Origin of the sequence: Streptomyces sp. V3I8 (assembly GCF_030817535.1) — a bacterium.
Taxonomy (GTDB): Bacteria; Actinomycetota; Actinomycetes; order Streptomycetales; family Streptomycetaceae; genus Streptomyces.
This window is the reverse complement of the sequence record NZ_JAUSZL010000002.1, coordinates 7,933,900-7,990,821: the sequence shown is the minus strand read 5'-3', so window position 1 is coordinate 7,990,821 and position 56,922 is coordinate 7,933,900. Positions and strand designations below refer to the sequence as shown.

Sequence of the window (56,922 nt, the reverse complement as noted above, 5' to 3'; positions counted from 1 at the left end):
GTGATCCCGAAGTCCGTGGCGAGGCCCTCGAGTCCGCTGCCGTACCCCTGTCCGACGGCGCGGAACTTCCACGCGCCCTGTCTGCGGTAGAGCTCGCCGAGCACGAACGCCGTCTCGACACTCGCGCCCTCGCTGTCGAAGCGCGCGATCTCCGTGCCCTGCCGGTCGTCGAGGATCCGGATGTAGAGCCCGGGGACCTGCCCGAACGTGCCGCCGTCCGAGGAGGCGGCGAGCACCACCCTCTCAATCGCGGACTCCACGCGCGCGAGGTCGACGAACAGGGTGTCGTTCACCTGGCCGCCGGCGGTGCGCTTGCCCTCGTGGCGCACCGCGCCGGAGGAGTGCGACGGCTGGTTGTAGAACACGAAGTCCGCGTCCGAGCGGACCTTCCCGGACGCCAGCAGCAGCGCCGAGGCGTCCGCGTCGGGCACGCCGGGACCGGCCCGCCAGCCCAGTTCGACGCGCAGTCCGGTCGTCGGCACCGGAACGTTCGAACCTTTAGACATTGACATGTCCGCCCCCCTCGGGTGTCTCCGCGAAGACCGCGCCTCGTCACATTCGGTCGTTCCGCGCCAAACCTAATCCCCCGGGCGGCGAACGCCCATGACCACGCCGGTGGGATCACCGGCCGACCCGCGGGTAACCCGCCCGGAACTCGGCTTTTACACGATCCTTGCACCGCCCGCTGCCCTTTTTCGCCAAATTCGCTCGCATTGGGGGTTCCGCGTCACTGCCGGCACGGAAAACAACCCTCTTATCGGTCTCCCCAACCAGCACATCGTGGGCTTAACTTATGTGTCATGACCTCCCCCCGCTCCACCTATGGCGGCGGTTACTACTCCGCCTCCTTCCCGGACACCCCGATCTACGACTCCCTCGTGGCCGAGCGGGGCACCCCGCAGATCGCCCCGATCCGGGTCCCCGCGGCCTACGACACCGCGGGCAGCAACCTGCCGGCCCTGCCGTCGGCCCTGCCCGCGCTGGCCGCCGCCCCCTCTCCACAGGCCGCCCAGTACGGCTACCCCCAGGCCCAGCAGCCCGCTCCGCTGCAGCAGGCCGCCGCGCCGTACATCCCGCAGCAGGGCGGCGCGCCGCGCGGCTACCCGGGCCAGCAGGCTCCCCAGCCGCAGCGCCCGATGACCGGCGGCACGGGCTACGAGGCGATGCGCCCCGCGGCTCCGCGTCCCGCGCAGGCGGCTCCCCGTCCGGCCCAGGCGCCGTACCAGGACCCGTACAACAACCAGCAGTACCGGGGTTACTGAGGAATTCGGCGGGAGGACCTCCGCGGCGGACGCCCGGTCCGGCGACCGTCCGGCCGCCGTCGCGCGGTCCGTACTTCCCGACGCCCCGAACTCCTCGGACCCGAACAGGTCCGCCGCCCGGGAACACCGCCACCGGGTACGGCCGTTGAGCCTGTGCGAGAAGTTCATGGGAGACCGGCGGGAGAGGTGATTTCGCTCTCTCCCGGCCGGTGCCGCGCGTGAACGACTCCCGAGGGGGTTATCACGGACGCGGAAGGGGGTGCGCAGTGGTGCGGACCATCAGGGGGCTCCGGCGCTGGCGGCACAACCCGCTCCGGCGTACGACGGACCTGGTCGAGGCGTGGGTGGCGCTGGGGGCGCTCCTGCTGATCCTCGTCGCCGCGCCCCTGGTGGGTGTCCTGGCCGGCGGACTCGCCGGGGACGCCCTCCAGCGGTCCGTGCGGGAACAGCGCGTGAACCGCCACCCGGTGACCGCGACCGTCGTCCATACGGCGGACCCCACCCCGCTCGACCCCGACCCCGAGACGGCCACCGGGCGGGACTCCCACAGCCGGGTGCTCGCCCACTGGACGGGACCGGACGGCTCGACCCGTCGCGGCACGGTCGTCGCGGCCCTCGAATCCCCGCGCCCCGGCGACCGCTTCACGGTGTGGACGGACGGGCGCGGTCACGTGGTGGGCCGGCCGCTGGACACCGCGACCGCGGCGACGCACGCCGTCCTGGCCGGCTTCGGCACGGCCGTCGCCTGCGCGGGCGTCGTCGAGGGCTCCCGGCGCCTGCTGGTCCGGCACATGGTGCGGCGCAGGTACGACCGCTGGGACCGGGCCTGGTCACGGGTGGGGCCGGACTGGGGCAGGACGGGCACGGGCAGCTGACGGCCTTCCCCGCTCCGGTCAACCACGCGGGCCCGCGCACGCTACGGTGGACCGGCCGAGGTCTTCGGCACCGTCATGAGAGGCTGTTTCACGTTCCCCGCGAGCCGAGTTGACGGCCCCGTACCGGGAACACGGCTTCTCAGGACCCGCGTACGACGAGGTGGGGGCACAGCAGCGCCATGGCACAGGGCACGGTCCAGGTGACGCACACCGGCACGTCGCGGTGGCGGCGTCGCACAGGTGAGTACGTATCGCTCGCCGCCGCCCTGGAGGCCGCGGCCGACGGTGACGTGCTCACCATCGCTCCCGGCACCTACCGGGAGAACCTCGTGATCGAGCGTGCGGTGACGCTGCGCGGTCCCGAGGGTTCGGCCGGTTCCGTGCGCATCGCGCCCGTCGACGGGGTGCCGCTGACCGTGCGCGCCTCCGCGGTGGTCCAGGACCTGCTCGTGGAGGGCCAGGACTCGGCCGCCCCCGCGCTGCTCGTCGAGGAGGGCACGCCGGAGCTCATGGACATCCGGATCGTCACCCGGTCCGCGGCCGGCATAGAGGTGCGCGGCGGGGCCCGGCCGACGGTGCGGCGGTGCACGGTGGACAATCCGGCGGGCGTCGGCATCTCCGTGCTCGACGGCGGGGGCGGGGTCTTCGAGGAGTGCGAGGTCGTGGCCGCCGGACAGTCGGGCATCTCGGTGCGCGGCGGGGCCCATCCGCGCCTGGAGCGCTGCCGGGTGCACCACACGGCGGGCGCGGGCCTGTCGGTGACCGGCGAGCAGTCCGCCCTGGAAGCGGTGGGCTGCGAGGTGTACGAGGTCAGGGGCAGCGGCGTACAGGTCTCCGCGCGGGCCACGGCGCACCTCACCGACTGCGACGTGCACCGTACGACGTCGGACGGCGTCACGCTCGACACGGACGCGGTGCTGACGCTCGCCGACTGCCGCATCCACGACATCCCGGAGAACGCGGTCGACCTGCGGTCCCGCTCGATCCTCACCATGACCCGCTCCACCGTGCGGCAGTTCGGGCGCAACGGCCTGTCGGTGTGGGACCCCGGCACCCGGGTGGACGCCAACCAGTGCGAGATCCACGACAGCACGGGCGACTACCCCGCGGTGTGGGTCAGCGACGGCGCGACGGTCGTCCTGGAGTCCTGCCGGGTGCACGACGTGCCGGACGCCCTGTTCGTGCTCGACCGCGGCTCGCGCGCGGACGTCGTCGACAGCGACATCTCGCAGGTCCGCAACACGGCGGTGTCGGTGAGCGACGGCGCCACCGCGCAGCTGGACGACTGCCGGATCCGGGACGCCGCGACGGGTGCCTGGTTCCGCGACCACGGCAGCGGCGGGACGCTCTCGGGCTGCACGGTCGACGGCACGCAGACGGGTGTGATCGTCACCAAGGGCGCCGACCCCACCATCGAGCGGTGCACCGTCACCTCGCCCGCGGAGGCGGGTTTCTACGTGTCGGCGGGCGGCCGCGGCAGCTTCCACGGCTGCCGGGTGACGGGCAGCGGCGGTTACGGCTTCCATGTGATCGACGGCTGCCGGGCGACGCTGAAGAAGTGCCGTACGGAGCGGTGCGCGCGCGGGGGTTACGAGTTCGCCGACGCCGGTGGCGACCAGGCGTCCGGCACGGGTCCCCTCGTCGAGGACTGCACGAGCGACGAGAGCGCCCACGCGCGGACCCCGGCCCCGGAGCCCGCCGTACAGACCGCGGGCGGGTCCTCCGGTCTGCTCGGGACGATCCCGGGTCCGCGCGCCGGCGAGCCGGAGCCGCCGGCCGGCGTGTCCGTGCCGGAGCAGCCCACGCGCAGCTCGGAGGCGGTGCTCAGCGAACTGGACCTGCTGGTGGGCCTGGAGGGCGTCAAGCGCGAGGTGCGGGCGCTCACCGACATGATCGAGGTGGGCCGCCGCCGCCAGGAGGCGGGCCTGAAGGCGGCCTCCGCCCGGCGCCACCTCGTCTTCACTGGCTCCCCCGGCACCGGCAAGACGACGGTCGCCCGCCTGTACGGCGAGATCCTGGCCTCGCTCGGCGTCCTGGAGAAGGGGCACCTCGTCGAGGTGTCCCGCGTCGACCTGGTCGGCGAGCACATCGGTTCCACGGCGATCCGTACGCAGGAGGCGTTCGACAAGGCGCGCGGCGGCGTCCTGTTCATCGACGAGGCCTACGCGCTGTCGCCGGAGGACTCGGGGCGCGACTTCGGCCGTGAGGCGATCGACACGCTGGTGAAGCTCATGGAGGACCACCGGGAGGCGGTCGTCGTGATCGTCGCGGGCTACACGGCCGAGATGGAGCGCTTCCTGTCGGTCAACCCCGGGGTGGCGTCCCGTTTCTCACGGACCATCACCTTCCACGACTACGGCTCCGAGGAGCTGCTGCGGATCGTGGAGCAGCAGGCGGACGAGCACGAGTACCGGCTGGCGCCGGGCACGCCCGAGGCGCTGGTGAAGTACTTCACGGCCGTCCCGAAGGGGCCCGCGTTCGGCAACGGCCGTACCGCGCGGCAGACCTTCGAGGCGATGGTGGAGCGGCACGCGGGGCGGGTCGCCCAGCTCACCGAGCCGAGCACGGACGACCTCACCCTGCTGTACGCGGAGGACCTGCCGGAACTGCCCTAGGCAGCCTCTTCCCCCGCTGCCCGCCTCCCCGCGGGGAGGCGGAAGCGGCGGGACGACCGGACCGCGCTGAACGCGATCGTGACGGCGCCTTCGGGTCAGCCCGCTCAAGGCCGGCCGGGACGCGCTCGCCGGGATCGCCGGACTCGCGAACGAAGATCGGCTCACGGTGGCGGGCCCTGAGGGAGGTCGCCCGAAGGGGCGGCGTGGTCGCACCGCCGACTCCGACCGCAGGCCTGGACCGGAACCGTCCCGGGCGGGTGTCACTTGATGTGGCGGGTGATGCGGGTGGCGCTGTGCAGCAGGTACTCCAGCGGACCGCGGCGCAGGTACCGCGTCCAGAGGGTGGCCACCAGCATGGCGACCCCGCTGAACACGGCCAGCGCGATCAGGGCCGGGCCGGTCTCCTCCTCCATGCCGACCAGGTGGATGGCGAGGATGTGGGCGACGTAGGCGGACAGCGCGACCGTGCCGACGGCGGCGAGGGGCCGGGCCGATCGCGTGAGACGCGGCATCCGGGCGGCGGCGGTGACGCAGGCGGCCACCACGAGCAGTGCGACACCGGTACCGCCCAGGATGGAGAAGGTGGTCTGGCTGTGGGGTGCGCCGACCAGCAGCCAGGCGGCGGGGGTGTCGTCGTCGAGGTGGCCGACGGTGTCCGACCACCAGGCGCAGGCCGCGCCGTCGCCGTCGGTGGCGGCCGCGATGGTGGCGCGGGCGTCCGGGACGAAGTGCAGGGCCAGCCAGGAGCCTCCGTAGCCGAGCACGGTCAGGACGCCGCCGGTCCATGCCAGCCGGGTACGGACGCGGGCCCGGGCCGGATCGAGGCGGGCGAGCGCCATCCCGGCCAGCATGAACGGCATCCAGGTGAGCACCGGGTACTCGCCGGTGAACAACAGCTCCAGCAGGCCGTCGGTGCCGGTCAGGCGCGCGAGGGGATCCGCGGCGACGACCGCGTCGCCCCAGTCGCCGTCGTGGAGGGTCTGCCGGATCGCGTAGAGGATCACCGGCATGACCAGGGCGCCGGCGGCCGCCAGCAGGGCCAGGGTGCGGGCCCGCAACCGGCAGAGCGGCACGAGGAACAGGAAGAGCAGCCCGTAGAAGGAGAGGATGACGTCGACGTCGGTGTCCAGGGCGGTCAGCGCATAGCCGGCGGCGATCAGGATCAGCGCGCGGACGACGACGCGGCCCGCGGCCTGCCGCCCGGGCCGGCCGGTGTACGGCTGCGGGCGGCCGGTGATGAGGATGAGGGAGAACCCGGCGAGCAGCGCGAACAGTGCGGAGGACCGGCCGCGGGCCAGTTCGGCGAGGAAGCCCGGCGGTCCGCCGATCGCCGGTTCGGGGCCGACGTGGGCGGCGTACATACCGAGGACTGCCAGGCCCCGGGCGAGGTCGATGCCGACGAGGCGGCCGGCCGAGGGCGGACGGGTGGTGCCGGGCGGCCGGCCCGGCTGCGGGAGAGGCTGCGACACAGCGGGGTCGGGGACCGGGGGCGCGTGGTGTGTCATGGCTCCCAGACTGACGACGCACCGCGTCCGGGCCCATCCGGCACGTGGCCGCCGTCCTCCCGCCGACCGGCTGGAGGCTCCCCGTCACCCGGCGGGTGAAAGCGCCGCGGGAACTTCCGGACCCTCTCCCGCGTGGTACGAATCCTCAGGCGGTCCCACGTCGACAGCCGATAGAGGGGGACGCACGTGATTCGCGTACTGGTGGTCGACGACGAGGCGCTGGTCCGAACGGGCTTCGAACACATCCTGTCCGCGGCCGACGACATCGAGGTGGTGGCCGCGGTCGCCGGCGGCCGAGCGGTGAGGGCGGCCGAGGAGTTGCGCCCGGACGTGGTGCTGCTGGACATCCGGATGCCGGACGTGGACGGGCTGACGGTGCTGGCCCAGCTGCGGCAACTCGCCGGGAAACCGGTGGTGGCCATGCTCACCACGTTCGACATGGACGAATACGTGGCCGCCGCCCTGCGCTCGGGGGCGGCCGGTTTCCTGCTCAAGGACACGGATCCGCTGCAACTGCCCGTGCTGGTGCGCAACCTGGCCGAAGGCGGCGTCGTGCTGTCCTCCTCCGTCACCCGTACCGTCGTGCACGGCTACCTCGACAACGGCCCCCAGCACGCCGCCATGCACCGCATCCAGGTGCTGAGCGACCGGGAACGCGCCGTGCTGGTCCTGATCGCCGAAGGGCTGTCCAACACCGCCATCGCGGCACGGATGCACCTGAGCACCGGCACGGTCAAGGACCACGTGAGCGCCGTGCTGTCCAAACTGCGGGTGGTCAGCCGCGTCCAGGCCGCCCTGCTGGCCGAACGCGCCGGTCTGCTCAGGGCGCCGGACCGGCGGGAGGAGAGGTGAAGGACCGCCGGATACCCGCGCCCGTACTGGACGCCGTGGTCGTCGTCGTCTCCCTGCTGGACATCTGGGTGCACGAGGAATCCGATGAACCGCTGCGCAGAGCCGCCGCCCTGCTGGCCACCGCCGCCCTGGTCCTGCGCCGCCACACGCCGCTGCCGGCCTTCCTGCTCACGCTGCCCGCCGCCCTGGTCAGCGATGCGATCTTCGCGCCGCTGGCCGCGCTGTACTCCCTGGCCTCGCTCAACCGCCGCCGAGTACTGCTGGCGGTCGGCGCCCTGGCTCTGACCGCCTGCGACCTGACCTACTGGACCTGGCCCGGACCGGAGTTCGCCGACTTCTCCGACTCCTCCGACCTGGTCATCGTCACGTACAGCCTGGCCACCGCCACCGCGCCGGTCTTCCTCGGCCAGCTCGTCCAGGCCCGCCGTGAGCTGTCGCTGCGCCTCGCCGAGATCTCCCAGGCCCGCGAGCACGAGCGTGCACTGCTGGCCCAGAGCGTGCTGGCCAAGGAACGCGCCCAGCTCGCCCGGGAGATGCACGACGTGGTCTCCCACCAGGTCAGCCTGATCGCGGTACGCGCCGGAGCGCTGCAGGTCGCCACCCACGACGCCGCGGCGCGCGAGGCCGCCACCACCATCAGGCGGTTGAGCGTGCAGACCCTGGAGGAGCTGCGGCACATGGTCAGCGTCCTCAGGGCCGCCGGCAGCCGCCCCACCGAACTGACCCCGCAGCCCTCCCTGGCCGACCTGCAGCACCTCGTCGACACCAGCGGCATCGAGACGCAGTTGCACACCGACCTGCCCGCCGCCCTGCCTCCGCCCCACCAACGCGCCGTCTACCGCGCTGTGCAGGAAGCTCTCACCAACGTCCGCAAGCACGCCCCCGGCGCCACGGCCGTCATCCGCATCCGGCAGGAGGACGACACCGTGCACGCCGCCGTCACCAACAGCGCGCCCACCCGGCCCGCCCTGCTGCTGCCCGGCGCCCATCACGGCCTGGCCGGACTGCGCCAGCGGGCCGAACTCCTGGGCGGCACCGTCACCGCCGCCCCGACCGCGGACGGCGGCCACGAACTGCACCTGCGTCTGCCGCTGCGCCGGACACCGTGACCTCACGCTCTCGGCAGGGGACGGCCGTCGTCGGCGCCGTGCCGGTGGCCCGACCCCCGAAAGCCCGGCGGCCGGTTCCTGCGGACCCGGGGGCCACGGCAGGAATCGCGCGAAGGCCGGCCCGGTCGTCGTCACGATGGTGTGACCACCCCCTGCCGAGTTCCCCCGCTCCCGCTCCCGCCCCGGCATCGACGTACGACCGTCCCGTCCGTGGCCCGCCCGCGGAAACGTGTACGCGGATTCGCGGACACCGCCTAGGAGTCGCAGGCCCGGGGTGCCGGGACGTCCGTCCCGAGCCGGGAGAGGAGTATCTCCCGCTCCTCGGCGAACAGGGGGTCCGCCTGGTAGTCGGAGTGCCCGAGGATCGGCGCGGGCAGCGGGTGCCGCTCCGTCCTGCCGTACGCCAAGGGGTCCTCCAGTGCCTCACGGTCGACCTGGGGGCCGCAGTCGCCGGGCAGCCGCATCGGGCCGCCGATGGGGTCGGTGGCCCGGTACAGGTTGCGCCAGCAGTCGACGTCCCGGTGCAGGTCACTGAGCGCGGCGGGCCCGAAGTGGGCCGGGAACCAGCGCCCGTAGAGCCGTTCCAGCGGTGAGCCGTAGGTCAGCAGCGCCACCCGCCTGCGCACCGACGGCTCGAGCTGCCAGGCCGCGGCGGCGGCGAGGACGCTGCCCTGGGAGTGTCCGGACAGGACGAGGCGGCCGCCGGTGGCCCGGGTCCAGCCGGCGATGCGCCAGGTCAGGTCGGGTACGGCGCGCTCGGCGTAGCATGGGGGCGCGAAGGGGTGCGCCGCACGCGGCCAGAACGTACCGACGTCCCACAGGATGCCGATGGTCCGGCGGGCGGTCGGGTCCTTGTAGGCACGGCGGCCCCAGGTGACGAACAGTATGAAGCCGACGCCGATCAGCCAGGAGCCGAGCGCCTGCGCGGTCTCGGCCGCGCCCCGGACGACGGCGGGCGCGCCGTCGGCCGCCCCGGCCGGGGTCTCGCCGGTGGACAGGGCGCCCGCCAGCGCCAGGCCGCCCAGGACCAGTGTCACGACGGAGCTGACGCCGATGATCCGGGGTGCCCGGTCGGTGAGCGAGGCCATCGCGCGGATGCCCGCGATACGGCGGGTGGTTCCGGGGTCCTTGGCCTCGCCCGCGTAGGCGCGGTCCACCGCGACCGCCTCGGTGCGCCGCAGCTGCAGGGTGCGCCGGGCCAGCCAGCCGACGAGGACGAGCAGGACGAGCAGCAGGGGCGGGATGACGGACGCCTGCCAGGTCAGGAGCACGGGCGGTCCCTCGATGGTTCCGCCGGTGCCGTCCAGCCAGTCGGCGACGCGCTGGGAGACGCCGCCGGACATCACTCCGCCCAGCGCGCAGGCCAGCATCGCGACGGCGGGCCCGGCCAGGCCCCGCATCGCGGTACGGGGGTCCGGGTGGGCGCGGTACAGGAGGTGGGCCACCACGCCGAGGGCGAGCACGAGCAGGCCTTCGACGAGCGTGAGGGCGCCGAACGCGGTGTCGCCCGGCAGCCGGTGGTCCGACCGCCAGTCCGGGCGCGACCAGCCGGCGTAGACGAGGGTGAGGGCGAGCAGGACGACCGAGCCGAGGGGCAGCAGACGGACCAGGGCCGCGTCGAGGTGCCGGTCGGGCCGCAGCTCGCTGCGGCCGCGGCTGCAGACCACCCACAGCACAACGGCCGCTCCCGCCACCAGTGTTGCGGTCAGGAGCCACCCGAGCGCCTCCAGGACCGCCGGACCGCCGGACCGGCCGTCGTACCGGGCGGCGGCGGTGCCGACGGCCGCGGCGATCGTCAGGAGGCCCGCGGCGGTGTGGGCGACGCGCAGCCGGGCGACCAGCCGGCGGCCGTACCAGAAGCCGGGCCGGCCGAGGCCCGCCCGGTTCTCCTCCTCGTCGGGCTCGACCTCGCGCACCCTCGGCTGCTGTGACTCGTAGGCGCTCCAGGTGCGGTGCGACAGGTACCACAGGAGGCCGGTGAGGAGGGCGGGCACCAGTGCGGCGAGGGCGAGCCGACGGCCGGGCTGGCTCCACCAGCCGTCGCCCGACGGCGCCGGGGACAGGAAGCCGAGCCAGGAGTGTTCCCCGGCGCACGCGCGCGTGCCCGCGCACTGCCATGCGGTCAGGTCCAGGGCGACCTCGCAGGCCGCGGCCACCAGGAGCACGGTGAGGGCCAGACCGGCGAGGCGCACCAGCAGGCCGTACAGGCGCACGGCCGGTCTGCGGTTGTCGCTCACCGTGGGCCGCATCCAGTGGGCGAGGTTGACGACCATGAACGGCAGGAGCAGCAGCCACAGGGCCCTGGAGCCGTTGCCCGAGGTGAGGTTGCACCAGACGTACGCCTCGGGGACCGGTCGGCCGCGCTGCTCCTCGGGCCGCCGTGCCGCGTGGTGCTCCGCCTCGACGTCGTCGGCGCGGCGGAACACCGCGGCCGTGTCGTCGCCGGTGATCCGGACCGTGCGCGGATCGTTCAGCATCTCCTGGGGCGTCGTGCCGCCGACGCCGTGCACCAGGAGTTCCAGCGCGGTGTCGGCCGCCGGCCGCCGCCCGGAACCGTTCGGCCCCTCGGTCGGGGCGTGCCCCGTCTGACGCTCCATCGTGGTGATTCCCCCGTGCCGCCCGTACGACATGTGTCATGTCCAGGTACAAGGATCCTCCTCGCCGCCGCCGCGTGCACCACTCGTCACGGAATCTCCCCGATCCGTGTGACCGCGCCGGACGGCGGACGGCAGCGTGACGTGTGCGGGTCACCACAGGCAGTGGCGCGACCTGCGGCGACCCGTGCGAGGATGGGGCGTCCCGCGGTCCGCAGGTGAGGGGAACGCCCTCGTCGGCGGTCGACGCGGGGCCACACAGGGGTGTGCCGGACGGGGCGAGACGAAGGGAACCGGAGCGGACGTGAGCGAGAATCAGAACCTCCTCGCGGAGCAGCGACGCGCTCTGATCCTCGACGAGGTCCGTCGGCGCGGCGGTGTCCGCGTCAACGAACTCACCAGGAAGCTCGGCGTGTCCGACATGACGGTCCGTCGCGACCTGGACGCGCTCGCCCGGCAGGGCGTGGTGGAGAAGGTGCACGGCGGCGCCGTCCCGGTGGCCGAGGCGAGTACGCACGAGCCGGGTTTCGAGGCCAAGTCGGGGCTGGAGCTGACGGCCAAGGAGGACATCGCGCGGGCGGCCGCGGCGCTGGTGGCGCCGGGCACGGCGATCGCGCTGTCGGGCGGCACCACGACGTACGCGCTCGCCCAGCAGCTTCTCGACGTGGCGGACCTGACCGTGGTGACCAACTCCGTGCGGGTGGCCGATGTCTTCCACTCGGCGCAGCGCACGACGGGGCAGCGGCAGGGCGCGGCGACGGTCGTACTGACGGGCGGGGTGCGCACGCCGTCGGACTCCCTGGTGGGGCCGGTCGCGGACCAGGCCATCGAGGCGCTCCACTTCGACGTGCTCTTTCTCGGGGTGCACGGCATATCGGTGGAGGCGGGCCTGTCCACGCCGAATCTGGCGGAGGCCGAGACGAACCGGCGCCTCGTGCAGTCCGCGCGGCGTGTCGTCGTGGTCGCGGACCACACCAAGTGGGGCACGGTGGGCCTGAGTTCGTTCGCCGCGCTGGAACAGGTCGACACGCTGGTGACGGACGGCGGGCTGCCCGCCGAGGCGCGCGCGGAGGTCTCCGAGCACCTGCGGCGCCTGGTGGTCGCGGGCGAACCCGAGCCCTCCGAGCCGGAGGACGGGCTCGACGACTGAGGGGCCGCTCCCCCTGTCGTCGTCCGCACGCCGGGACGGGGCGCATGACCCGTCGACCGCGGCCGGTGGGACCGTACTTCGCCGGGACCGTTCCCGTACGCCCGGTGTGCGCGGGAGGGACGGCCTCGTCCCGCTCGGCGGTCCACCGCGCGCGGGCCGCTCAGGCCGGCCAGACCCCCGTGGCCAGCAGCGACTCGATCGTAGCCGCGTAGGGCGCGATGTCCAGTCCCTGGCCGGCCAGCCAGTCGTCCGAGTAGTACTTGTCGAGATAGCGGTCCCCGGGGTCGCACAACAGCGTCACCACGCTTCCGGTGCGCCCCGCCGCCGCCATCTCCGCCACGATCTTCAGCGCGCTCCACAGCCCCGTGCCGGTCGAACCGCCCGCCTTGCGGCCGATGGCCCGTTCCAGTGCCCGCACGGCCGCCACGCTCGCCGCGTCCGGCACCTTCATCATCCGGTCGACGGCCCCCGGCACGAAGCTCGGTTCCATGCGCGGCCGGCCGATGCCCTCGATACGGGAGCCGCAGTCGGTGGTGACCCCCGCGTCGCCCGTGGTCCAGCCCTCGAAGAAGCAGGAGTTCTCCGGATCGGCCACGCAGATACGGGTGTTGTACTGCATGTAGTGCACATAGCGGGCGATGGTCGCCGAGGTGCCGCCGGTCCCCGCGGTGGCCACGATCCAGGCGGGCTCGGGATAGCGCTCCAGCCGCAGCTGCCGGAAGACCGACTCGGCGATGTTGTTGTTGCCGCGCCAGTCCGTGGCCCGCTCGGCGTAGGTGAACTGGTCCATGTAGTGGCCGCCGGTCTCGGCCGCGAGGGCCGCCGACTCCTCGTACATCGTCCGCGGGTCGTCGACGAAGTGGCACCGGCCGCCGTGGAACTCGATCAGCCGGCACTTCTCGGCGCTCGTGGTGCGCGGCATCACGGCGATGAACGGCACACCGATCAGGCCGGCGAAGTACGCCTCGGAGACGGCCGTGGAGCCGCTGGACGCCTCGATGACGGGGCGGCCGCGGCGGATCCAGCCGTTGCACAGGCCGTAGAGGAAGAGCGAACGGGCGAGGCGGTGCTTGAGGCTGCCGGTGATGTGGGTGGACTCGTCCTTGAGGTACAGGTCGATGCCCCAGCGCTCGGGCAGCGGGAAGCGCAGCAGGTGGGTGTCGGCCGACCTGTTCGCGTCGGCCTGCACCTTCCGTACGGCCTCCTTGAGCCAGTGCCGGTACTCCGCGTCGCTGTGGTCGACGTCGAGCGTGGCTGTCGGTTCGTGCGGGCGGGCCTGCTGCGGGGTGCTCACGGCGGGGCTCCTTCGGATGGTGCCGGCCTTGGGCCGCGCGGTCGGACGCCTCGATCATAGGCACCTTCCACACGCTTCTCACCTGCATAAACACTCCTTTGGGAACCTCAAAGGAACCACTGGTGCCGCCGGTCGCCCAGAGGCCGGGGGGCGCATTCGCGCGAGTGCGCCCGAGGGCATGTGCCACGCCACGATGCGCACTGGTGCGCGCCGCCCCGCGCGGGCAGACTGCACGCACGGAGCATGTACGCACAGGACGCCGGTCCCGGCGGGACGGACAGGTGAACGGGGCCGGCGGGTTCTCACGACGGAGTACGACCCGAGCGCACGAGGGGGTGGGGCACATGGCGGAGCCGGAGTTCACAGCCAGAGGCGTGCGGATCGGGAAGAGGCTGCGTTCGCTCACCCGGGCCGGGCAGGTCCGGATCAGCGACGGCCGGCTGGAGCTGCTCACCAGTTACGGCAGTGAGATCGACAGCGCGCCGGTGCAGGCGGTCCGGGCGTCGAAGCCCTGGTTCGCCAACGGGGACCGGGCCCTGGCGGACGTCAACGGCACCCGCTACCTGCTCACCCTGGGCGACCAGGACCCGGCTCCGGGGGAACCCGGTCCGCCGGCCGCCCGCCGGTTCATCGAGGCCGTGCGCAACGCGGCGGGGCGCGGGCGCTGAGGCCCCCGTCGGCCGCCGCACGCCAGGGCGCCCGGACCACGGCGAGTTGCGGTCCCTCACCTCCTGGGTCACTCTGTTGTCACGTCACTCTGGGTTTACCGGCGATAACGCTGCGAACCAGCCCGCCGGCCAACGACAGCAGGGCGGCCGGCGCGCGCAGGCAGCCCGCTGGATCCGTACTCGTCTTCTTCCGGACCTCAATTCGGGGAGTCGCAGCGTGATCAGCCAGCCAAGGCATTGCACCGTGGAGCTCCAGGCTCTGCCCTCAAGGATCGGCCAGGTCCGCAGAATCGTATCTGCGCAATTGCGCTACTGGCGTCTGGACCCGTTGATAGACCGGGCCGCGCTGGGTGTGACCGAGTTGTTGACCAACGTCCACCTGCACGCGCGGCCCGACAAGCTGTGCACGGTCGAGATCGAGCTGCGGCTCGACCGGCTCACGGTCTCCGTGCACGACCTCGATCCGCGCCTCCCCGAGGTGCAGGACGCCACTTCCTCCGCGACCTGCGGGCGTGGTCTGTCGATGGTCGCCGCGGTGAGCGAGAGCTGGGGTGCGCGGCCGAACGGCGAGTCGGGCAAGGTCGTGTGGTTCACCCTCGCGGCCCCCTCCCCCGTGGCGGCACCGCCCGTGCGTCCGCCGTTCGCCACGGTCGTCGAGTCGCCCGTCCGCGGGTTCGTGGAGGTGGAGCGCGTCGCCGAGGCGCATGCGCTCCAGGGACACGCTCCCGCCCGGTCGGCCGTTGCCGGCTGACCGGGCGGTGACAGCCCGCTTCGCGGCGGGGACCGCCGGGGGGTGGCCGGGGGCGTATACGGGTGGGTACGCCTCGTTGTTCTCGCCCCCGCCGCCCCTGCCCGTTCCCGACCTCGGGGGCTCCGCCCCGAACCCCCGGTCCTCGGACGCCGGACGGCTGAGAAGATGCGCGGCCGGTGGACCCGTTCAGACGGGTGCCAGCGCCCCGATCGGGTCGTCCAGGACCGGCTGCCATGCCAACTCGGCCGCCCCCACCAGGCTGTTGTGGTCCAGCGTGCAGGCCAGGATCGGGACACTCCCGCTCCGGCCCCAGAGACTGCGGTCGGCCACGACGGCCCGCAGCCGGTCCGGGTCGGCGTCCAGCAGGGTGCGGTGCAGACCGCCGAGGATGATGCGGTCCGGGTTGAGGATGTTGACCAGGCCCGCAAGACCCAGGCCCAGCCGGTCGATCAGCGCCTCGGTGGCGGTGCGTACGGTCGGGTCGGCGTAGTGGCGGCGGATCAGCTCGTTCGCCTGCTGGAGCAGTGACACCTCGGGCCCGGGGTCGCGGCCGGCCGCCGTCAGGAACGCGAGGGGGTCGGCCTCCACGTCCAGGCAGCCCCGGCTGCCGCAGTGGCAGGGGCGGCCCTCCGGGCTGACCGTGAGATGGCCGACCTCCAGGGCGAGGCCCGAACTGCCCGTGTGCAGGCGCCCGTCGAGCACCAGCGCACCGCCGACACCCCGGTGCCCGGTCGCCACGCACAGCAGGTCGCGGGCGCCGCGGCCCGCGCCGTGCCGGTGCTCGGCGAGCGCGGCGAGGTTCACGTCGTTGGCGGCGAACGCCGGACCGGTGATGCCCGCCGCCCGCACGCACTCGGCGAAGATCTCCCGCACGGGCGCCCCGGCCGGCCAGGCCAGGTGGAGCGGGTTGAGCGCGGTGCCCTCGGGTTCGGCGACGGCCGACGGGACGGCGAGTCCGGCGCCCACGCAGCGGCGTCCGGTCCGCCGGAGCAGTTCGGCGCCGGCCTCGACGACCGAGCCGAGCACCTTCGCGGGGTCGGCGTCCACGGTCTCGCAGCCGGGGGCGGTCGCCACGAGCCGGCCGCCGAGGCCCACCAGGGCGGCCCGGAAGCCGTCGGAGTGCACCTGGGCGGCGAGGGCGACGGGTCCGTCCTCGGCGACCTCGAGACGGTGCGAGGGACGGCCCTGCGAGCCGGCGGCCGCGCCGGGGCGGGCGTCGACGCGGATCAGGCCGAGCGCCTCCAGCTCCGCGGCGACCGCGCCGGCCGTGGCGCGCGTGACGCCCAGTTCGGCGGTGAGCACGGCACGGGTCGGTGCCCGTCCGGTGTGCACGAGTTCCAGCGCGGGCCCGAGCGCACCCCGTCCCCGGTCCAGCCGTGTCCTGGTGCTTCCTTCTCCCACCGCGCCGGGGGCCGCATCGCCGCTCATGAGGGCGAGTCTCCCATGATCCGGTCGCCCGGTGGCCGGGCGGCGGCCGGGCGGACGGCCGGGAGACCGCTCACCCGCAGGGTGATGTTCAGACGGCCGGTCAGTCCCAACTCGGGCGGGGCCGTGCCCGGGTGGACGCGCGGCACGCCGTGATGGGCGGACCTGGACGCGCCGCCGAACACGAACAGGTCGCCGCTGCGCAGTTCCACGTCCGTGTAGGGGCGGCTCCTCGACACGGTGTTGCCGAACCGGAAGACGCAGGTGTCACCGAGGCTCAGCGACACCACGGGGGCGCCGGACTTCTCGTCGCTGTCGCGGTGCATCCCCATGCGGGCGTCGGCGTCGTAGAAATTGATCAGCGCGATGTCGTAGCCGTACCCGCCCCCGCCCCCGGCCCCGTCCCCGCCCCCGTTCGCACCTTCCCCCTCCCCCTCCCCCTCACCTGCGCCGAAGGCGTCCCGTACCGCCCGGCGGCCCAGTTCTCCCAGCCAGGCGGGGAATTCCTTCACCGGTGCCCCGTCCCCGTCGACGACCGTGGACGCGTAACCGTACGGATACCAGTGCCAACCGAGGCAGACCTGCCGGGAGGTCATCGTGCCGCCGCCGGGTGTACGCACCGTCCGCAGTCCGGCGGGCGGACGGGCCCAGTCGCGGCAGGCCTCCAGAAGCTCCCTCTGGCGCCCGGCCGTCAGCCAGTCCGGCACGTGCACGGCGCCCGGCGCGATCTGCGTCCGGTTCCTCGGAAACAGTTCGGCGTCCATGGTCCCCATCCTCGCGCACGCGCCGGCGCACCCCCGAGGGGAGTGCGGCGGGCTGCCGATCCGCGCTGAGCTGCGCCTCAGTTAGCCTGGACCCGATGACCGACCGTATGACGACCCCCTCGGCCGAGCTTGTGCTGGCGCGCTTCCCCGAGGATTCCCGTGACCAGCTCCGTGCGTGGGACGCCTCCGACGAGTATCTGCTGCGGCATGTCGCGGAGAGCGACCGGGCGCTCGACGGCACGGTCGTCGTGGTCGGCGACCGGTGGGGCGCCCTCACCACGGCGCTCGCGGCACACCACCCCGTGCAGGTCACGGACTCGTTCCTCACCCGGGAGGCGACCCGCGCCAACCTGGCGCGCAACGGCGTCGACCAGGACTCCGTACGCCTCCTCACCACCCAGGACGCGGTACCGGGGCGCGTGGACGTGCTGCTGGTGCGCGTGCCGAAGAGCCTCGCGCTGCTGGAGGACCAGCTGCTGCGCCTGGCGCCCGCCGTGCACGAGGGGACGGTCGTCGTCGGCACCGGCATGGTGAAGGAGATCCACACCTCGACGCTCAAACTGTTCGAACGCATCCTGGGTCCGACCCGGACGTCGCTGGCCGAGAAGAAGGCGCGGCTGATCTTCTGCACGCCGAACCCCGGGCTGGTGCCGCCGGCGAACCCCTGGCCGCTGCGCTACACGCTGCCCGACGGCATCGGCCCGGTCTCCGGACGCACCGTCGTCAACGAGGCGGGCGTCTTCTGCGCCGAGCGCCTGGACATCGGCACCAGGTTCTTCCTGCAGCACCTGCCGTACGACGGTGGTGCCGGGCGGATCGTGGACCTGGGCTGCGGGAACGGCGTGGTCGGTACCGCGCTGGCGCTGGCGCGGCCGGCGGGCGAGGTGCTGTTCGTGGACGAGTCGTACCAGGCGGTGGCCTCGGCGGAGGCGACGTACCGGGCGAACACCGACGGCACCGCGGAGTACGGCAAGGCGGAGTTCAGCGTCGACGACGGCCTGAACGGCGTCCCGGAAGGGAGCGTCGACCTGGTCCTGAACAACCCGCCCTTCCACTCCCACCAGGCGACGACCGACGCCACCGCGTGGCGGATGTTCAGCGGGGCACGCCGTGCGCTGCGTCCGGGGGGCGAACTGTGGGTGGTCGGCAACCGTCATCTCGGCTACCACGTGAAGCTGCGGCGCCTCTTCGGCAACAGCGAACTGGTCGCGAGCGACGCGAAGTTCGTGGTCCTGAAGGCCGTCAGGTCGTAACGGCGGACTCCGGACCGGGCCCCGGACCGGGCCCCGGACCGGGCTCGCCGCGCAGGGCTCGTGGCGATCCGCCCAGTTCGCGCCGGCAGGCCTTGTTGAAGGCCTGCAGGTCCGCGATGCCGACCGACGCGGCGACCGCCGGGATGGACAGCGTCGAGGCCCGCAGCAGGTGCCGGGCGCGGTCGAGCCTGCGGCGGCGGATGTACGCGACGACCGTGGCGCCCGTGGCGGCGCGGAAGAGCCGGGTCAGGTGGTTGTGCGAGACGCCCGCGGCACGGGCCACGGCGGGCACGGTGAGCGGGGCGGCGAGGTGCGCCTCGATGTACGCGATCGCGGCGGTGACGGCCGGGTGCGGTCCGGGACGTTCGGCGGCCGGGGCGAGGTGGGCGATACGCCACAGCACGGTCCAGATCTCGGCCCGGGCGCGGTCCGGCTCGCCCCGCGCGGAGGCGACCGCCTGTAGCAACAAGGCGGTCAGCAGCGGCAGTTCGGCTCCCGTGTCCTGCAGTACGGGCACGGTGAGCGGCGTTCCGGCGGAGGCGGTGCGCAGATGTGCGTACAGGTGCTCCGAGCGGCCCCGGTAGCGGAAGCGGACCGTCGCGCCCGGCGGTACGAGGCTGACCCGGCCGGGGCGGACGAGGTGCGGCGTGCCGTCGACGGTCAGCTCGGCCTCGTACTGGTACAGGTGCAGCTGCCACAGACCGGGCAGCCGGAAGACGTCCGTGCGGCTCGCGACCCCGTGCACGCCGACGCCCGCGTCGACGACGACGGGCGGCTCGCCCAGGTGGATACGGGTCTCCCGCATGGTGAAAAAATACCAGCGGCGGCACCCGGCACGGATGAGCGCCGACACGCGCCTCCGGGGGCGCGTGTCGGCGTCCAGGACGCCGATGGTCCGCCGCCCGCAGTTCGGTGTCCGGTACACCGGACGAACCGTGCGGTACGAGCGGCACGAGCGACACGTCGAGGCGGGCGACACGTCGAGGCGGGCGGCGAGACGGCCGGCGCGTCCACGCCCGCGTCGGCAACGACGGCACGGGCCTCGGCCGGGTCGGTGCGCGCTCCCGCCGCGCCTCGGAGAAGCGGCGCATCGCGAAACGAACGCGCTCGACATCGCCGACGAGCCGGCCGTGAGCCCCCGGTTCAAGATCGCGCCGAACGTGTGGTCGTCGCCGCCGACTCCAGCAGACTGGGTCACCGGGCCTTCGCCCGCATCTGCCCGGCGGGCGCGGTGGCGGCCGGGAGACGGTGGAGCGGGTTGTGATCGTATGACCGCACCAGCGGAGCGGAACAGGCAGTCGGTACAGAGGAGAGCAGGTCAGCGTATGGGCAGCATCGTCGAGTTGACGTACTACCCCGTCAAGGGGTGCGCCGGGGTCCCGGTGGGCGAGACCCTGGTGACGCCCGCCGGGCTGGCGCACGACCGGAGCTTCATGGTCGTCAGCGAGGAGGGCGTCCACCGCACGCAGCGGCGCGATCCCCGGCTGGCCGTGATCCGGCCCGGCATCGGCGCCGACGGCGGCCGCCTCACGCTCCGCGCGCCCGGACACGGGAGCGTGGACGTGGAGGTCGACACCGTCGGCGCCCGACGGCCGGTCGACCTCTTCGGGGTCGCGTACCAGGGGATCGACCAGGGCCCGGCGGCGGCCGACTGGCTCTCCGGCGTGCTCGGCGCGCCCAGCCGGCTCGTACGCGTGCCGCCGGAGCACGAGAGGGTGACCGACGGCAGGACCCCAGGTACCTGCGGCTACGCGGACAGCGGCGCCCTGCACGTCGTGTCGCGCTCCACGCTGGACCTGCTGCACCGGAAGCTGGCCGAACGCGGCGCGCGCCCGCTGCCCATGGACCGCTTCCGCCCCAACATCGTGGTCGACGGCTGGGACGAACCGCACACCGAGGACCGCGCCCACCGCATGACCGTCGGCGGTACGGAACTGGCGTACGCGAAGCTCGCCCTGCGCTGTGCCGTGACCATGGTCGACCAGGAAGTGGGCGCGGGAGCGGGCCCGGAACCGCTGCGCACCCTCGCCGGGTACCGCCGGGCGGCCGGGGGCGGGATCGCGTTCGGTACGAAGTTCTCCATCCTGCGGACCGGCAGGGTGTCGGTCGGCGACACCGTGGACGTCAGCCTGTGGGGCGAGTCCGAGCTCTGACCCGTACGGCGGGCACGCCCTAGGCGCGGGCCTCGTCGCCCGGCCGCCGCTGCGGCGCCGCGCGGCCGCGGAAGCGGTAGCGGCGCTCGGGCCGCCCCGCCGCCCCGTAGCGCAGGGTCACGTCGGCGCTGCCTACGTCGTGGAAGTGCTCCAGGTAACGGCGGGCACTGACGCGGGAGACGCCGGCCAGGGTCGCGCACTCGGCGGCCGACAGGGTGCCCTGCGCGGTCCGCAGCGTGCGTTCGATCAGCGCGGCCGTCTCCACGCTCATGCCCTTGGGGAGGGTGCCGGCGGCCGAGGCCGAGGCCGTCGCTCCCGCCAGCACCCGGTCGACGTCGGCCTGGCCGTGCACGACGGTGGCGAGCAGGCGCCCGCGCCGGCCGGCGTAACGATCGAGCCGGACCCGCAGGTCCTCGGACTCGAACGGTTTGAGGAGGTAGTCGACGACGCCGTGCCGGACCGCGCCACGGACCGTGTCGGCCTCCCGTGCGGCGCTGATGACCATGACGTCGCAGTCGTGGCCGGCCGTGCGCAGCCGGGGGATGACGTCCAGGCCGAAGAGGTCCGGCAGGTACAGGTCGAGGAGGACGAGGTCCGGGTGCAGCTCGCCGACGAGGCGAACGGCCTGTTCGCCGGTGCTGGCGACCCCCACGACGCGGAAGGGCTCGACACGCTCGACGAAGGCACGGTGGACCCGGGCCACCATGAAGTCGTCGTCGACCACGAGCACGTCGATCGTGTCGGCGCCGGCCGTTCCCCGGGCCCCATCGGCCGCATCGGCTCTGCCTGCTCTGCCCGCTCTGTCGGTTCCGTCGGTTCCGTCGGTTCCGTCGGTTCCGTCGGTTCCGTCGGTTCGGACGGTCTCGTCGGACCTGCCGGTCGCCCCGTTCATGGTGTCGCTCCTTCCGCCACCGCGTCGGTGAGGTGGCTGACGGTCATGCGTGCGGTGAACACGGCCCCGTCACGGGTGTTGGTCACCGAGATCTCACCCCCGTGACGCTCGCAGACCAGACGCGTGAGCGCCAGGCCGATCCCCCGCTCTCCTTCCTGCGCGGCCTTGGTGGTGAAGCCGTGCGAGAAGACCTCCCGGGCGAGTTCGGGTGCGACACCGGGGCCCGAGTCGCGGACCACGATCTCCACACCGGAGGCGTCCTGCCGCAGTTCGACCTCCACCCAGGCCTCGTGGCCGTCGGGTCCGTGGCCGTCGAGTCCGTGACCGGTGTGTTCGTGACCGGTGTGTTCGTGATCCGCGTGCCCCGGGCCGTCGGACGTGCGGCCGCCGGCCGCGACGGACGCGGCGTCCACGGCGTTGTCGACGAGGTTGCCGACCACCGTCGCCACGTCCGCGGCGTCCTCCGGGGTGAGCCGGTCCAGGGCGGTCCCGTCCGAGATGCGCAGGCTGACCTTGCGTTCGGCCGCCAGGGAGACCTTCGCCATGAGCAGGGCGGCGACGGCGGTGTCCCGGACCCGTCGGCCGAGCGTGACGTCCAGCGACTGACGGCGCCGGCTCAGGGCACGGATGTAGCGCACGACCTCGTCCTGTTCACCGATCTGGATGAGTCCCGAGATGGTGTGCAGTTGGTTGGCGAATTCGTGCGCCTGCGCGCGCAGCAGTTCGGAGGAGCTGCGGAAGGACCCGATCTCCCGTTCCAGACGGGCCAGTTCGGTGCGGTCCCGCAGCGTGGTCACCGAGCCCAGCGGGCGGCCGTCCTTGACGACGGTCATCCGGTTCATCACCAGCACCCGGCCGTCGCGGACGACGACCTCGTCGCGCTCACCGTCCTCGCCGTCCCCCGCCAGGACGTCCCGCAGCCGTCCCTCGACACCGAGTTCGGCGAGACTGCGGCCCACGCAGTCCGCGGGGAGGCCGAGGAGGCGCCGGCCCATGTCGTTGGCCAGGGTGAGCCTGAGGTGCGGGTCCAGGGCGATCACGCCCTCGGCGATCCCGTACAGCATCGCCTCGCGGTGCTCGGCGAGACCGGCGATCTCGCGGGGCTCCAGGCCGAGGGTCTGCCGTTTGACGCGCCGGGCCAGCAGCCAGGAGCCGGCCAGGCCGAGCACGCTGGCGATGCCCAGGTAGGCGGCGAGGTACGAGGACGCGCCGCTGAGCCGCTGCCACACCGTCGGGTCCGCCTCGCCGATCATCACCGTGCCCAGCGGCTCGCCGAGGTTCTCCTGGGTCTCACCGAGCACGGGCACCTGGGCCACGAGTTCGCGTCCGCCGTCGAGGGTCACCGAGCCGGACCAGCCCCGGCCCCGGGCGACGCCTTTGCCGAGGGGCAGCGCGGCACCGACCGCCGTGGGGTCCGTGGAGCTGACGATCCGGCCGTCCGCGTCGGCCACCGTCACCGAGGTGACCCCGGACTGGGTCTGCGTGGAGTTCACCAGGGGGGCGAGGGCCCGCTGCGGCGCGGGCAGCACGAGCTGGCTGCGCGTGAGGGGGTTGGCCGCCAACTGCTCGGCGAGCGCGGTGACCCGGCGGCCCTCGACGCGGTCGAACGTCGCCTGCGACTGCGCGAGCGAGACCGCGGCGACGGCCATCAGCACGACCACCATGATGACGAGCTGCAGCACCAGCATCTCGCCCGCGAGGGTCTGGCGACGGGGGGCGGCGACCACGACGGACTCGATCTCTCCTGCCGGCACGGCGGTGAACGGCTCGGTCACCGGATCGCACCATCATGGCCCCCGTCGGGGGCCGGTGACGAGAGTCCGGTGCCGGGTGACACAAAGACCACAACCTCCGTTGGTTCCGGAAGCGAGACAGAGCGCGGGCGGGCGGGCAGCATGTGGCACACGTCACCTCCCCCAGGGCGTCCCCGTGCTTCCCCCCCATGTGTGCGGGGACGCCCCTCCCCCCTCTCCCGACGTACCGACATCAGGTGGTGAACCGTGCGCCAGCGCACCCCCCTGGCCCTGTTCGGGGCGGCAGTGCTCGTGCTCGTGGGGCCTCCGCTGCTCACGACGGGCAGCGGCGCCGCGACCGGCACACAGATCCCCGGCCTGCGCTTCATGGTGCCCAACACGCCCGGTGGCGGGTACGACATCACGGCCCGTACGGCGGCGAAGAACGCCGAGGACGCCGGGCTCACGCACAACGTCGAGGTGTTCAACCTCCCGGGCGCCGGCGGCACCGTCGGGCTGAGCCGGCTGGTGAGCGAGCACGGCAACGGCAAGCTCGCCATGTCGATGGGCCTGGGCGTGGTCGGCGCGGTGCACTCCAACGACGCGCCCAAGACGCTCGCCGACACCACCCCGATCGCCCGGCTCACCGAGGAGCAGGACGTCGTCGTGGTCGGCAAGGACTCCCCGTACACGTCGGTCGACCAGCTCGTGGAGGCCTGGAAGGCCGACCCGGGCAAGCTGCCGGTGGGCGGCGGTTCCTCGCCGGGCGGGCCCGACCACCTGGCGCCCATGCTGATGGCGAAAGCCGCGGGCATCGCCCCCAAGGACGTCAACTACATCCCGTTCGACGGCGGCGGCGAGCTGCTGGCCTCGATCCTCGGCGACAAGGTCGCCTTCGGGGTGTCCGGTGTCGGCGAGTACCTCGACCAGATCAAGGCGGGCGAGCTGCGGGTGCTGGCGGTCACCGGCCCCGAGCGGGTCGGCGAACTGGACGCGCCCACCCTCAAGGAGTCCGGCTACGACGTGGACTTCACCAACTGGCGGGGCATCGTGGCCCCGCCCGGCCTGTCCGACGCCGAACGCGGCAAGCTCGTACGCCTCGTCGAGGAGCTGCACGACTCCCCCGAGTGGCAGAAGTCCCTGGAGACCAACGGCTGGGACGACGCCTTCCTGACCGGCGAGGAGTTCGGCGACTTCCTGGACGCCCAGGACAGGCGCGTGATCTCGGTGCTGAAGGAGCTGGGACTGTGACGACGACGCCGGCCACCGACGTCCCCGGGACGCCTCCGACACCGCCGACGCCCCCGACACCCGCAGGCACGCGCCGTTCGTGGCTGCGGGAGCACTCCGAACTGGGCGTGTGCGTCCTGCTGCTGGCGCTCGGCGTGCTGGTCCTGACCGACGCGCTCACCATGGACGTCGACCTCACGCAGCGCGGGCCCGTCGGCCCGAGGACCGTGCCTGTCGTGGTGGGCACCGGGCTCCTGGTGATCGCGGCGCTGCTCGCCGTCGACGTCCTGCGCGGCGGTCGCGGCGAGGCGGAGGGCGGCGAGGACGTCGACCTGTCCGAACCGGCCGACTGGCGTACGGTGCTGCTGCTCTCCGGGGTGTTCCTCGGCTCGGCCGTCCTCATCGAACCGCTCGGCTTCCCCGTCGCGGGCGCGCTCCTCTTCTGGGGCGCCGCGTTCGCGCTGGGCAGCCGCCGGGCCGACCGGGACCCGCTCATCGCGGCCGTCCTCTCCCTCGTCACGTACGCGGTCTTCGACAACCTGCTCGGCGTGCCGCTGCCGGGCGGCCCGCTGATGGGAGTGCTGTGACATGGATTCCCTCAACTCCCTGATGGACGGCTTCGGTACGGCCCTCACCCCGGTCAACATCCTGTGGGCGGCCCTCGGCGTGCTGCTCGGCACCGCGATCGGCGTCCTGCCCGGCATCGGTCCCGCGATGGCGGTGGCGCTGCTGCTGCCGGTGACGTACGGACTCGAGCCGATCGGCGCGTTCATCATGTTCGCGGGGATCTACTACGGGGCGATGTTCGGCGGTTCGACCACCTCGATCCTGCTGAACACGCCCGGCGAGAGCGCCGCCGTGGTCGCGGCCATGGAGGGCAACCCGATGGCCAAGTCGGGGCGGGGCGCGCAGGCGCTCGCGGCCGCCGCCATCGGCCACTTCGCGGGCGGCCTGATCGGTACGGTCCTGCTGGTCGCGCTCGCCCCGACGGTCGCGGCCCTGGCGGTGGACATCGGCGCGCCGGACTACTTCGCCATCATGGTGCTGGCGTTCATCGCCGTGACGTCGGTCCTGGGCTCGTCCCGGATCAGGGGGCTGGCGTCGCTGCTCATCGGCCTGACCCTCGGCCTCGTCGGCCTGGACCAGATGACCGGCCAGCAGCGGCTGACCTTCGGCTCGCTGCAACTCGCCGACGGCATCGACGTGGTGATCGTGGCGGTCGGCCTGTTCGCGATCGGCGAGGCCCTGTGGGTGGCGGCGCACCTGCGGAGCAGGCCGGCCGAACCGATCCCGGTGGGCCGGCCCTGGCTGGACCGTGACGATGTGCGGCGGACCTGGAAGCCGTGGCTGCGCGGGCCGCTCATCGGCTTCCCGTTCGGCGCCATCCCGGCGGGCGGCGCCGAGATCCCCACGTTCCTGTCGTACGCCGCCGAGAAGCGCCTGTCGAAGCACAAGGACGACTGGGGCAAGGGCGCCATCGAGGGCGTGGCGGGACCGGAGTCGGCGGCCTCCGCCTCCGCGGCGGGCACGCTGGTGTCCATGCTGACCCTGGGCCTGCCGACGACGGCGGTCGCGGCCGTCATGCTCGCCGCCTTCCAGCAGTACGGCATCCAGCCGGGCCCGCTCCTCTTCGAGCGCGAACCGGACCTGGTGTGGGGCCTGATCGCGTCCCTCTTCGTGGGGATGGTCCTGCTGCTCGCCCTCAACCTCCCGCTGGCCCCGGTGTGGGCGAAGCTGCTGCGCATCCCCCGCCCCTACCTGTACGCGGGCATCCTGTTCTTCGCGGCGGTCGGCGCGTACGCGGTCGGCGGCGAGACCGTCGACCTGGTGATCCTGCTGATCATCGGCCTGATCGGCTTCGGCATGCGGCGGTACGGCCTGCCGGTGCTCCCCGCCGTCATCGGCGTCATCCTCGGCCCGAACGCCGAACAACAGCTCCGCCGGGCCCTGCAGATCAGCGACGGCAGCGTCTCGGGCCTGGTGAACACCCCGTTCGCGGTGACGGTGTACGCGGTGACGGCGCTGCTGCTCCTCTGGCCCCTGCTGACGAGGCTCGTGCGCCGGGGCGGGACGAAACCCGGGCGGGCGGAGCCCGAACACACGAAGGCCTGATCACGTGAGGGCGGGGGAGACGGCCGTGGTCGTCTCCCCCGCCCTCACGGTTCAGCCGATCCGGTGCACCCGCTGCGTGGTCAGCTCGTAGCGGGCGCCCACGATGGCCAGCGCGCCCGAGTCCACCTTCGCGGCGAGGTCCGGCTCCGCCGCGAGCTGGGCGCGGATCAGCCTGATGTTGGCGTCGACCGTGGCGTCGACGCGCGCGTCGCCCTCCTCGGTGCGGTCGATGGCCGGGCTGATCCGGTCCGCCAGGTACTGGATGTGGTTCGGCAGCCGTGCGCCCGACTCGTCCGCCTCGACCGTGGCCCTCACCGCTCCGCACGACTGGTGGCCGAGCACCATGAGCAGGGGGATGCCGAGTTCGAGCACGCCGTACGCGAGGCTGCCGAGCACCGCCTCGTCGAGGACCTGGCCGGCGCTGCGTATCGTCATCAGGTCACCGAGGCCCTGGTCGAAGACCAGCTCCGGCGGTACCCGGGAGTCGATGCAGCCGAGCACGAGCGCGAACGGGTGCTGACCGGTCGTCAATTCCCGCCGCACGGCGGGTGATTCGTCCGGGTGCCGCTCGTGGAAGGTGCGCCAGCGGCGGTTGCCCGCCGCCAGTTCCCGCAGCGCCTCCTCGGCGGTGGCGGGCCGCCTGCGCGCGGGCGCCACGGCGGGCGCCGCCGTCGCGGGGCCGGCGCCGACGGCCAGGCCCGCACCGAGGACCGCGGCGCCCGTGAGCGCGGAGCGCAGAAGGGAACGCCGGGCGGGAGGAGTCTCGCCAAAGGCCTCGGCGGCCGATGCCGTCCGCTCCGCGCGGGCGGCCATGGGGGATGTCGGGTCAGAGATCACGGAGGGGAACGTATGTCCAACTGGTCATTCCTCGCTTGTGGTTGCTCAATCATGGGCGCACGTTGGTAAACCATGAGCGGGAGTTGAACTTTTCTTGGCAACACCGCCGGCACGACCTAGCCTCATTTTGTGCCGCCGATAAACAAAGCCCGCAAGCACAACGCCGTGCCGGGCCACGACAGCAGTGACCTCGCCAGGCTCCGTACCGCCCTCACCGTCTTCTTCGCCCTCGACGGCTTCGTCTTCGCGGGCTGGGTCGTCCGCATCCCCGCCATCAAGGAGCAGACCGGCGCCTCCGTCGGCGCGCTGGGTCTCGCGCTGCTCGGCGTGTCCGCCGGAGCCGTGATCACGATGATGCTCACCGGGCACCTGTGCCGCCGCTACGGCAGCCACCCCGTGACCGTCGTCTGCGGCGTCCTGCTCTCGCTCGGCATCGCGCTGCCCCCGCTCACCCACTCCGCCTCCGCCCTCGGTGCCGTGCTGCTGGTCTTCGGCGCGGCCTACGGCGGGATCAACGTCGCCTTCAACAGTGCCGCCGTCGACCTGGTGGCCGTGCTGCGGCGTCCGATCATGCCGAGTTTCCACGCCGCCTTCAGCCTGGGCGGCATGGTCGGCGCGGGGCTCGGCGGACTGGTCGCGGGGTCCCTGTCCCCCACGCGGCACCTGCTGGGCCTGACGGTGATCGGGCTGCTGGTGACCGCCGGCGCGGGACGCGTCCTGCTGCGCTGCGCGCCCCCGGTACCGCCCGACGCCGGGAGGCCCGGGACGCGCATGCCGGCCGGGGAGCGTGCGCCGGTCGGCGAGCGTGCGCCGGCCGGGGAGCGGCCTCCTCGCCGACCGGACGCACGGACCCGCCGGCTGGTCGTCGTCTTCGGCCTGATCGCCCTCTGCACGGCGTACGGCGAAGGCGCCCTGGCCGACTGGGGCGCGCTGCACCTGGAACAGGACCTGGGCGCCCACCCGGGCGTCGCCGCGGCGGGCTACACCTCTTTCGCGCTCGCCATGACGGTCGGCCGGCTCACCGGGACCGGGCTCCTGGAGCGGCTCGGGCCGAGCCGGACCGTCGTCGCCGGCGGCGCCATGGCCTCGGCCGGGATGCTGCTCGGCGCGCTCTCCCCCTCCGTGTGGGCCGCCCTGCTCGGTTTCGCCGTCGCCGGGCTCGGACTCGCGAACCTGTTCCCCGTGGCCATCGAACGCGCCGGCGCGCTGGCGGGCCCCGGCGGCGTCGCCACCGCCTCCACCCTCGGGTACGGCGGCATGCTCCTCGGGCCGCCCGCCATCGGGTTCATGGCGGACCGGTTCTCGCTGCCCGCCGCCCTGACCAGCATGGCCGCGCTCGCGGCGGTGGCGGCGGTCATCGGGTACGGGACGCGAGGGGTGACCCGGGCCGACGGCTGACGGCTGACACCGGCCGACGACGGCCGCCCGGCGGGCCGGCGGGCCGGGTGGGCGAGCGCGACACCCGGGACCGCGCCTGCCCCCCGTGCCGCCGTCACGCCGCCGCGCACGGCACAGTGGTGTCCACCGCGCAGTGGAATCCACCGCACCGAACGGATCAGGAAGTTGATGTCATGACCGACAAGCTCACTGTCAGTGTCCTGGGCACCGGGATCATGGGCGCCGCGATGGCCCGTAACCTCGCCGCCGCCGGGCACACCGTCCGGGCCTGGAACCGCAGCCGCGACAAGGCCGAACCGCTCGCCGCCGACGGCGTGCACGTCGCCGGTACGCCCGCCGAGGCCGTCGAGGGCGCCGATGCCGTCCTGACCATGCTGTACGACGGCCCGGCCGTGCTGGACGTGATGCGGCAGGCCGCGCCCGCCCTGCGCGCCGGCACCCCGTGGGCGCAGTCGACGACCGCGGGCATCGAGTCCGTCGGCGAGCTGGCCGCCTTCGCCCGCGAGAAGGGCCTGGTCTTCTACGACGCGCCCGTGCTCGGCACCCGGCAGCCGGCCGAGGCGGGGCAGTTGACCGTCCTGGCCGCCGGTCCGAGCGAGGGCCGCGACGCCGTGACGCCGGTCTTCGACGCGGTCGGCGCCCGCACGGTGTGGACCGGCGAGGACGGAGCGGCGGCGAGCGCCACCCGCCTCAAGCTCGTGGCCAACAGCTGGGTCGTCGCGGCCACCAACGCGACCGGTGAGACCCTCGCCCTGGCCAAGGCGCTGGGGGTGGATCCGCAGAGCTTCTTCGACACCATCGCCGGCGGGCCGCTCGACATGGGCTACCTGCACGCCAAGGGCGCCCTCATCCTGGAGGGGCGGCTGTCGCCGGCGTCCTTCGCCGTGACGACCGCCGCCAAGGACGCCCGGCTGATCGTCGAGGCCGGCGAGCGGCACGGGGTCCGCCTCGACGTCGCGGCCGCGAGCGCCGAACGCTTCGCCCGCGCCGCCGCCCAGGGCCACGGCGACGAGGACATGGCCGCCGCGTACTTCGCGAGCTTCGACGAGACCACGGACGAGAGCACGGACAAGAACACGGACGACAACGCCGGGGGCTGAGCCGCCGGCCGGGCGCGGCCTGCGGACCGGCGGCCGGGGTACGGCCCCGGAGGGCCCGCGGGACCCCTCAGTCCTGCGGGCCCGCAGGCGTCCCCCGGTCCCGCGGACCGTCCGCCGGCATCCGCTCCAGCACCGCCCGCCGGAGCGGCAGCACCCGGCCGTGCAGGTCGCGCCCCTTCGCCGTGAGCGACACGCGTACGCCCCGCCGGTCCTCGGGGCACGGACAGCGCTCCACGAGGCCGTCCCCGGCGAGGCGGGCGATCAGCCGGGACAGCGCGCTCCGGCTCAGACGCACCCGCTCGGCGATCTCCTGCACGCGGTACGCCGGCCCGCCGTCCACGGACACGCCCGCGCCCGCGGCCAGCACGTCGAGGACCTCGAAGTCGCTCGCGCACAGGCCGTGCCGGTGCAGGGCGCGGTCCGGTTCGCACAGGGTCCGCGCGTGCACCGCGAGGATCTCGCGCCACTGTTCCACGAGCCCCCGTTCGGCCCTCTCCGCCGCCGTCATGGCCGCACTTCAGCAGGGCACCGGCGATTATTGCAGCGGAATTAAATGCGCTTGCAATTAATGCATGCGCATGTACTGTGTGCCGCATGACCTCTCCGCTCACCGCCCCCGCGCCCCAGGGACGCTGGACGCCCCGCCTGTGGGGCACCCTCCTGGTGCTGTGCGCCGCGATGTTCCTGGACGCGCTGGACGTGTCGATGGTCGGCGTCGCCCTGCCGTCCATCGGCTCCGAACTCGACCTCTCCACCTCGACCCTGCAGTGGATCGTCAGCGGCTACATACTCGGCTACGGCGGCCTGTTGCTCCTCGGCGGCCGCACCGCCGACCTGCTGGGCCGCCGTCAGGTCTTCCTGGTGGCGCTCGGCGTGTTCGCCCTCGCCTCGCTGCTCGGCGGACTCGTCGACTCCGGACCGCTGCTGATCGCGAGCCGGTTCATCAAGGGGCTGAGCGCCGCGTTCACCGCCCCCGCCGGCCTGTCGATCATCACCACGACGTTCCCCCAGGGCCCGCTGCGCAACCGCGCCCTCTCGATCTACACCACCTGCGCCGCCACCGGCTTCTCGATGGGTCTCGTCCTGTCGGGGCTGCTCACGGAGGCCAGTTGGCGGCTGACCATGCTGCTGCCCGCGCCCATCGCGGTCGTCGCCCTGGTCCTCGGCCTGAAGCTCATCCCGCGCAGCGAGCGCGACCGGACCCACCGCGGCTACGACATCCCGGGCGCCGTCATCGGTACCGGCTCCATGCTGCTGCTCGTCTTCACCGTCGTCCAGGCGTCCGAGGCGGGCTGGACCTCGGCCCGTACGCTGCTGTCGTTCCTCGCGGTCGCGGTCCTGCTCACCGTCTTCGTCCGCGTCGAGCGGCGCAGCGCGAGCCCGCTGATCCGGCTCGGCGTGCTGCGCTCCGGCAACCAGGTCCGGGCCCAGCTCGGCGCCATGATGTTCTTCGGCTCGTACGTCGGCTTCCAGTTCCTCGTCACGCTGTACATGCAGTCGCTGCTGGGCTGGTCGGCCCTGCACACCGCCCTCGCCTTCCTGCCCGCGGGCGCGCTCGTGGCGCTCTCGGCGACGAAGATGGGCGCGATCGTCGACCGGTTCGGGACACCGCGCCTCATCGTGCTGGGCTTCGCCCTGATGGTGGTGGGCTACGCGCTGTTCCTGCGCGTCGACCTCGAACCGGTGTACGCGGCGGTGATCCTGCCGTCGATGCTGCTCATCGGCGCGGCCTGCGCGCTGGTCTTCCCCTCGCTCAACATCCAGGCCACCGACGGCGTCGACGACCACGAGCAGGGCATGGTCTCGGGTCTGCTCAACACCTCGGTGCAGGTGGGCGGGGCGATCTTCCTGGCGGTCGTGACGGCCGTCGTGACGGCGGGCTCCGCCGACGACTCCTCGCCGCAGGCCGTCCTCGACAGCTACCGGCCCGGTCTGCTCGTGGTGACCGCGGTCGCTCTGGCGGGCCTGCTGATCACCGCCACCGGACTGCGCCGGCGGCGTACGCCGCAGCAGACGACGGTCCTGGTCGCCAAGTCCGACCCCGTCCCGGCGCCGGAGCGACCGCGGGAGACCGACGGACAGGCGGTGACAGCCGACGGACACATCACGGCGACGGCGACGGTGACGGCGGCCGACGGACACGTGACGGTACGCGACTGATCCCGGCTCCGGCGAATCCTGCGCCCGGCGGGCTGCCTTGCCCCGCCGGGCGCACAGCTGTGACACTCCGCGTATGGAACGCACCCAGGGGCGCCGGACGCAGTCCCAACGGGACGCGTTCACCGTGGAGATCGGGTACGCGGTGGCCAGCGCCGTGTTCGCCGCGGCCGTGGTGTTCGGGGTCCTCGCCGGTCCCGCGCTGCTCTTCGACCTGCCGCGGGCCCTGGAGAAGATCCTGCCCGCCGCCGGGACCGCGCTTGCCGCCGTCCTCTTCTTCGTACGGGTGATCTCGGTGCTGCTTCGCTTCCGGCAAGGGGATCAGCCCAGCCAGCCCGGTCGCACCAGCCCCGACTCGTAGGCCAGCACCACCAGTTGGGCCCGGTCCCGGGCACCGAGTTTCACCATCGTGCGGCTGACGTGGGTCTTGGCCGTGAGGGGGCTGACCACCAGCCGCCGCGCGATCTCGTCGTTCGACAGTCCGATGCCGACCAGCGCCATCACCTCCCGCTCCCGCTCGGTGAGCCCGGCCGGCGCGCCGGCCGCCGTCGGCTCCTTCGAGCGGGCCGCGAACTCGGCGATGAGGCGACGCGTCACCCCCGGCGAGAGCAGCGCGTCACCCTCGACGACCGCCCTGACGGCGCGCAGGAGTTCGTCCGGTTCGGTGTCCTTGACGAGGAAGCCGGACGCGCCGGCGCGGATCGCCTCGAAGACGTACTCGTCGAGTTCGAAGGTGGTGAGCATGACGACCTTCACCTCCCGCAGGTCCGCGTCCTCGGTGATACGGCGGGTGGCCGCGAGGCCGTCCAGTACCGGCATGCGGATGTCCATCAGGACGACGTCGGGGCGCAGTTCGCGTACCCCTCGCAGGGCTTGCGCCCCGTCCGCGGCCTCACCGGCGACCTCGATGTCCGGCTGGGCGTCGAGGAGCGCCTTGAAGCCGGCGCGGACCAGTGACTGGTCGTCGGCGAGCAGTACGCGGATCACCGGTCCTCCTTCTCGGGCTTCGAGCGGTTCTCGGGCTTCGCGAGGGCGGAGGGCTTCCGCGCCCCCGGTGCGGTCCGCAGCGGCAGTACGGCCAGGACCCGGAAGCCTCCGTCGTCGCGCGGTCCGGCCTCGATCGTGCCACCCAGGGCCGCGGCCCGCTCCCGCATCCCGGCCAGCCCGTTGCCGCTGCCGCCCGCTTCCGCACCGGTCGCGGGGCCGTCGTCGTCGACACGGAGCCGCAGCGCGGCGCGCGTGCGGTCCACCCGCACGCGCGCGTGCCGCGAACCGGAATGCCGTACGACGTTGGTCAGCGCCTCCTGGACGATGCGGAACGCGGCGAGGTCGGTCCCCGGCGACAGGTCCCCGCCACCGCCCCGGCGCTCGACGGCGACGCTCAGGCCGGCACCCGCGGCCTGTTCGACGAGTTCGGGGAGGCGGTCGAGGCCGGGTGCCGGCGCGCGCGGCGCGTCACCGGGCGTGCGGAGCGTGTCGAGCACCTGGCGCACCTCCCCCAGCGCCTCCTTGCTCGCGGCCTTGATGGTGCTGAGCGCGCTGCGCGCCTGCTCCGGGTCGGAGTCGAGCAGCGCGAGACCGACGCCCGCCTGGACGTTGATGACCGAGATGCTGTGCGCCAGGACGTCGTGCAGTTCGCGGGCGATGCGCAGTCGTTCCTCGTCGGCGCGCCGCCCGGCCGCCCTCCGGCGTTCCGCCCGGTCGCGGTCCCCCTGCTCGCGGCGGACGCGGGCGAGTTCGGAGACCGCGAGGACCGCCACCACCCAGGCGGCCGTCGCGACCTCCTCGCCCCACGCGGCGGCCGGGTCACCCGCGGGCGGCAGCCACGGGTGGAGCCAGTGCCCGGCCAGGAGGTGGACCGCCCACAGGGCGCCGAGCACGGTCCAGGCCGTGCGGCGGTACCCGGCGACGACCGCGCCGAAGCAGGCGAGGGCGACCGTGAGGAAGATCGGTCCGTACGGGTATCCGGCGCCGAAGTAGACGAGTGCCGAGGCCGCGGTGGCGCAGAGCACGGGCCGCGGCCACCGGCGCCGCCACAGCAGCAGGAGCGCGCCCCCGGCGAGCAGGGCGTACGCGAGGGCGTCGAGCCGCTCCCGCTCGGGCTGTCCCCGGGCGGCGAAGCCGCTGCCGAGGAGCACGAAGGCGGTGAGCATCAGCGTCGAACGCCAGGGCGGGCGCGGGTGCCCGGCGCCCTCTTCCTCCTCGGCACGGTGATTCCACCACGGGGGTCCGTCCCACCGGTGTGGGCGCCGCTCTTCCATGCCCGCCACGCTAGACGCCGGGGCCGGTCGGGAGCGTCGGCCGGGCGAAGTGATCACGCGTACTCCCGGCGGAGTACGCGCGCGGACCGGGGCCACCGTCAGGAGCGACGCCTGCCTCCGGCGGCAGGTCCGCCGGAGGCAGGTCCGCCGACGCCGGGTCGTCGGCCGCCCGCCCGACCGCCTGACCGCCTGACCGCCTGACCGCCTGACCGCCTGGAGTTTCCCAGGTCCGCCGGTACCGGTCCCGGGCCGCCTCTCGCCCGCCCAGGGCCGGGCCCACCACCCACGTTCAGCCGTCGACCGCCGGCCGCCGGAGGCCGTCCGTCAGCGGTCGAGCCTCGTCAGCGCGCGCTCCGCCATCGGGTGCGACCGCACCATCTCGCCCAGCGAGGTGGACCCGCGGGTGATGCCCGCGAACGCCTTCCACGCCGGCCGGAAGCCGGTGAGCGCCGCATGGAACACCCCGGGCCGGCGCTCGAAGATCGCGAGCATCCGCTTGCCGATGCTCATCTCCACGCCCAGCCCGGCCTTGATCGCGAAGGCGTAGTTCAGCGCCTGCCGCCGGGTGTCCACCGCGTCGTGGGCCTCCGCTATCCGCACCGCCCACTCCCCCGCGAGCCGCCCCGAGCGCAACGCGAAGGAGATGCCCTCGCGGGTCCACGGTTCCAGGAGTCCCGCCGCGTCCCCGCACACCAGCACCCGCCCCCGCGACAGCGGCGAGTCGTCGGCGCGGCAGCGCGTGAGGTGCCCGGACGAGACGCTGGGCTCGAAGCCGGCGAGGCCGAGCCGGGCGATGAAGTCCTCCAGGTACCGCTTGGTGGCGGCGCCTTCGCCCCGGGCCGAGATCACCCCCACGGTGAGGATGTCGCCCTTGGGGAACACCCAGCCGTAACTGCCCGGAAGAGGACCCCAGTCGATGAGGACCCGGCCCTTCCAGTCCTCCGCGACGGTCTCCGGCACCGGGATCTCCGCTTCCAGGCCGAGGTCGACCTGGTCGAGCTTCACCCCGACATGTGCCCCTATCCGGCTGGCGCTGCCGTCCGCGCCGACCACCGTCCGCGCCAGCAGCGTCTCGCCGTCCTGGAGGACGACGGCGACCGAGCGCCGGTCGGGGACCGCCGAGCCGTGCTGCTCGACCCGCGAGACCGTGGCCCCCGTACGCAGCTCGGCGCCCGCCTTCTGCGCGTGCTCGACGAGCTGCTGGTCGAACTCGGACCGGTTGATGAGCCCGAAGAGCATCTGCTTGGAGCGCCGGGTCCGCGCGAACTTCCCCTCCAGCGAGAACGTGACCGCGTGGATCCGGTCCCGGAAGGGCAGTTCGAATCCGGGCGGCAGTGCGTCACGGGTCGGTCCGATGATGCCGCCGCCGCACGTTTTGTAGCGGGGCAGTTCCGCTTTCTCCAGCAACAGGACGCGCCGTCCCGCGACCGCTGCCGCATAGGCCGCCGAGGCGCCCGCCGGCCCCGCCCCGACCACGACGACGTCCCACACCCGCTGCCCGTCGTCCTGTCCGTCGTCCGAAGAGTTCTCGCTGCTCACGATGGTCTGCTGCTCCGATCCAGCCGCCTGCCGCACCTGCTCCACGCATCCTACGGCGGCGTCCGGCGAAGACCGCTGTGGGAGGATCGGCAGCGTATGCGGCGCACATCCGTACGCGCGCATCCGCACCCACCCGTACGCACAACGTCGCACCCACGAGGAGCGTGCCCATGCCGTCGAATCCGGTCGCCGAGACCGTCGCCTCCCTCATGCCCAGGGCGAAGGCGGAGCTCACCGAGCTGGTGGCCTTCAAGTCGGTGGCGGACTTCGAGCAGTTCCCGCGCAGCGAGAGCGAGGGCGCCGCGAACTGGGTCGCCGATGCGCTGCGCGCCGAGGGTTTCGAAGACGTCGCCCTGCTCGACACCCCGGACGGGACGCAGTCGGTGTACGGCCACCTGCCCGGCCCCGAGGGCTCGAAGACCGTCCTGCTGTACGCGCACTACGACGTGCAGCCGCCCCTCGACGAGGCCGGCTGGCGGACGCCGCCGTTCGAACTGACCGAGCGGGACGGCCGTTGGTACGGGCGCGGGGCAGCCGACTGCAAGGGCGGCCTGGTCATGCATCTGCTGGCGCTGCGCGCCCTGAAGGCGAACGGCGGCGTGCCGGTCGGCGTCAAGGTGATCGCCGAGGGGTCGGAGGAGCAGGGCACGGGCGGCCTCGAGCGGTACGCCGAGGAGCACCCGGAGCTGCTCGACGCCGACACGATCGTCATCGGGGACGCCGGCAACTTCCGGGTCGGTGTGCCGACGGTCACCACCGCGCTGCGCGGCATGACGCTGCTCCGTGTCCAGGTCGACACCCTCGAAGGCAACCTGCACTCCGGGCAGTTCGGCGGCGCGGCGCCCGACGCGCTGGGCGCGCTGATCCGCGTACTGGACTCCCTGCGCGCCGAGGACGGGTCGACGACGGTCGACGGGCTGACGGGCACGTCGCGGTGGGAGGGCCTGCAGTACGACGAGGCGCAGTTCCGCAAGGACGCCAAGGTGCTCGACGGGGTCGGGCTGATCGGTTCCGGGACGGTCGCCGACCGCATCTGGGCGCGGCCCGCCGTGACCGTGCTCGGCATCGACTGCCCGCCGGTCGTCGGCGCCACCCCGTCCGTGCAGGCGGGCGCCCGCGCGCTGGTCAGCCTGCGGGTGCCGCCGGGCGTGGACGCCGTCGAGGCCACCAAGCTGCTGGAGGCCCACCTGGAGGCCCACACCCCGTGGGGGGCGCGGGTGAGCATCGAGCAGACGGGGCAGGGCCAGGCGTTCCGTGCCGACACCACGAGTCCCGCGTACGCGGCGATGGCGGAGGCGATGAGTGCCGCGTACGACGGGGCGGAGATGCAGTACGCGGGGCAGGGCGGGTCCATTCCGCTGTGCAACACCCTTGCGTCGCTGTACCCGCAGGCGGAGATCCTGCTGATAGGGCTCAGTGAGCCGGAGGCGCAGATCCATGCCGTGAACGAGAGCGTGTCGCCCGAGGAGCTGGAGCGGCTGGCTGTCGCCGAGGCGCTCTTCCTCACGAAGTACGCCGCCGGCTGAGCCCGGTCGTCGGGCCCGCCCTTCGTCCGGGCGTGCCCGACGTCTTCCGGCATGCGGCGTGCCGCCGTCCGGAAGACGAGCCGGAAGACGAGCCGAGAGGCCGGCCGGCGGTACGGCTAGCCTCTCGGCACCCCCGCCTCCAGGTACAGCGCCGCCCCCCGTTCCCGCGCGCGCAGCGCCCAGCGCAGGCGTTCGTAGCGGACGGGCGGCAGGAGCGTGGCGGCCTCCTCCTCCGTGACGAAGCGCCAGCCGCGCAGTTCGGGGCCCGGCAGCAGCATGCCGCGGGCGGAGCCGCCGTCGAGCCGGCCGCCGTCGTAGAGGAGGCGCAGACCGCCGTAGCCGGGGGGCACCGGCGGTTCCCAGTCGACGACCAGCAGGTGGGGGTCGTCGGTGAGGTGGATGCCGGTCTCCTCGGCCACCTCGCGGATACCCGCGCGCGCGGGTGCCTCGCCGGACTCGACGACGCCGCCGGGGAACTCCCAGCCGGCCTTGTACGTCGGGTCGACGAGCAGGACCCTGTCCTGCTCGTCGAAGAGGAGCACCCCCGCCGCCACGGTCTCCGCGGTGGGTTCGGGGGTCTGCACGATGTCGCAGACCGGCACGGATCCGCCGTTCACGGCCTCGGCGACGCGTACGGCGGTCTCGTACGGGGTCAGCGTGCCGTTGTCGACGGTGTGGGTGTCCGTGGCGAGCCAGCCGGCAAGGGCGGCGTGGTAGGGCTCGATCTGGTCGTACGCCCACTGGCGCACCCGTATCTCGCCGTCGGGGAGGTCCGGCGGGACCTCCCGGGCGGCTATTCGCTCGCGCAGGATCGTTTCCGCCGGGGCGAGGAGCACATGGCGTACCGCGATCCTGCGGGACGCGAGGCCGCCGAAGATCTCGTCGCGGTAGTCCTGCCGGAGCAGCGTCATGGGAACCACGAGCACGCCGCCGAGCTCGGAGAGCATCGCGGCCGCGGTGTCCACCACGAGTCGCCGCCAGATCGGCAGGTCCTGGAAGTCGTTGACCTCGGCGAGACGTTTGGCGGGCAGCAGGCGCGCCAGCCCGGCACCGATGAGTTCCGGGTCGAAGAGTGTGCTGTTCGGGATCAGGTCGATCAGTTCCCGTGCGGTGGTGGTCTTCCCCGCACCGAACGCCCCGTTGATCCAGACGACAATCACTAGCACTCCAGGGTGGGAAGGCCGCTGAACAGCGGCGGAGCGGGTTTCGCCGGTTCGTCTGGGAGAGGCAGGGGAAATGCGGGTGTCCACAGCCCGGCTCCCACCACCTCCTTCTCCCAGACTCCCTGGAGATACCCCATGGAGATATCCAACGATTCGCTCTTCCATCGCGATCGTCACCCCGCTGTACGTACCCTCCACACCGGGCAGCTCATGCCGACCGGTGACCGCACAGACGGTGGCGACGGTGACCTTGCCGGTCTCGCGGTCGGTGCGGTGGCGCTTGATCCGGACCGCCTGGCAGGCGCCGGGGAAGAGCAAGCCACTGACCGGTGGCGACCTCGATCCGGCGGATCTCGCAGTGGCCGTGGCCGCTGCCCCACGTGTCATCACGTCTGTGTTCTACCACTGCGACCGGCTCTGCCCCCGTATCGAGAGCTGATCACGGCCCGCCCCGGCGCCTGCCGGCCGGACAGACCGTGGAACCCTTGAGTCCCCGCTGTTTTCCCGGCTGTTGGAGAGGCATGCGGGTGCGGTACGTCTCTGCAGGGCCGATCCTCATCCTCGCGACCGCGGATGCCGCCGCCGGACTCCCGCTCACGGAACGGCTGCGGACATGGGCCCGGATCGGCCAGGCCGACCCGCACCTGCACGCTCGTCTGCTCGCCGCGCACCTGGCCGATCGCCCGAGCGCGGAGGGCGCCCCGCTGGTCGTCCTGGTGCTCAAGGACTGCCCGCCCGAGCGCGCCGCGGACCTTCGGTGCCCGATGCTGTCGGGGATCTCGGATACGACCAGGGCTCCAGGTACCACCTGCCCCGTTGCCGCCCATCGGGAACAAGATCCCCGACAGCATCAGGCACTTACGCAGGATCCGGCTCCGACCCCACCTGGTCGACGGCTGCCTCACCGCCACCGGTTCGACCCTCGCACCACCGGCCCCACCCCGAAAACCTCAGTAGGAGCCGTCCTTCACGGCGAGGATGTCGGTCAGACGGATATCGGGGGCGTCGGCGAGCAGGGAGTCGCCGATCTCGCCGAGGGCAGCGGGGATCTTCCCGTTCAGGTGTTCCTGTCGGCCGGCCTCATCCTCGAAGGTGTCGAAGATCCCGAAGGTGCTGTCGTCGACCTGGAATGCGTACCAGGTGCGGGTAGCGGGTTCGTCGGCCACGATCTTGCCCCCGCTCTCCAGGAATGCCGCGAGCTCGTTCTCACTGCCCGGCTTGGCCTTCAGCAGTGCCAGCACACCCAGCTTGAGCGTCATGTCGTCGTCCTTCGTTCTGCCCGGACATCTCGTCCGGAGGGCTTGGTTCATGGTGGACGGTGCAGGGATAAGTGATCGTTCCGCACCGCTTACCGATGAAGGTACGGGGACCGTGATCCGCCCTGAAGTGGCGGAAGCGACTCCTTCAGTACTGTTTCCGTCATGCGAATTGCTGTTGCTGTTGTGGACGGAATTTTCGACTCCGGACTCTGCGCAGTCCTTGATGTGCTCAGAGCGGCCAACATGCTGGTGAGGGAACAGGGGTCGGCCTCCGTCCCGTTCGCCGTGACCACGGTGAGTGTCGGTTCTCAGGTCCGCACGGGCAACGGACTGCTCCTGACAACCCGGCCCGTTGCCCAACTGGCCGACAGCCCAGACCTGTTGCTGCTGCCTGCGGTCGGGCTCGAAAGCGTCGACCGGATCATCGCGAGTGTGCGGTCGGACGCCAACGCGTGGGTTCCGGCGCTCGCACGCGAGGCACACGCGACCGGGGCCGAACTCGCAGCCGCGTGTACCGGCAGCTTCTTCTTGGCGGAGTCCGGAGTTCTTGACGGGAGACGCGCCACCACCAGTTGGTGGGCGGGGCCGGCCTTCCGCGCCCGCTACCCGAAGGTGCACCTGGACGACTCGCGAACCCTGGTCCACGACGGCCCCGTCACCACAGCTGGCGCGGCCTTTGCGCACATCGACCTTGCGTTGTCCGTAGTGCACCGCCACAGCCCAACCCTGGCCGATACGGTTGCCCGATATCTCCTGATCGGGGACCGTCCCTCGCAAGCCGCCTTCGCCGCTCCGACCCTGCTGGCCCAAGCCGATCCTGTGGTAGCCGCGTTCGAGCGCTGGGCACGCAATCACATGTCCGACTCACCTTCACTCAGGACAGCTGCCCAGGCTCTGGGCATAAGTGAACGGACACTGCAGCGCACCACCCAGTCGGTGATCGGCATGTCACCTCTGGACTTCGTCCAGGAAATCCGCCTCGACGAGGCGACATTCCTGCTGCGCACCACATCCCTGAGCCCTGACGCCATCGCTGACCGTGTCGGCTACCGCAACACCAGCACTTTGCGGAAACTGGTCCGCCACCGCCGGGGCACAACCCTGCGGGCTCTACGCCAAGGAGGCACGGACCAGGGCTGACAGCAGTCAAGGCGAGCATGTTCACGCAGACCACGATGCGGCAGCTGCGGTCGTCCATACCGGACAAGGCGGCCACCGGTCCCAGCTGCTCGTCGCTACGTCGCCGGGCACCGTCTACGGCCTGGGCGCCGAAGACATCGTCCGGGTCGAGCTACGGACGCCGCGGCCTCGGCCATCCGGGAAGCGGAGCTGCGCGAAGCCGCCCAGATCGCCGCCCGGGCCAATGAGCTCCAGGGCCAATGAGTTCTAGAGCCAATGAGCTCTAGAGCCAATGCCGTTGCTTTTGTCGTGGTCGTAGGCTGGTTGGGAGCTGGTGCCGGGGGTGGTACGGATGATGCGAGTGCGTCTGACTTATCGGGTCTGGGCCTGTTGACCTGGGTGTATCCGCCAGGATTGGTGGACCGGGTGGTGGCCGCGTACGGACGTGCGGAGCAACGTGGGCGTCTGCTTCCCGCGCGGTTGGTGGTGTACTTCGTGTTGGGGTCGGCACTGTTCTCGCCCGCTCCGTGTCTGGAGGTCATGCGGCACCTGGTGGCGGGTCTGCGAGGGCTGGGACCGCTGGGTGAGTGGCACGTTCCGGCGAAGTCCTAGCTGTCCAGAACCCGCCAGAGGCTGCGGTCCGAGCTGCTGCACGTGCTGTTCGCGGCGACTGCGAAACCCGTGGCGACCGAGGCGACACCGGGTGCGTTGTGGCGGGGTCTGCGGGTGCTGGCCGTCGACGCGGCCTGCTGGAACGTCGCCGATACCGAAGCCGACCAGGTGGCTTTCGGCCGTCCCGGCAACGGTCATGGAACGGTTCGCAGTGCCTTCGTCCAGGTGCGGATGGCAGTCCTGATGTCAGTCCTGGTGGAAGTGAGTACTCACGCGGTGCTGGATGCGGAACTCGCGCGGGCTGCCGCATCGGTGAGGTGACTCTCGTGGGCCGCCCGCCCCGCTCCTGCAGTGCAGGCCAGCTGGTTACGGCCGACCGCGAGTTCCTGGGCGTCCCGCTGTGGCGGGCCTTTCCCGCCACCGGCGCCGACCTGCTGTGGCGAGTGCCGGCCAACCGCGTCCTGCCCGTGCACACACTCCTGCACGACGGATCCTGCCGGGCAGCTGGCCGCTCTCCACTGTGAGCGCTGGGAGATCGAAGCCGTCTTCGCCGAGCTCAAGACCTGCCAGTGCGGCGCGAAGGTCGCCCTCAGCAGCAAGACCCCCGACGGCGTCCTCCAGCAGGTCTGAGCTCACCTCCTGGTCCACCACGCACTGCGCGAACTCATGGTGAGAACCTGAATCTCTGCCACCCGTGAACTCGACCCCGACCGCATCTCGTTCACCGAAACTCTGCGCTCCGCCCGGCGCAGCGTGACCCCCGCTCCGGGCGGTTTTCCCCTTGAGCTTCCGGTGAGAGCACTGCAGATCCTCCAAGAGAACCTACTGGCAAGGCTCCTGCCCGCCAGACGGCTCCGCAGCCAGCCCCGCGTCGTGAAGCACAAGATGTCCAACTACCGGCTCGAACGGGCCGAGCACCACGCATGGCCCCAGCCCACCCGCACCGCGCGCGGCCCATGATCTCTTCGAGAAGTCGGGCACCGTCCCCGGCGATCCGGCCTTCACCTGGAGCCTCTTGTAGGGCTGTCAGGTCCGACAGCAGTGAGACGGTGTGTACGTGACCGGTCAGCTGCAGCAGCGCGGTCAACAAGCCCTTGAGCGTGACGTCAGGTTCGCGCGTTGGCTCAGGTCACTGTTCGTGCGCACAGTCAGAGTCTGGGTTCCGCGCGACACCGATGACGTCGTCGAGCCGGTTGCGCACGGTCAGCAGGTCGGTGATCCGCTGGTCGACGAGTGCGCGTTCGGCCGTCAGCCGGTCCAGCAGGCCAGGGGGCACCTCGCCCGCGTCCACGCACGGCAGTACGTCGCGGACTGTGGTGCTTGTCAGGCCCGCGGCGTACAGCTGCTGGATCAGCCTGACGCGGGCGACGGCGGATTCGGGGTAGTGCCGCTGGCCACCGGCGCTGCGGTCGGCGGGGAGCAGATGCTGTTCCTCGTAGTAGCGCAGGGCTCTCACACTCACCCCCGCTCGCTCGGCGACCTCACCGATCCGCATCTGCCCTCCTCCGGCCGGGGAATTCCGGCTTGCCGACTTGCACCTCACGTCAATGTCAGGTTTTAGAGTAGCGGACACCGAAGGAATGCGTCACTTCGGACCAAAAAGGTAAGGCAGGACATTATGCGTGCAGCTCGCTTCCACGAGTACGGCGGCGTGGACAACCTGGTGATCGAGCAGGCGCCCGACCCTCATCCCGGACCTGGCGAGATCCGTGTCCGGGTCGCGGCGGCCAGCGTCAATCCCATCGACTGGAAGCTGCGCGCCGGCGCCCTGCACCGGTTCCTTCCAGTGGAGTTGCCTGCCATTCCCGGGCGGGATGCCGCCGGCGTGGTCGACGAGATCGGTGACGGCGTACAGGGAGTGAGCATCGGTGACCGCGTCTTCGGACTGGGTGGTGTCACCGGCGCTACTGCCGAGCTGGCCGTTCTCTCGGCCTGGGCCGCCGTCCCCGCCGAGTGGCGCGACGAGCAGGCCGCGGGAGCCGGTCTCGCTGCGGTGACCGCGATGGGCGGGCTGAACGCGCTCGGCTCTCTGGCAGGGTGCACCCTGCTCATCGAGGGCGCGGCCGGAGGGGTGGGCAGTGCCGCTGTCGAGATCGCTGTGGCGCAGGGTGCCACCGTGATCGGGACAGCGAGCGAACGCAACCACGAGTTGCTCACCTCGCTCGGCGCCACGCCCACAACGTACGGCCCGGGCCTCGCACAGCGCCTCTCCGTGCTGGCGTCGCACGGCGTCGACATCGTCCTCGACACCGCGGCTTCCGGATCCCTGGACGACCTCGTCGCGATCACGGGCGACCCGACGCGCGTCGCGACGGTCGCCGACCACGCGCGCGGGGAGCGCCTGGGCACGCATGTGGTCAACGCGGAGAACGACTCGACCCTCCTGTCCGCGGCGGCCGAACTGGGTCGGCAAGGCCGCTACACACCCCGCATCGAAGAGAGCTACCCCCTGGAGAAGATCGCCGACGCCCACGCGCACGCCGAGCGTGGCCGCACACGCGGCAAGATCGTCATCTCCATCTGAAGCGCGCGTACGGCACAGACAGATCAGCCCGCCACGTGCCCGGGGACTGAACACGGCGTCGACGTCGGACGCCGCCGGGCACTGGCGGGCGATCCGTCGAGGTCCGTTCCGCCGCCTCCCTCCCGCAGGCCAGGTCAACCGGCCGTCATCGCAGCCCCATGGCCAAAGCTGGCATCGACGCCACCGTCGCCGCCCCGGTTCCACCGGCCCGAAGCCCGTTCGAGTCAACCCCTGGACACTCAACCACGCTTGAACGGCAGAGACCGTGGAGAGCCCGGTGCGGTGAGAGCCGCACGCCGGGTTCGGCGAGCGGCACGGAGAAACGGACCGGTGGCAACACCGGCACCGCGCTCCGTGCCGACTCAACAGTAGGGAGTGTCGGCGGCGACGCGGTCGATCGGCAGCAGGGTGCCGTCGAGGATGACGAACGCCTTCGCTCGGATCGCCCTCACCGCCTCGGCCAGGAACGGGGCGAGGGTGGACAGGACCTCGACGGCTTCACGTATGTGGCGGTAGACGGTCGCGATCCCGATACCGAACCCGGCGGCGAGCTGGGCGTAGGTGTCACCGCACCGCAGATAAGCCAGGGCGAGCAGAGCCTGACGTGCAGCGCAGAGACGTCGCCACCGCGTCCCGATCTCCTTACGACGCACGGTCAGTTGTCCCGTCAGGAACCGCAAAGTGCGGCTGGACAGATCAATCGAGGACGGGTGGACAAGCACGTGAAGCTCCTGGCGCACACGGGTGATCTTGGTCGAGAACCCGTCTACCAGGAGCTTCGTCGTTGCGCAGGAATGTCCAACTCGCCACCAGAACGGCCGGCTTGGAAACGGCTCAGTACTTCGTGATCTCGATCGTGAGGGGTGCTGAGGAGGCAGCCGGCAGCGTCGATCATCTGGACGAGACCGACCACGCCGTCGCGGGCGTCCGTTTCCTTCTCCGCCTACCCGAGTCCACCGAGGCGGAGGGCGTTCCTTATCTCGCTGAGCTTCGCGGTCGTCGCCGGGGTCCACACCTTCGCCTGCTCATCGAGATGGAGGGCGTTCTCAATCTCGCTGAGTTTCGCGGAGGACAGGGCGCCCGCCCGCTCGATCAGGTCGTCCCGGGACACGGTGGTCAGCCACGTGCAAGGGGTAAAGCCCGGACGCGGGAACGCGAACCGAAGCACGCCTTCAAAGGGCAGTCCTTCCACGGCGCCTACTGCCACTTCGACGCCCAGACCGGTGATGTCGACACCCGCCCGAGCGACGACCTGCATCACCTGGATCCCGGACGCGTCGTCTCCTGACAGCAGCACGACCGGCCGCCGCTCGTCGAACTCCGCCCACCAGACTTCGCCACGTTGCACATGTCCTCCTGACACAGGACGGCGGGCGGACGCTGCGCGACCCCGACGCGTTGTGGAGACGGGTGCGGCCACCCGTTGATCATCGGTGTGTGAAGACAAACGATCACGCTGTGGCCGCAGGTCACAGCGTAGACCCTGCCCGCCGGCAGGAGGCGTTCGAGGGACTGATGAGCCGGATAGCGGGACGGTTCACAACGAGCTCGTCAGACGTGCCACCAGAGATCATGCTCGCCGGCAGGTGCAGTTCTCGCAGCCTCCGGACGTAAGCGGAGGCGCCAGTAATAACATGCCTGCCATGTATCGCCTCTGTGACTGATCAGCGGTTGTTCCACGGCCACTCAAGCCCTGGAGCACACACGACGTCATCTCCGTCGTTCGTCCCGGTCATTGTTTGGGACGCCATCACCGCTGGAGTCACCGGGTGTTATTCGCACTCCGCCGCTCTCACGGAAGTCCGGTCGCGCTACTGCGTGACAATGCCGAATTCCGACGCCTTTTCTCTGCTTCCGCGCTCAGCCTGACAGGTGACTGGTTCACCTTCGTCGCCCTGAGCAGTTTCGTCTACCACCGCACGGGCTCACCGGGCTGGACGGCACTGCTGTTCGCCGTCAACTCACTCCCGGGGGTTCTGCTACTGCCGTTGATCGGCCCGCTCACTGACCGATTCGACCGGCAACGCCTGCGGATCGCATGCGACCTGGGTGCGATCGCGCCGGTCGTCGGGTTGCTGGCCGCATTTCACACAGGCTCTGTCCCTCTGGCCCTGGGCTGCCTGGCCGTGTTGTCCGTGTCGGCCGCTGTCGCGGGCCCGATCCCTGAGGCAGCCCTGCCGAACCTCGTCACCTCTCACGAGCTCCCGCTGGCCCAGACCCTTGTAGGTTCGCATTTCGCATGTCCCTTTCTTGTTGACAGTGGCCTTTGTCCGGCCCAAAGGACAGCGCGGTGAGACGAACTGCTGTCTGATCGTTCACTCGTCGTAGTGCTGTTCCCGGTCCTGTTCTATGCAGCGGTCCCCTTCAGCTCGATCGTAGAGACGTCGCAGCTGGTCGAGTCCGGGAGCTCTGCGCCCCGCTCTGGCTGCTCGGAGGCGGGGCATGTCGCGGGTGATCGACGAAGTCTCGATGAGTCTCCGTCGTACGAACGGAAAGATCGACGAGAACCTGATCTGGTCGACGTCGGGAGTCGATGTCTTCGAGCCCTCCATCCCGTGGCGTACGTTCCGCTGGCGCAACGGGCAGAAGCACTACTCCGGCACGCACTGGTCTTCCACACATGCGGGACCACGTCGTCTACGAGTCCCGCCTTGAGCTGACACGCCTGCTCTACGCCGACTTCGACCAGAACGTGACGGCCGTCTTCGCCCAGCCGTTCCTCCTCACCACCACCGTGGACGGGCGGAAGCGTCGCCACGTCCCGGACTACCTCGTGCTGCGCGAGCAGGACGTTCCACTGGTCGTGGACGTCAAGCCGCGGCACCTGCTCACCCGGCCGAAGGTGAATTTCGCGCTCGACTGGGCCCGCGAGGTCGTCCTGTCGCACGGCTGGGACTTCGAAGTGTGGTCCGAGCCGCCCGAGGGCGAGTTGGCCAACCTGCGCTTCCTCGCGGGCTATCGGCGCGACTGGCTCTTCGACGAAGACCTGATCGTGGAGATACGGCAGGCGGATCTGCACGGGGCGACCCTGGGCGAGGCGTTTCACGCCTTCCCTCTACACCCCGCCTGGAAGGTACGGGCCGCCGTGCTGCGGCTGTTGTGGAGCCAGCACTTCGTGACCGACCTGACGGAGGTCTTGTCCCAGCGGCACGTCCTGGGCCAGGGGCCGGCCACGGTGGTCGGCTCCGGTCGACGCGACCTTCCTCATCCCATCGACGAGTCCGAGCTCGACGACGGTGACGACGAACCGGCCTATCGAATACGGGGATCTCGTTCGGGAGGACATGTGAACGGAGCCGCGGTACGTGTCGGGGTGGGCACGAGGCTGAAGTACGACGGCGAAGTCGTCGTGGTGGAAGAGATGTTCGGCTCGGCCGCGGGCAACGAGCTCCTGGTCCGCGATGGGGCCGACCGCAGGTTCCGGCTGTCCTTGAGAGTGGCGCTCTCCTCGGGCCGGGCCACGGTCATCGCGACCGGGCCGGGGCCGGAGGCCGACGATGACGGCGAGAGGGCCTCGGTGCTGTTCGCTCTGCTCAGCGAGGAGGAGCTGGCCGAGGTCAGGGAACGGGCGGCCCATGTCAACGAGGTTCTGACCGGCTTTCGTTCGGGCAGTGAGGAGGCGCCGGAGCCGGGCGAGCCGCGGCCCCAGTACGCGGCCACGGTGCCCAAGCTGCAGCGCTACGAAACGAAGGCCACCGAGGTGGGCGTGAGCGTGCGGACCATCAAGCGATGGGTGCGCGCCTTCCTGCTTGACCGCGAGGCCGGGCTGGTGCACGGCGGCCCGGATCGCGGGAGCGGGGACATGGGCAGGCTCGGCCGGGCCGATGAGCGGTGGGTGGAGATGGCCCTGGAGATCATGGCCGAGCACGGGCAGGAGTCGGAGTCAAAACCGACCCGCGCGAAGGTGATCCGCGCCGTCGGCCCGCGACTGGAAGCCCGCTACGGCAAGGGCGAGGTGAAGCTGCCGACCCGGGCGACCGCGTACCGGTGGCTGGAGGAGCTGGAGCGGCGGCTGCCGACGTTCCGCCTCAGCACGAAACGCAACCGGGACATCGCCTCCCGGCCGCCGGGCGCGTACGGAAAGCTGCGACCGACCAGGCCGGGCGAGTACCTGCTGATGGACACGACGCGCCTGGACGTCTTCGCGATGGACCCGATCACGCTGAAGTGGGTGCAGGCCGAGCTGACCGTCGCGATGGACTGGTACGACCGGTGCGTCACGGGGATCCGGGTGACGCCGGTATCCACGCAGTCCATCGACGTCGCGGCGGTGCTGTTTCAGACCTATCGTCCACGGCCGCCAGGCAAGGGTTGGCCATCGTGGGCGGTCTGGCCCGATCACGGCATCCCCCGCACCGTCTTCGTCGAGCGCAAGGCGCTCGAGAAGGACGCCAAGGAAGACCCGGAGGACGGCGAGGCGAAAGGAGTCGCGGGCCCGGCGCTGGTTCCCGAGACCATCGTGGTCGACCACGGCAAGCCGTACATCAGCGAGCACATCACCTCGGTGTGCCAGCGTCTTGGTCTGTCGATCCAGCCGGCTCGCCTGCGAACGGGCCGCGACAAAGGTCCGCTTGAGCGATTCTTCAAGACCCTGCGCGAGGGGCTGCTGGAGTCGCTGCCCGGGTACAAGGGGCCGGATGTGTTCTCGCGGGGCGAGCGGCCGGAGGACGCGGCGTTCTTCTTCCTCCACGAGTTGGAGGCGATCATCCGTGAGTGGGTGGCCTGCACGTATCACCACCGGCCGCGTAGGGGGCTCCTCGACGCGAACGTGCCGGGCCAGCGGCTGTCGCCGGCGATGATGTTCGAGCACGGGATTGCCCGCGCCGGGTACGTCGAGGTGCCACGCGACCCCGCGCTCGGCTTCGAGTTCCTCAAGACCGAGTGGAAGCCGCTGCACCACTACGGTGTCGAGATCCGCAAGTGCCGCTACAACGGCCCCGGGCTGGACGGCTACCGGGGCGAGAGCAGCGAGTACACCGGGGTGAAGGCCAAGGGCATGTGGCCCATCCAGGTCGACCCGGACAACATCAACTACATCTACTTCCGGCGCCCGGACACCCGCCGCTGGCACGCCCTTGAGTGGGAGCACGCGCCGGCGTTGAAGTTCCCGATCAGCGAGGGAGCCATCGAACTCGCCCGGAAGATGGCGGGCGAGAAGTCGCCCTTCCCCGACGACGAGACCGCGGTAGCCGAGCTCCTGGAACGGTGGCACTTGGGACTGGGGCTGACGTTGCCGGAGCGGCGGCTTGCCCTGCGCCAGGCCCGTGAACAGTCCGCCTTCGACCTGCCGGAGACCGTGTGGGACGACGTACGCGCGCTGCCGTCCGTCGCCCGGATCCTGGCCGCCGCCACCGGCGACGACGAAGACGAAGACGAAGACGCGGAGGAGCCCCAGGTGGGCGAGGCCGAGCCGTATGAGGGCCCGGTGCCCAGCTACGACGACGAGGACGACGAACTCGACGGCCCCGATGACGACGGGGACTTCTACGACGATGCCCTGGAGGACGCATGATGCCGCCCCACCCCGAGAACCCGCCGCTGGACAACCTCACGCTCTCCCGGAAGGAGGGCCTACGGGCTCTTGCCGAGGCGCCGAAGCGGCAGCCGCCGGAACTGCTCACCCTGAAACAGAAGGCGCTCCTGGGCGAGGCGGCGTTGCTGAAGTACGAGCAGGCCCGGAGCGTCTGGCACGCCAACCTGGGTCCGATCGGTACGCCGCAACTCAAGGCACTGCACGAGGACTTGCGGGACATCGTCGATAGCAATCAGCAGGACGGTGACAAGGCCAAGGGCGCCGTGGCGGTGGACGCCTTCCCCGGGCTCGGCAAGACCACCGCGGTCCTGGACTTCGTGCTGAAGTATCACCGGCGGGTGATCGAGCGGGAGGGTGCGTTCACCGCCTCCGGACACGAGCGGTGGCCGGTCTGCCGGGTCGGCCTGACCAGCAACATCGGCATGAAGGACTTCAACCGGTCGCTGCTGGAGTATTACGCGCACCCCGGCCGCAAGAGCGGCACCGCCACGCTCTTCGCTCAGCGCGCCCTGGACTGCGTGTTGGAATGTGAAACGCGCGTCTTGGTTATTGACGACATGCACTTCCTGAAGTGGCATGACCGCAACGGGACCGAGGTCAGCAACCACTTCAAGTACATCGCGAACGAGTTCCCCGTCACGATCATCTTCATCGGTGTCGAGCTGGGCAACCGCGGCCTGTACTCCGAGGCCAACTCCCGCGGCAACATCACCCTCGCCCAGACCGCGCGCCGCACCACCCCGCTGACGATGGAGCCGTTCGTCGTCACCAACGACAAGCACCGCCGTGAGTGGCGCAGCATGCTGCTCGCCCTGGAAAAGCGGATCGTGCTGTGCCGGAAGTTCCCCGGCATGCTCGCCGACGGCCTGTCCGACTACCTCTACATCCGCACCACCGGGCACATCGGCTCGTTGATGACGCTGATCAACCGTGGATGCCAGCGTGCTGCCCGCACCGGCGCCGAGCTCCTGGACGAGGAACTCCTCGACCAGGTGAAGCTCGACGCGGCGGCGGAGCGGGCGCGCAAGGCGCTGGCGAAGAAGTTCGAACGCGGTCGCATGACGACCAAGCCCAACTCTCGCCGCTCGCGCACTGCGAAGCGCGTGGCGTGAGCTTCGTCCGTACGCTACCGATCCGCGTGGCACCGGTGTCGGGAGAAGCATTGGACTCCTGGGTCGAGGCGATCGCACACCGCACGGACACCTACCTCAATGACCTCCTGCCCGCCCTGGGCTTTCTTCCGCGCCACGAGGGGCTGTCACCGGCCCGGTGGGACTGGTCGGGGATGCCCACTGACCTGGAGCTGGAGTCGATCGCGTCGGCCACCGGCATCACGGCCGGGCAGGTGCACCGGATGACGCTGCGCCCCTACGACCAGCGCGCCCTGGTGCTCAACCCGCACAGCAGGCGTGTCGACCAGCGGCTGCTCTGGGGCCGCGCGAGGGGCTCGCGCTACTGTCCCGTCTGCCTGGCCGAGAGCGGCGGACGCTGGCAGGTGTCGTGGCGGCTGGGCTGGTCGTTCGCCTGCCTGGTGCACAACCGGCTGCTGGCCGACGACTGCCCGGGCTGCCTGCGCCCGCAACGCATGCGCCCGCACAGCGGCTACGGCATCCCGATCCCCGGCCGGTGCGCGAACACGACGCGGGGCAGCGACAAGCACCCCCGCTGCCACCACGACCTGACCTCGGCCCCCAGCCTCCCGTTCCCGGCCGAATCTCCGGTGATCCAGGCTCAGCACCTGCTTGCCACCTGCATCGACACCGGCAGGGCCGACTTCGGGATCTACGCGGCCGACCCCCAGCCGGCCCGGGTCGCCCTCGCTGACATCCGCGCGCTGGCCGCCCGCTTCCTCATGGTCGCCTCCCGGCCAGCGGATCTGATGTCCGACACCTGCCTCACCCGCGACATGCCCGCCGAGATCGTCACCCGCATACCCACCCAGGAACGCACCTCGCGCTTCCCCGACCGCCCCGGCGCATCGGCACCACCGGGGGCGCCATCCACAGCCGCAGCCGTTCTTGTTGCACTGAACATCCTCAACCAGCCCGCCTTCGCTGAAGCCGGCCAGCGCATGAGGACCCTGGTGGAAGCCGTCTCGCGGGTGTCGCCCCAGGCGGCCCTGACCGTGAGCACGTGGGGCGCCGACATCAGCCCTCTTCTCAAGTCCGTGCACCTTGCCGCTGCCCTGCACCGCCGGCCGCTGAGCGAGCAGTTGCGCCATCGAGCCGTCACTTCGGCCCCCGAAAGCCACCCGCCGACGCGGGCTCGGCGACCCAACGCGCCCGCAAGATCCCCACTCTCGCCTGGCCGGGCTGGTGGCTACGGACAGCCCCCGCGCAAGGCGCGTTCGACACGATCATGCGTCAGGCCCTGTCCGCGATGCTCTTGATCGTCGGCAGCCAAATAGACAAGAAGGCAGCCTTCACCAGCCTCGGCTCTCACCTCAACTCCAGCCACATGTCCCGCATGCTGCGCGTACTGGAGAAGTCAGGCCACTGGGATGCCGTCCAAGAAGCACTCACCCGCGTCAGCGACTACCTCGACAACACCGACATCCCGATCGACTACCACCGGCGCCGACACCTGGACTACCACCAACTGCTGCCCGACGAGCAGTGGCACAGCATCTGCCGCACCGTGGGCATCTCGGCAGGCAAGCAGCGCAGAGCCGGCATCGTACGCGCGGTGCTCGTCGAACGCCTCAGCACACAACCCACCCCCAACACGACACCTCGAACCGTGCGCGACCACAAGGTCAACTTCCCCGTCTGGCACACCCCCGCCCTGACCGAAGCCCTCGACGACGTGGCCCGCGCCTTCCTGGACCGCCACCACCTCGCCCACGAACCACTCACCTGGCAGCCACCCACAACCCTGCTCGACGGACTCGACCTGCCCGGATGCGACCCCCACACCGTCGACCTCGCCCGACTGCACCAGCTCATCCGCGGCCATTCCCAGTCACCCACCGCGGCCGCGCAGAAACTCGACACCACGCCCGAAGCGATCCGCTACCTCCTGGCCCTCCACCCCGCTCCCACCACCCAGCGCGCAGCTCACGGCTGGCGACCCAACGCGGCCCTGCGTTACGCACGCGAGGCACTGCCAACCGACGACCTCACCCGCCACTACACCGAGCAGCAGCGCACACTCCAACAGATCGGCGACCAGATCGGGGTCAGTGCACGTGTGATCGCCAACCTCGCCGACGAATACGGCATCCCCCTACGTCGCCCACGCGAACCCGGACACAATCGAACTGTCCACATCGACCGGGAATGGCTGCAAGAGCAGTACATCGTCCATCAACGCTCCGCCACCGATCTCGCGGCCGAGCAAGGCATCGGCGCATCCACACTGCTCAAGCGAATCAAGGAAGCCGGCATACAAACCCGCACACGTGGTGGACGCAGCCACCAACGCGTTCTCCACCCCGACATCGAACTCCAACACATCCCGCCACCTCTGCGGCCCGCACTCACCGGCAGACTGGGCCGAACCCGCCTCGAACTCTTCGCCGCCGCAGCCCCCTACGGCAGTCTCGCCAAAGCCGCCCAAGCCCTCGACATCGTTGACGCAACCCTCCGAGCTGCCATCCGCCATGTTGAAGCCGACCTCGGCCTCCACCTCATCGAACGCGCCACCCCCACCACGCCGATGCAGCTCACCGACCCAGGACGCCGCATCCTCGCCGCCATCCACGCGTGGCAACACGGCGAAGAAGCCCCGACAGCAGCGCTCTCCACGACCTTCTCGTTCCTGAAACCATACGAGGCCGCACCCTGACCGACTTCGGGCGTGAGACCGGCATGAGCGGAGCTGTCGTGGCAGCCCGAGACCGCAACCATGGGATACCGGTGCACAACAACAGGCAACCCCGGGGTGCGCGGTACGACTTCACATCGGCATCCGCAGTGATCCAGCCCAGCCTGAACAACACCAACGCCATCCGCCGACTGCCGCGTCTTCCTTCAGATTGTCCGCTACCTCACTCTCGGTGAGGCGTGCCGCACCCACGGCATGTCTCCCGGAACCCTCACCCAGCAGCTCCAGCGCCTGGAGACCGACCTCTGCGCTCCCTACTGACCCGCGCTGGCCGCGGCCGACAACTCGAATTCACCCCTCTCGGCGAAGACGTTGTACGGGCCGCCGAGGACTGGGCCCACACTCTCGTGGACCAGCCGCGCGAGACCTGGCGGCAATCAGCGCCCCGGCCCTCGCCTGCCGCACGAACAACGCAAGAGACGCGGGCCCAGCGCACGGACGACGCCCCGAATGTGGACTGCTTTCCCACCCTCCTGCAACCCGCGGTGCGCACCCACGCCGGGCAACGGCGGTTGCACCGGTTCCTGCAGGCAGTGACCTACCCCACCCTGGCGGCGTTCTGCCGCGCGGTCAGCATCCGCCCCTCCACGCTGACCCCGCAGCTCCAGCACCTGGAACAAGACGTCCAGGGGCAGCTGTTGATCCGCGGCCAGCACGGGCATCGGATGCGGCTTACCGACTTCGGTGAGAAAGTCCTGGCTGTTGCCTCGCCGTACGCCGACCAACTCGGCGCCTGTGACGCCCACGGGCGTCGGAACGAGGGCCGCGACAGGCGCTCGGTGACGGGCACGTGAGCAGCAGGAAGACAGGCTTCCCCCTCCGCGAACGAAGATCACAAAAGATGATCGACCGTCATGAGCATGCCGTGTTAATCTCCCGACGGCCTGCAACCTCCACACCGAATTCTCAGAATCCGGCCAACACGGGGCGCGCGGGCCAGGCGACTGGACTGCCCAGTCGCCTGATCGGATCTCCGGCGGCCCTTCGGTACACCGGACTGGGGGAGGGAAAATTTTTGAAGCTCATCTCGCTACGCGCGAAGACCGCCGCAGGCGCGTTCGCCGTTACCGTGGCGGCCGTGCTGGCCACCGCCACACCCGCCCAGGCGGCCACCTACAACGTCACCGACAACTGCGATGTTCCATGGATCACCTGCTCGTACGGTGATTTGCGGCTCTTCTACAACTCGAAGGACCTTGCCATCCAGGATGGCTACTACAAGTCGGCGTTCACGTCGTTCTACGCCAACGTGGACGACCACTGGGGTACGAGCCAGTACCAGGGATCGTCACTGACGACCTACCGGTACGTCTTCGGCAACGGCGGCAATGGCAACGGCCAGTACACGAAGAACAATGCGGCGTCCGTGGAGAATTGCGCCCGAGACGACAACTACCGCGTGTACTACAACTCCGGCTTCGGCGGCACCTCTCAGTATTTTGCGGCGAACGGACCCTACGGAGACTGCAACATCACCAACCTGATCTCCGCCCTGAAGAACAACAACGCCTCTTCCCACTTCGGCTGAGAAGGAACCCCCGTGAAGCACATCAAGCGGACCGCCACCGCAGTGGCCCTGACCGCTTCAGCTCTCCTGCTCAGCGCTTGCTCCTCCGGCACGAGTGCGCACACCACGGAGAGCGTGGCTGACGGCAAACCGATTGTGAACAAGGAAAACTGGCCCGAGAAGACACCCACGAATGGCCTGACCAAGGATCTGACCCTTCCACTGGAGACCTACATGGCCTCCTACGAGGACCAGGTCACGGTCGAGCAGGCAGCCAAAGAACTTCAGCAGTCCTGTATGAAGGACTACGGCATCGACCTGACGCTGCCGCGGGCAGGCGCCAACCCGCCTCCCAGTGACAACGATGCCAACATCGAACGCCGTTACGGCATCACCGACCGGGCCGAGGCCGAGAAGTACGGCTACGGGCTCCCTCCGGAGCTGCAGGAACACACCGAGCAGACCATGCGTGACCTGTCCGGTGTCGAGATCGAGGTCCTGACCGGCCACACCAAGCCCGAACTGCCCCAGGCCCCGGAGGGACTCAAGACGGGATCCGCGGTCACCGGCCCCGGTCAGACAAAGCCCGCTCGGGCGGAGTACAACGGAAAGAAGTTGAGGACGGGCGGCTGCATCGGCTGGTCCAAGGATCAACTCGGCGTGCAGGAAGCCGACCCGACCATCGTGGCGCAGCTCGCCGGGGACAGCCTGGTGCAGTCGATGAAGGACGAGAAGGTCGTCAAGGCCATCGCCGCGTGGTCTTCGTGTATGGACGGCAAGGGGCACACGGGGCTTGCCGATCCGTACAAGGCGATGGACCAGGGTGTCACCAACGATGGGAAGCCGTCGCAGGAGTCCATCGTGCTGGCGGTCGACGACATCGACTGCAAAAAGCAGACGGATCTGGTGAAGATCTGGTCTGGCGTGGAGACCGCGATCCAGGAAAAGCAGATCGCCGACAACAAGAGCCAGCTGACCGGCATCAAGGAGCAGCACGGCAAGGAAGTCGCTGCCGCGCGTGAGCAGACGGCGGCTTCCGCTCAGTGACGGCTGGTGCAGTGGTGCCCGGACCGAGCCTTGTCCGGGCACTATGTCTGATGGCGGCCTGTGTGCTGGCCGCCGGGTGTACGGACAGCGGGCCTGCTGACAGCGCCCCCGCGCCGCAGCGGTCGGCGACTTCGAGCGCGGAGCAGAGCGGTCCGCAAGCACGTCCATCGCCTGTGGCTTCGGTGCACTCCGAAGGCCGTACGCGTGTCTTGGAATACGGAGACCTGGTCGTTCGTGCCACGCCGGAAAGCAGCGGTGTGCGTACCGAGATCGAGGTGGCCAATACCTACGAGCGGAATGCGACGTACTCGGTCCAGGTCAGCATCGCTGACGGCGAGGGATGGACCGCGTACAACCGGTTCTGGCTTCAGGATGTCCCTCCGGGAAAAACCGGACGGGATGACGCGGTGATCGGCTCAAAGGACACGGGGCCGGTTCCGCAGATTCCGAAAATCTATGTCGATGAGTTCACTCCCGTCGTCGACCGAGATTAGAAGAGGGAGCACTTTTTACTGTGCGTATAAAACAGAGACAGCGCGCGGTGGTGATAGCGGCAGCGACTGCGCTTCTCGCCTCGTCACTGTCCATCTCCGCGCAGGCTCAGGGACCCAAGGTTCCCGACAACGCCGTTCAAGGCGGCAAGAGCCTGCCGAAAGCCACGAGCAAGCCCCGTGAGGTCGGCAAGAAGGAACGCGCCGCCGTTCTGGGCAAGGACTACTCTTCTTCCAAGGACGTGGCCCTGTCCACTTCCGGCGACGGCACCGGCTTTCATGTCCTGACCGGTAAGGAGAGGGACGGCTACAAGTTCACCACCGTAGCCACCCTGCGCGAAGAAGGATTCGATGCGGACTCCTGGATCGGCAACGCGTGCGTGACCGGGTCCGGGAAGTACGCGGCCATCGCCTACGCACCCCGGACGTTCACCAACAAACCCGAGTTGATGGTGCGCGGCGCGTTCACCGCCGTCGTCGACCTGGGTAGCGGCAAGGTCACCAAGCTGCCGTTCACCGCGTCGATGGCCTACTTCTCTCCGGGCTGCGGCACCAGGGACGATGTGGTGTTCACCCAGCTGACCCACGACGGGGACGAGGAACAGAAGACCCGTCTGATCACCGTGGACGCTGCCACAGGCAAACAGTCCCGGCCGGTCGCCTTCCCCGGTCAGGTCACCTCGGCTGTCCCGACCCGGCACGGCATCGTGGCCGGCCACGGCAACAAACTCGTCCGCATCAACGGGCGGAAGGAAACCGTCCTCGCCGCAACGAAGCACGTGCCGTT

Annotated in this window: 50 protein-coding genes and 4 pseudogenes (2 of these 54 cut by a window edge); 34 read left to right on the top strand and 20 right to left on the bottom strand. The window is 71.3% G+C overall.

Translation table 11 applies throughout. The features are described from left to right. Positions 1–512: the 5' end (the start) of a TerD family protein gene (locus QFZ75_RS35315; RefSeq protein ID WP_307543493.1), read on the bottom strand. It extends 784 nt beyond the left edge of the window; the window shows 512 of its 1,296 coding nt (coding positions 1–512); the start codon lies at positions 510–512; the stop codon falls past the left edge of the window. A gap of 288 nt (positions 513–800) precedes the next feature. Between QFZ75_RS35315 and QFZ75_RS35310 the strand changes: the two genes are divergently transcribed. The 3 genes from QFZ75_RS35310 (at position 801) to QFZ75_RS35300 (ending at position 4,752) form a co-directional block, all read left to right on the top strand. Beyond that, positions 801–1,262 (top strand): DUF6643 family protein, encoded by a 462-nt coding sequence (locus QFZ75_RS35310; protein ID WP_307543491.1) that lies wholly within the window; start codon positions 801–803, stop codon positions 1,260–1,262. A gap of 269 nt (positions 1,263–1,531) precedes the next feature. After that, the gene (locus tag QFZ75_RS35305) at positions 1,532–2,137 is read left to right on the top strand and encodes a hypothetical protein (RefSeq protein ID WP_307543489.1); all 606 of its coding nucleotides are present in this window, start codon (positions 1,532–1,534) and stop codon (positions 2,135–2,137) included. Between the two features lie 179 nt (positions 2,138–2,316). Beyond that, complete coding sequence (locus QFZ75_RS35300) at positions 2,317–4,752, top strand: right-handed parallel beta-helix repeat-containing protein (RefSeq protein ID WP_307543488.1); 2,436 nt, start codon at positions 2,317–2,319, stop codon at positions 4,750–4,752. A 260-nt stretch (positions 4,753–5,012) separates the two neighbouring features. On the opposite strand, the gene QFZ75_RS35295 is transcribed toward QFZ75_RS35300, so the two are convergent. Beyond that, entirely contained in the window at positions 5,013–6,257 is a 1,245-nt protein-coding gene (locus tag QFZ75_RS35295) for a DUF418 domain-containing protein (protein WP_373465990.1), read from the bottom strand. 186 nt (positions 6,258–6,443) lie between these two features. Between QFZ75_RS35295 and QFZ75_RS35290 the strand changes: the two genes are divergently transcribed. Continuing rightward, entirely contained in the window at positions 6,444–7,109 is a 666-nt protein-coding gene (locus QFZ75_RS35290) for a response regulator transcription factor (protein WP_307543486.1), read from the top strand. Then, positions 7,106–8,218: a sensor histidine kinase gene (locus QFZ75_RS35285; protein ID WP_307543485.1), complete on the top strand. Its 1,113-nt coding sequence runs from the start codon at positions 7,106–7,108 to the stop codon at positions 8,216–8,218. The genes QFZ75_RS35290 and QFZ75_RS35285 overlap by 4 nt, the downstream gene beginning before the upstream one ends. Before the next feature lie 254 nt (positions 8,219–8,472). Here the strand turns inward: QFZ75_RS35285 and QFZ75_RS35280 are convergent, their stop codons facing one another. After that, complete coding sequence (locus QFZ75_RS35280; RefSeq protein WP_307543484.1) at positions 8,473–10,815, bottom strand: hypothetical protein; 2,343 nt, start codon at positions 10,813–10,815, stop codon at positions 8,473–8,475. Positions 10,816–11,116: 301 nt separating this feature from the next. On the opposite strand from QFZ75_RS35280, the gene QFZ75_RS35275 reads away from it, so the two are divergent. Further along, a complete protein-coding gene (locus QFZ75_RS35275) occupies positions 11,117–11,962 on the top strand; it encodes a DeoR/GlpR family DNA-binding transcription regulator (RefSeq protein WP_307543483.1) in 846 nt (281 codons plus the stop codon). A 160-nt stretch (positions 11,963–12,122) separates the two neighbouring features. Here the strand turns inward: QFZ75_RS35275 and QFZ75_RS35270 are convergent, their stop codons facing one another. Continuing rightward, positions 12,123–13,256 carry a PLP-dependent cysteine synthase family protein gene (locus QFZ75_RS35270; RefSeq protein ID WP_307543482.1) on the bottom strand — a complete coding sequence of 378 codons (1,134 nt, stop codon included), beginning with the start codon at positions 13,254–13,256 and terminating at the stop codon, positions 12,123–12,125. 344 nt (positions 13,257–13,600) lie between these two features. Between QFZ75_RS35270 and QFZ75_RS35265 the strand changes: the two genes are divergently transcribed. Together QFZ75_RS35265 and QFZ75_RS35260 are read left to right on the top strand one after the other, a co-directional pair. After that, positions 13,601–13,924, top strand: coding sequence for a hypothetical protein (locus QFZ75_RS35265; RefSeq protein ID WP_307543481.1), 324 nt, complete (start codon positions 13,601–13,603; stop codon positions 13,922–13,924). A 217-nt stretch (positions 13,925–14,141) separates the two neighbouring features. Next, a complete protein-coding gene (locus QFZ75_RS35260) occupies positions 14,142–14,675 on the top strand; it encodes an ATP-binding protein (protein WP_307543479.1) in 534 nt (177 codons plus the stop codon). 186 nt (positions 14,676–14,861) lie between these two features. Here the strand turns inward: QFZ75_RS35260 and QFZ75_RS35255 are convergent, their stop codons facing one another. Together QFZ75_RS35255 and QFZ75_RS35250 are read right to left on the bottom strand one after the other, a co-directional pair. Beyond that, a complete protein-coding gene (locus tag QFZ75_RS35255; RefSeq protein ID WP_307543477.1) occupies positions 14,862–16,103 on the bottom strand; it encodes an ROK family protein in 1,242 nt (413 codons plus the stop codon). Beyond that, positions 16,100–16,864 (bottom strand): alpha-ketoglutarate-dependent dioxygenase AlkB, encoded by a 765-nt coding sequence (locus QFZ75_RS35250; RefSeq protein WP_307543475.1) that lies wholly within the window; start codon positions 16,862–16,864, stop codon positions 16,100–16,102. The genes QFZ75_RS35255 and QFZ75_RS35250 overlap by 4 nt, the downstream gene beginning before the upstream one ends. Before the next feature lie 95 nt (positions 16,865–16,959). On the opposite strand from QFZ75_RS35250, the gene QFZ75_RS35245 reads away from it, so the two are divergent. After that, on the top strand, positions 16,960–18,117 hold the full coding sequence (locus QFZ75_RS35245; RefSeq protein WP_307543473.1) for a methyltransferase: 1,158 nt from the start codon (positions 16,960–16,962) through the stop codon (positions 18,115–18,117). On the opposite strand, the gene QFZ75_RS35240 is transcribed toward QFZ75_RS35245, so the two are convergent. Next, on the bottom strand, positions 18,107–18,922 hold the full coding sequence (locus QFZ75_RS35240) for an AraC family transcriptional regulator (RefSeq protein ID WP_307543471.1): 816 nt from the start codon (positions 18,920–18,922) through the stop codon (positions 18,107–18,109). The genes QFZ75_RS35245 and QFZ75_RS35240 overlap by 11 nt on opposite strands. Before the next feature lie 91 nt (positions 18,923–19,013). Next, positions 19,014–19,203, bottom strand: a pseudogene (locus QFZ75_RS35235) (fructose-bisphosphate aldolase); the annotation flags it as partial. A gap of 64 nt (positions 19,204–19,267) precedes the next feature. Between QFZ75_RS35235 and QFZ75_RS35230 the strand changes: the two are divergent. Together QFZ75_RS35230 and QFZ75_RS35225 are read left to right on the top strand one after the other, a co-directional pair. Beyond that, positions 19,268–19,351: pseudogene (locus QFZ75_RS35230) on the top strand (alkaline phosphatase); the annotation flags it as partial. Positions 19,352–19,442: 91 nt separating this feature from the next. Then, positions 19,443–20,270, top strand: coding sequence for an MOSC domain-containing protein (locus QFZ75_RS35225; RefSeq protein WP_307543469.1), 828 nt, complete (start codon positions 19,443–19,445; stop codon positions 20,268–20,270). A gap of 19 nt (positions 20,271–20,289) precedes the next feature. On the opposite strand, the gene QFZ75_RS35220 is transcribed toward QFZ75_RS35225, so the two are convergent. Both QFZ75_RS35220 and QFZ75_RS35215 read right to left on the bottom strand, forming a co-directional pair. Further along, positions 20,290–20,976, bottom strand: a complete 687-nt coding sequence (locus QFZ75_RS35220; protein ID WP_373466076.1) for a response regulator — start codon at positions 20,974–20,976, stop codon at positions 20,290–20,292. A gap of 182 nt (positions 20,977–21,158) precedes the next feature. After that, positions 21,159–22,850, bottom strand: coding sequence for an ATP-binding protein (locus tag QFZ75_RS35215; protein ID WP_307545007.1), 1,692 nt, complete (start codon positions 22,848–22,850; stop codon positions 21,159–21,161). A 312-nt stretch (positions 22,851–23,162) separates the two neighbouring features. Here QFZ75_RS35215 and QFZ75_RS35210 point away from each other — a divergent pair, with 312 nt between their 5' ends. The 3 genes from QFZ75_RS35210 to QFZ75_RS35200 are packed head-to-tail and all read left to right on the top strand — an operon-like array spanning position 23,163 to position 26,237. Continuing rightward, positions 23,163–24,146 carry a tripartite tricarboxylate transporter substrate binding protein gene (locus QFZ75_RS35210; protein ID WP_307543465.1) on the top strand — a complete coding sequence of 328 codons (984 nt, stop codon included), beginning with the start codon at positions 23,163–23,165 and terminating at the stop codon, positions 24,144–24,146. Continuing rightward, positions 24,143–24,712: a tripartite tricarboxylate transporter TctB family protein gene (locus QFZ75_RS35205; protein WP_373465989.1), complete on the top strand. Its 570-nt coding sequence runs from the start codon at positions 24,143–24,145 to the stop codon at positions 24,710–24,712. Before QFZ75_RS35210 ends, QFZ75_RS35205 begins: the two co-directional genes overlap by 4 nt. Before the next feature lies 1 nt (position 24,713). Beyond that, complete coding sequence (locus QFZ75_RS35200) at positions 24,714–26,237, top strand: tripartite tricarboxylate transporter permease (RefSeq protein ID WP_307543464.1); 1,524 nt, start codon at positions 24,714–24,716, stop codon at positions 26,235–26,237. Between the two features lie 51 nt (positions 26,238–26,288). On the opposite strand, the gene QFZ75_RS35195 is transcribed toward QFZ75_RS35200, so the two are convergent. Then, entirely contained in the window at positions 26,289–27,050 is a 762-nt protein-coding gene (locus QFZ75_RS35195) for a carbonic anhydrase (protein ID WP_307545002.1), read from the bottom strand. 153 nt (positions 27,051–27,203) lie between these two features. On the opposite strand from QFZ75_RS35195, the gene QFZ75_RS35190 reads away from it, so the two are divergent. Beyond that, entirely contained in the window at positions 27,204–28,472 is a 1,269-nt protein-coding gene (locus QFZ75_RS35190; protein WP_373465988.1) for an MFS transporter, read from the top strand. Between the two features lie 47 nt (positions 28,473–28,519). Next, a complete protein-coding gene (locus QFZ75_RS35185) occupies positions 28,520–29,572 on the top strand; it encodes an NAD(P)-dependent oxidoreductase (protein WP_307543463.1) in 1,053 nt (350 codons plus the stop codon). A 67-nt stretch (positions 29,573–29,639) separates the two neighbouring features. On the opposite strand, the gene QFZ75_RS35180 is transcribed toward QFZ75_RS35185, so the two are convergent. Beyond that, the gene (locus QFZ75_RS35180; RefSeq protein WP_307543462.1) at positions 29,640–30,080 is read right to left on the bottom strand and encodes a MarR family winged helix-turn-helix transcriptional regulator; all 441 of its coding nucleotides are present in this window, start codon (positions 30,078–30,080) and stop codon (positions 29,640–29,642) included. An 86-nt stretch (positions 30,081–30,166) separates the two neighbouring features. Here QFZ75_RS35180 and QFZ75_RS35175 point away from each other — a divergent pair, with 86 nt between their 5' ends. Next, positions 30,167–31,732 (top strand): MFS transporter, encoded by a 1,566-nt coding sequence (locus QFZ75_RS35175; protein ID WP_307543461.1) that lies wholly within the window; start codon positions 30,167–30,169, stop codon positions 31,730–31,732. 73 nt (positions 31,733–31,805) lie between these two features. Beyond that, entirely contained in the window at positions 31,806–32,090 is a 285-nt protein-coding gene (locus tag QFZ75_RS35170; protein ID WP_307543459.1) for a DUF6332 family protein, read from the top strand. Here QFZ75_RS35170 and QFZ75_RS35165 read toward each other — a convergent pair. The 3 genes from QFZ75_RS35165 to QFZ75_RS35155 form a co-directional block, all read right to left on the bottom strand. Continuing rightward, positions 32,051–32,716, bottom strand: a complete 666-nt coding sequence (locus QFZ75_RS35165) for a response regulator transcription factor (RefSeq protein WP_307543457.1) — start codon at positions 32,714–32,716, stop codon at positions 32,051–32,053. The two genes, QFZ75_RS35170 and QFZ75_RS35165, sit on opposite strands and share 40 nt — an antisense overlap. Beyond that, on the bottom strand, positions 32,713–33,990 hold the full coding sequence (locus QFZ75_RS35160) for a sensor histidine kinase (protein ID WP_307543455.1): 1,278 nt from the start codon (positions 33,988–33,990) through the stop codon (positions 32,713–32,715). Before QFZ75_RS35160 ends, QFZ75_RS35165 begins: the two co-directional genes overlap by 4 nt. A gap of 324 nt (positions 33,991–34,314) precedes the next feature. Next, entirely contained in the window at positions 34,315–35,529 is a 1,215-nt protein-coding gene (locus tag QFZ75_RS35155; protein WP_307543453.1) for a geranylgeranyl reductase family protein, read from the bottom strand. A gap of 170 nt (positions 35,530–35,699) precedes the next feature. Between QFZ75_RS35155 and QFZ75_RS35150 the strand changes: the two genes are divergently transcribed. Continuing rightward, on the top strand, positions 35,700–37,055 hold the full coding sequence (locus QFZ75_RS35150; RefSeq protein ID WP_307543451.1) for a dipeptidase: 1,356 nt from the start codon (positions 35,700–35,702) through the stop codon (positions 37,053–37,055). 116 nt (positions 37,056–37,171) lie between these two features. Here the strand turns inward: QFZ75_RS35150 and QFZ75_RS35145 are convergent, their stop codons facing one another. Together QFZ75_RS35145 and QFZ75_RS35140 are read right to left on the bottom strand one after the other, a co-directional pair. Next, positions 37,172–38,215 (bottom strand): NUDIX hydrolase, encoded by a 1,044-nt coding sequence (locus QFZ75_RS35145; RefSeq protein ID WP_307543450.1) that lies wholly within the window; start codon positions 38,213–38,215, stop codon positions 37,172–37,174. Positions 38,216–39,168: 953 nt separating this feature from the next. Continuing rightward, positions 39,169–39,477, bottom strand: a complete 309-nt coding sequence (locus QFZ75_RS35140; RefSeq protein WP_307543449.1) for a putative quinol monooxygenase — start codon at positions 39,475–39,477, stop codon at positions 39,169–39,171. A gap of 162 nt (positions 39,478–39,639) precedes the next feature. Here QFZ75_RS35140 and QFZ75_RS35135 point away from each other — a divergent pair, with 162 nt between their 5' ends. The 3 genes from QFZ75_RS35135 (at position 39,640) to QFZ75_RS35125 (ending at position 41,529) form a co-directional block, all read left to right on the top strand. Continuing rightward, positions 39,640–40,617: a GlxA family transcriptional regulator gene (locus QFZ75_RS35135; RefSeq protein WP_307543448.1), complete on the top strand. Its 978-nt coding sequence runs from the start codon at positions 39,640–39,642 to the stop codon at positions 40,615–40,617. 255 nt (positions 40,618–40,872) lie between these two features. After that, positions 40,873–41,208, top strand: coding sequence for a transposase domain-containing protein (locus QFZ75_RS35130; RefSeq protein ID WP_307543446.1), 336 nt, complete (start codon positions 40,873–40,875; stop codon positions 41,206–41,208). Positions 41,209–41,250: 42 nt separating this feature from the next. After that, entirely contained in the window at positions 41,251–41,529 is a 279-nt protein-coding gene (locus QFZ75_RS35125) for a hypothetical protein (RefSeq protein ID WP_307543444.1), read from the top strand. Between the two features lie 808 nt (positions 41,530–42,337). Here QFZ75_RS35125 and QFZ75_RS35120 read toward each other — a convergent pair. After that, the gene (locus QFZ75_RS35120) at positions 42,338–42,703 is read right to left on the bottom strand and encodes a MerR family transcriptional regulator (RefSeq protein ID WP_307543443.1); all 366 of its coding nucleotides are present in this window, start codon (positions 42,701–42,703) and stop codon (positions 42,338–42,340) included. Positions 42,704–42,826: 123 nt separating this feature from the next. Between QFZ75_RS35120 and QFZ75_RS35115 the strand changes: the two genes are divergently transcribed. Then, positions 42,827–43,732, top strand: coding sequence for an NADP-dependent oxidoreductase (locus QFZ75_RS35115; RefSeq protein ID WP_307543441.1), 906 nt, complete (start codon positions 42,827–42,829; stop codon positions 43,730–43,732). Positions 43,733–44,100: 368 nt separating this feature from the next. On the opposite strand, the pseudogene QFZ75_RS35110 reads toward QFZ75_RS35115, so the two are convergent. Together QFZ75_RS35110 and QFZ75_RS35105 are read right to left on the bottom strand one after the other, a co-directional pair. Then, a pseudogene (locus tag QFZ75_RS35110) lies at positions 44,101–44,454 on the bottom strand (transposase family protein); the annotation flags it as partial. 221 nt (positions 44,455–44,675) lie between these two features. Next, entirely contained in the window at positions 44,676–45,080 is a 405-nt protein-coding gene (locus QFZ75_RS35105) for a type II toxin-antitoxin system PemK/MazF family toxin (protein ID WP_307543439.1), read from the bottom strand. Positions 45,081–45,501: 421 nt separating this feature from the next. Between QFZ75_RS35105 and QFZ75_RS41270 the strand changes: the two genes are divergently transcribed. The 11 genes and pseudogenes from QFZ75_RS41270 to QFZ75_RS35060 all read left to right on the top strand — a co-directional run. Continuing rightward, entirely contained in the window at positions 45,502–46,026 is a 525-nt protein-coding gene (locus QFZ75_RS41270; protein WP_373465987.1) for an MFS transporter, read from the top strand. A gap of 326 nt (positions 46,027–46,352) precedes the next feature. Next, a complete protein-coding gene (locus tag QFZ75_RS35100; protein ID WP_307543436.1) occupies positions 46,353–49,244 on the top strand; it encodes a TnsA-like heteromeric transposase endonuclease subunit in 2,892 nt (963 codons plus the stop codon). Beyond that, the gene (locus QFZ75_RS35095; protein ID WP_307543434.1) at positions 49,241–50,377 is read left to right on the top strand and encodes an AAA family ATPase; all 1,137 of its coding nucleotides are present in this window, start codon (positions 49,241–49,243) and stop codon (positions 50,375–50,377) included. Before QFZ75_RS35100 ends, QFZ75_RS35095 begins: the two co-directional genes overlap by 4 nt. Next, on the top strand, positions 50,374–51,654 hold the full coding sequence (locus QFZ75_RS35090) for a TniQ family protein (RefSeq protein WP_307543432.1): 1,281 nt from the start codon (positions 50,374–50,376) through the stop codon (positions 51,652–51,654). The genes QFZ75_RS35095 and QFZ75_RS35090 overlap by 4 nt, the downstream gene beginning before the upstream one ends. After that, a complete protein-coding gene (locus tag QFZ75_RS35085) occupies positions 51,624–53,051 on the top strand; it encodes a LysR family transcriptional regulator (protein ID WP_307543431.1) in 1,428 nt (475 codons plus the stop codon). The genes QFZ75_RS35090 and QFZ75_RS35085 overlap by 31 nt, the downstream gene beginning before the upstream one ends. A 180-nt stretch (positions 53,052–53,231) precedes the next feature. Then, positions 53,232–53,351, top strand: a pseudogene (locus QFZ75_RS41265) (LysR family transcriptional regulator); the annotation flags it as partial. A 272-nt stretch (positions 53,352–53,623) separates the two neighbouring features. After that, positions 53,624–53,884 (top strand): LysR family transcriptional regulator, encoded by a 261-nt coding sequence (locus tag QFZ75_RS41260; RefSeq protein ID WP_373465986.1) that lies wholly within the window; start codon positions 53,624–53,626, stop codon positions 53,882–53,884. Between the two features lie 47 nt (positions 53,885–53,931). Beyond that, entirely contained in the window at positions 53,932–54,618 is a 687-nt protein-coding gene (locus tag QFZ75_RS35075) for a hypothetical protein (protein ID WP_307543429.1), read from the top strand. 12 nt (positions 54,619–54,630) lie between these two features. Then, entirely contained in the window at positions 54,631–55,644 is a 1,014-nt protein-coding gene (locus QFZ75_RS35070; protein WP_307543427.1) for a hypothetical protein, read from the top strand. Positions 55,645–55,853: 209 nt separating this feature from the next. Then, the gene (locus QFZ75_RS35065; protein WP_307543425.1) at positions 55,854–56,138 is read left to right on the top strand and encodes a hypothetical protein; all 285 of its coding nucleotides are present in this window, start codon (positions 55,854–55,856) and stop codon (positions 56,136–56,138) included. Between the two features lie 20 nt (positions 56,139–56,158). Next, on the top strand, positions 56,159–56,922 hold the start of the coding sequence (locus QFZ75_RS35060) for a hypothetical protein (RefSeq protein WP_307543423.1). It continues 3,703 nt past the right edge of the window; only the first 764 of its 4,467 coding nucleotides appear in the window; its start codon is at positions 56,159–56,161; its stop codon lies beyond the right edge, outside the window.

Coding starts and splice junctions, on each gene's coding strand:
- QFZ75_RS35310 (WP_307543491.1), top strand. CDS start 801: ATGACCTCCCCCCGCTCCACCTATGGCGGCGGTTACTACTCCGCCTCC.
- QFZ75_RS35300 (WP_307543488.1), top strand. CDS start 2,317: ATGGCACAGGGCACGGTCCAGGTGACGCACACCGGCACGTCGCGGTGG.
- QFZ75_RS35295 (WP_373465990.1), bottom strand. CDS start 6,257: ATGACACACCACGCGCCCCCGGTCCCCGACCCCGCTGTGTCGCAGCCT.
- QFZ75_RS35280 (WP_307543484.1), bottom strand. CDS start 10,815: ATGGAGCGTCAGACGGGGCACGCCCCGACCGAGGGGCCGAACGGTTCC.
- QFZ75_RS35265 (WP_307543481.1), top strand. CDS start 13,601: ATGGCGGAGCCGGAGTTCACAGCCAGAGGCGTGCGGATCGGGAAGAGG.
- QFZ75_RS35255 (WP_307543477.1), bottom strand. CDS start 16,103: ATGAGCGGCGATGCGGCCCCCGGCGCGGTGGGAGAAGGAAGCACCAGG.
- QFZ75_RS35250 (WP_307543475.1), bottom strand. CDS start 16,864: ATGGACGCCGAACTGTTTCCGAGGAACCGGACGCAGATCGCGCCGGGC.
- QFZ75_RS35245 (WP_307543473.1), top strand. CDS start 16,960: ATGACCGACCGTATGACGACCCCCTCGGCCGAGCTTGTGCTGGCGCGC.
- QFZ75_RS35240 (WP_307543471.1), bottom strand. CDS start 18,922: ATGCGGGAGACCCGTATCCACCTGGGCGAGCCGCCCGTCGTCGTCGAC.
- QFZ75_RS35225 (WP_307543469.1), top strand. CDS start 19,443: ATGGGCAGCATCGTCGAGTTGACGTACTACCCCGTCAAGGGGTGCGCC.
- QFZ75_RS35220 (WP_373466076.1), bottom strand. CDS start 20,976: ATGGTGGCCCGGGTCCACCGTGCCTTCGTCGAGCGTGTCGAGCCCTTC.
- QFZ75_RS35215 (WP_307545007.1), bottom strand. CDS start 22,850: ATGCTGGTGCTGCAGCTCGTCATCATGGTGGTCGTGCTGATGGCCGTC.
- QFZ75_RS35200 (WP_307543464.1), top strand. CDS start 24,714: ATGGATTCCCTCAACTCCCTGATGGACGGCTTCGGTACGGCCCTCACC.
- QFZ75_RS35195 (WP_307545002.1), bottom strand. CDS start 27,050: ATGGCCGCCCGCGCGGAGCGGACGGCATCGGCCGCCGAGGCCTTTGGC.
- QFZ75_RS35180 (WP_307543462.1), bottom strand. CDS start 30,080: ATGACGGCGGCGGAGAGGGCCGAACGGGGGCTCGTGGAACAGTGGCGC.
- QFZ75_RS35175 (WP_307543461.1), top strand. CDS start 30,167: ATGACCTCTCCGCTCACCGCCCCCGCGCCCCAGGGACGCTGGACGCCC.
- QFZ75_RS35170 (WP_307543459.1), top strand. CDS start 31,806: ATGGAACGCACCCAGGGGCGCCGGACGCAGTCCCAACGGGACGCGTTC.
- QFZ75_RS35160 (WP_307543455.1), bottom strand. CDS start 33,990: ATGGAAGAGCGGCGCCCACACCGGTGGGACGGACCCCCGTGGTGGAAT.
- QFZ75_RS35150 (WP_307543451.1), top strand. CDS start 35,700: ATGCCGTCGAATCCGGTCGCCGAGACCGTCGCCTCCCTCATGCCCAGG.
- QFZ75_RS35140 (WP_307543449.1), bottom strand. CDS start 39,477: ATGACGCTCAAGCTGGGTGTGCTGGCACTGCTGAAGGCCAAGCCGGGC.
- QFZ75_RS35135 (WP_307543448.1), top strand. CDS start 39,640: ATGCGAATTGCTGTTGCTGTTGTGGACGGAATTTTCGACTCCGGACTC.
- QFZ75_RS35130 (WP_307543446.1), top strand. CDS start 40,873: ATGAGCTCTAGAGCCAATGCCGTTGCTTTTGTCGTGGTCGTAGGCTGG.
- QFZ75_RS35120 (WP_307543443.1), bottom strand. CDS start 42,703: ATGCGGATCGGTGAGGTCGCCGAGCGAGCGGGGGTGAGTGTGAGAGCC.
- QFZ75_RS35115 (WP_307543441.1), top strand. CDS start 42,827: ATGCGTGCAGCTCGCTTCCACGAGTACGGCGGCGTGGACAACCTGGTG.
- QFZ75_RS35100 (WP_307543436.1), top strand. CDS start 46,353: ATGCGGGACCACGTCGTCTACGAGTCCCGCCTTGAGCTGACACGCCTG.
- QFZ75_RS35095 (WP_307543434.1), top strand. CDS start 49,241: ATGATGCCGCCCCACCCCGAGAACCCGCCGCTGGACAACCTCACGCTC.
- QFZ75_RS35085 (WP_307543431.1), top strand. CDS start 51,624: ATGCGTCAGGCCCTGTCCGCGATGCTCTTGATCGTCGGCAGCCAAATA.
- QFZ75_RS35075 (WP_307543429.1), top strand. CDS start 53,932: ATGATCGACCGTCATGAGCATGCCGTGTTAATCTCCCGACGGCCTGCA.